Here is a 57,671-nt window from a genome sequence, read left to right on the forward strand (position 1 = left end):
GAAACCTGGATCCTAATAACTCATGGGAAATTATGAAACTCATGGAGCAGATCAACGAAAATGGTACAACCGTCATAGTGGTTACTCATAACAGAGAGATAGTTAATGCTATGAAAAAGAGAGTTATTACCATGAAAAAGGGCGTCATCATAGAGGACGAGGAAGAGGGTATGTACATCGATGAGGATTAATAGTTTCTTTTATACCATTGGACAAGGATTTAAGAATCTGGGCAGAAACAAGTGGTACACCCTTGCTTCTATTGCAACCATCACAGCGTGCCTGTTTCTGTTTGGTTTATTCTACGCAATTATCACTAACTTCCAGAATGTGGTGAAGACTGCAGAGGAAGGAGTATCTGTTACAGTTTTCTTCAATGAGGGCACCAGCGAGGATGAGATCCTGGCAGTAAAGAGTGACCTGGAAAAGAGAACTGAAGTCAGAGAGATCATCTATGTTTCAGCTGATGAAGCATGGGAGGGATTCAAGGAGGAGTATCTTGGGGAGTACGCTGACGGATTCACAGAAAATCCTCTGGCAGATTCTGCAAACCTCCAGATATATCTTAACGACGTATCAATGCAGCAGGCGCTGGTTACTTATATTGAGTCCATTTCCGTGGTCCGTGAAGTAAACAGGTCAGAGGTTACAGCTACTACCTTAAGTGGTCTTAACCTTCTCATTGCTTATGTGTCTGCAGGAATTATCATAGTTCTTTTGCTGGTTTCTATATTCCTTATCAGCAACACAGTAACTATGGGTATTTCTGTGCGAAAAGATGAGATCAATATCATGAAATATATTGGTGCCACAGACTTCTTTGTAAGAGCACCATTCGTAGTAGAGGGTATTCTTATTGGTCTTATTGGTTCAATCATCCCACTTATTATCATTTATTTTGTGTACACCCATGTTATTACATACGTTGTTTCAAGGTTCACCATGCTTAGTTCTCTTCTGAACTTCCTGCCGGTTGAGACCATTTACAACAGACTGATACCAATTTCACTTCTTCTTGGAATCGGAATTGGTTTCTTTGGAAGTTTCATAACAGTAAGGAAGCATCTGCACGTATAAATGATGAGTAATTTTGCTAGGGGAATGAGAAAAAGAATAATTGGGGGCTTTTTGTGTCTTCTCATGATAGCAGTTACTCTGGCCGGTAGTTCTTTTACCAGCAGCGCAGCTGTTACTGAAGAGTCCATCAAGGCTAAGGAAAACCAGATCAGTGCAGCGAAAAAAGAGCGCGATAACTTAAACAGCGCCAAGACTAATCTGGAAAAAGTCAAAAAGGAGCTTGAAGCCAGCAAGTCAGACCTGAATAAATACATCACCCAGCTGGACGGCGAGCTTACTGATATACAGAGTAAGATCGATGCTCTTAATGACGAGATAACCAAGAAGGAACACGAGATTGAAGTCACAACTGCTGAACTTGAGGAGGCGGAAGCTATCCAGCAGGCTCAGTACGAAGCCATGAAAAAGCGTATCAAATTCATGTATGAAAGAGGTGATACGCTTTATTTTGAACTCCTTATGGAGTCCGGAAGTTTTTCCGATATGCTGAACAAGGCGGAATATATTGAGATGCTGTCCTCCTATGACAGGCAGAAGCTCAATGAATACATCTCCACCACCGAGCTTACAAGGCTCACCAAGGAGGCTCTGGAGGAGGAAAAAGAAACTTTAGACGCCACCAAGGAGGCAAGAGAAACTGAGGAAGCAAATCTTCAGTCACTTATTGATACAAAGAACAACGAGCTTTCAGCTGTTAAATCTGATATTTCCAACAAAGAGGCTGCTATTGCGGAGTATGAGGCTGAGATAAAGGCCGAGAATGCTGCCATTGCAGCTCTTGAGAAAGAGGTCGCAGCTGATAAGGCTGAGCTTTACAGCAGATACAAGTATGATGGTGGAATGTTCACCTGGCCCTGTCCTAATTACACCAGGATTTCAGACAACTATGGAATGAGAATGCATCCCACCCTCGGTATTGAGAAAATGCACAACGGAATTGACCTGGCTGCACCTTCCGGATCTGCCATTCTTGCAGCTTATAACGGAACTGTTGCTGCAGCGGATTACAATTCTACTATGGGTAATTACATCATGATCAGCCATGGTAACGGACTGTACACGATCTATATGCATTGCTCGGCACTATATGTGTCAAAAGGACAGGACGTTACTTCCGGAACGAAGATAGCAGCAGTTGGATCTACCGGAAGATCCACAGGTCCACATCTGCATTTCGGAGTAAGATTAAATGGTAATTATGTAAGTCCTTGGAACTATCTCAAGTGATTTTAGGAGCATAAAGTGGATATTAATAACGGTAGTTTTAATAGTGGTCCAATGGGCATGGTGCCTACACAGGATCCTAATGAGCAGGAAATCAGGGAACAGAAGAAAAAACTTACCAGAAGATTCGTAAGCGGAATCCTTATCGGGTGTTTCATAGCTCTTTTCATATGTGCCGGTCTTTATCTGGTATATGGATTAAGGACAGGAAGGCCAATGGCACCGGCATCTGCCAGTCTTTCAGGTGGCGAGGAGCTTATCAATGATGAGACCATAAGTAAGATACAGATTCTGGAAGATACTATAGATACCTATTACTACAAGCCTGATGTGGATAAAGAGGCTGAAGCGATCGGCATGTATAAGGGGCTTATGGACTCTCTTGGAGATCCTTACTCGGTTTATTACACTGAGGAAGAGCTGGAAGAGCTCATGAGCGATACAGCAGGTGTCTACTACGGAATCGGCGCTTATGTAAGCATCGATGAGGACATGAATCTGCCACGTATCTCCGGCGTTATTCCCGGTACTCCTGCGGAGAGAGCTGAGCTTCAGACTGATGATATCATCTATGAAGTGGACAAGGAGTCTACGCAGGGCCTGGAGCTTGACGATGTGGTTTCAATGATCAAGGGACCTGAGGGTACTACGGTTCATCTGACTATCCTTAGGGGATCCCAAAACGACCAGATTGAAGTGGATGTTGAGAGATCCGCAGTTGAAGTTCCTACTGTAAGCACTGAGATTGTTGGTGAGAGAGAAGATATTGGATATCTGAAGATCACTGAGTTTGATGACATTACTCCTGATCAGTTTAAGGAAGGAATGGCAGAGCTTAGGGAAAACAATATCAGGGGACTTATCATTGATCTTAGAAGTAACCCCGGAGGAAGCCTTCAGGCAGTGTGCGATATCGCAAGGGAGATACTTCCTAAGGGACTTATAGTATATACCGTAGACAGAAATGGAGAGAGGGAAGACTACAGCTGCGATGGTACAAAACAGATCGATATTCCTGTAGTCGTTCTGGTAAACCAGTATTCTGCCAGCGCATCAGAGATTCTTTCAGGAGCCATTAAGGACTATGGAATTGGCAAGCTGGTGGGAACAACCACTTATGGAAAGGGTATTGTCCAGCGGATATTTGATCTTAAGGACGGAACAGCCATAAAGCTTACTGTCAGCGATTACTATACACCTAACGGCAATAACATCCATGGCATAGGAATTGATCCTGATGTGGAGATTGAGTTTGACTCTGATGCCTATTCTGAGGACAAGACAGACAATCAGATGGAAAAGGCTTTGGAGGTCATGGAAGATCTTCTTGACAACTAAATAAAATGATAGTAATATACGAGACTGTGTCGCGAAGTTGCGACACAGTCTTTTTTTTGGTGTAGAGCACCTGGCGAGGTTTTTTCGAGTCTGGTGCGAACCCGGCAAATTCACTTAACGAGGTTCTTTCGAGTTTAGTGAAGTTTGTCTTCCTTTTTTACTTTTGCCCAATTCGGGCAGCGATTCCATTTTTTTGTTTTAGGAGTGTTTATGGAAGTTAAAGCATGTATTTTTACTGACGCAGGAAAAGTGCGGAAAATTAATCAGGACGCAGCTATGGTAAAGGTGGCCAATACTAAAAGGTACGGCAGGATTTCTTTTGCCTGTGTGTGTGACGGAATGGGAGGACTTAAGAAGGGCGAAGTGGCCAGCTGTAAAGCTATAAGGGCCATGGAGAACTGGTTCATGGAGGAGCTGACCCTGATGCAGAACATGGAGGAAGAGCAGCTGTGGGATACAGTGGAGAAGTCTGTATTAAGGCTCCTTGTCAGAGTCAACGCCGATATTAGGCGCTATGGCAAACATCGGGGCATAAAACTGGGAACTACTCTGACAGCTCTTTTGCAGATAGGAAATAAGTATATGACCTTTAATATCGGGGATTCCAGGATTTATCTTGTTGACCGGGAAAAGGCCGTGGCCATAACAAAGGATCAGAGTGTACTACAGGATAAGCTGGATAAAGGGCTCATAAGTAGTGAAGAAGCTGACAGCGATCCTGAGAGAAATGTGCTGCTTCAGTGCCTAGGCACTACTTCGTCGGTGGAGCCTGATATCAGAAGTGGCGAACTTAAGGGCAACACCACGGTTGTAGTTTGTAGCGATGGCTTTTGGAGAAAGCTGGAGCCTTTTGAGATTCATGAAAAGCTTTGTCCCCAGATGTGTGTGACGCCAGACGATATGCTTGAGGAATGCAGGAAGCTGGCGAATCTGGCGGTTGAAAGACGAGAACAGGACAATATTTCGGTGGCAGCCATGAGCCTGGGGCTTGGTGCCTGAGGAGATTTAGCAGAGTATTGCGTGCTGTATGAAGAATAAGACGGATGTTGGGTGAGGCTGTTGGGTTTGGTTGTGGAAAGGAATTGTGATATGGAATATTTGAAGAATGAGAGCATTTACAGGGATAGATACAGAATATTAAGAAAGATCGGAGAAGGCGGAAGCAGCGTGGTCTATTTGGCTGTGGATCTGCAGCGTAATGAGCCGGTGGCCGTGAAAGTGTTAAAAGAAAACAGTTATGGAAAGAAAAAGGCTGGGACAGATGATAAGGGTGAACAGGCAGTCAAAAGTTTGGGACGTGATGCCAGGCTTATGCTCAGTGCTGAGGCTGAAAATGAAACTTTGCTTCTGGGAAGCCTTCATCATCCGGCAATTCCAGGGCTGGTAGCAGCCTATGAGGATGCTTTTGTTCTGGAATATGTTCCCGGGAACAGCCTTGAGAAGGTGCTGAAGAAAAAGGGAAGGCTTTCGGAGAAGGAAGCTGTGGCTATCGGATTAGAGCTACTGGAGGTACTGGGATATCTTCATAAGAGCGAAGGATGCGGATCACATGGGGATATGAGTGAGCAAAGAGTGCCTGTAATATATAGGGATTTAAAGCCTGCTAATATCATGATCCGTCCGGATGGACATGTTTCGTTGATAGATTTTGGCGCAGCCAGGCTTTATAGCAGGGAAGGGGCGGTGGATACCCTGAATCTGGGAACCTATGGATTTGCTGCTCCTGAGCAGTTTGGAAGCCTTGGACAGACGGATCCGAGGACAGATATCTACTGCTTTGGCAGGACTATGCTCCAGATGGTAGGAGGAAAGTGCTCTCCTGAGCTTATGCAGATCATTGATAAGTGTACCAGGCCTGACAGGGAGGATCGCTTTGAAAACTGCGAAGGAATAGCCAAAGAGTTAAGGAAATATCCGGGGAAACGGCTTATGAATATGCTTGTGAGAAATCTTCAAATAGCTGTAGCGGCTTTTGCTGTAGCCCTGGTGGTAAGCTTTGGGTTTGCACATTATGAGTCAGTAGTAAGCTATGCAGCTACTGATGCAGAAACCCGTATACCTGCTGTCAAGGAAAGACTGGGATACGCTGGGATTCGAATCAAAGGTCTTTTAGAGGAGCGAGGGCTCTGGCCTGTTGAAGGTAAGACTGATTCTTGGGGACAGGATATGGATTATCTGGAGGTGGATCACCTGACTCCAACGATAGGTATGCCTTTTGAAAATGAAGATAACCCTGATAGTTTTGATAATACTTTTGAAAGGACGTGAAATAATGCTGATATTTGTTTATACCTTTGCTCTGGTTTTCGTGGCTCTTGTGGTTATCCTGGGGCTTGGAAGCATCCTGACAGGGATTGGTGCAGACCCACCGGCAGAGCCTGAAGGCGCAGCTACAGCTGCAATGTGCACCACACAGCTATTGGGCGACAAGGGTGGAAGCTTCGCAGTCTGTGACGAAGATTTTGTTATTGAACAGGATCTGGTTTACACCTATGACTCTTTTAATCTGATGTAGGGCTGGATTAAAAGAGTCATACTATTGTTGGGGATTGTTTTACTGCAGCTAGTTAGAGCATCTTTTTAATATATGCTCCGGTGTAGGACTTCTTGCACTTGGCAACCTCCTCCGGAGTTCCGGCTACCACTACGGTGCCGCCCTTGGAACCTCCCTCAGGTCCCATATCGATAATGTAGTCTCCGGTCTTTATGACATCCAGATTGTGCTCAATTACTACAACTGTATTGCCCTGCTCCACCAATTCATGCATGATCTTAACAAGCTTTTGAACATCCGCAAAGTGGAGACCTGTTGTGGGCTCATCCAGGATGTAAACAGTCTTACCTGTTCCCACCTTACTAAGCTCTGTAGCAAGCTTTATTCGCTGAGCTTCTCCGCCGGAAAGCTCCGTGCTGGGTTGTCCAAGCTTTACATAACCAAGCCCTACATCGTAGAGGGTCTGGATCTTACGCTTGATGGTCTTTACGTTTTCGAAGAACTTAAGAGCCTCCTCAACGGTCATGTCAAGGACATCATAAATATTCTTTCCCTTATATTTTACTTCAAGAGTCTCGTGGTTGTATCTCTTTCCGCCGCAAACTTCACAGGGAACATAAACATCAGGCAAAAAGTGCATCTCTATCTTGATGATACCATCTCCGCCGCAGGCTTCACACCTTCCGCCCTTAACATTGAAAGAAAATCTTCCCTTCTTATAACCTCTTGCCTTGGCATCGGGGGTTCCTGCGAACAGGTCCCTGATCATGTCAAAGACTCCGGTGTAGGTGGCAGGGTTAGAACGAGGTGTTCTTCCAATAGGAGACTGGTCTATGGCGATGACCTTATCCACCTGTTCCAGGCCTTCGATAGCCTTGTGTTTGCCAGGGATGCATCTGGCCCTGTTAAGATCTCTTGCCAAATGCTTATACAGTATCTCGTTGACAAAAGAGCTTTTTCCGGATCCGGACACTCCCGTAACAATGGTCATTACTCCAACCGGAACATCAATGTCTATATTCTTAAGGTTATTCTCCTGAGCACCCACGATTTTAAGCCATCCGGTAGGTTTTCTTCTAACCTCCGGTACCGGTATCTTAAGTTTACCTGAAAGATACTGTCCAGTGATAGACTCCTTTACCTTCATGATATCTTCTGCTGTACCGCAGGCTACGATTTTTCCTCCGTGGGATCCGGCTCCCGGGCCCACGTCAACAATGTAGTCAGCAGCCCTCATGGTATCCTCATCATGTTCAACTACGATAAGAGTATTACCAAGGTCTCTGAGGTTCTTAAGTGTATTGAGGAGCTTATCATTATCTCTCTGGTGAAGTCCGATACTTGGCTCGTCCAAAATGTAGCATACTCCACAAAGGCCTGAACCAATCTGAGTTGCCAGCCTTATCCTTTGCGCTTCTCCTCCGGAAAGGGTTCCTGTCGCCCTTGAAAGTGACAGGTAGTCCAGTCCTACATCCACAAGGAAACCTACCCTGGCACGGATCTCTTTTAATACCTGAGAACCGATCATCTCCTGATGCTCAGTAAGTTTCATGTTCTCCAGATAGGTCTGGAGTTCATCTATGGACATGGAAGTGATCTCATAGATATTCTTGTTATCTATAGTTACAGCTAGAGCTTCCTTCTTAAGCCTTTGTCCACCGCAGAGCTGACAGGGCGTGATACGCATATACTCCTCGTACTCCGCCTTCATGGCCTCAGAAAAAGTCTCTCTGTAGCGCTGTTCTACGTTCTTAATAAGCCCCTCAAATCTGATAGGATAATCGCCTTCTCCGCGCTGACCCTTGTAGTGGACCATAACTTCCCTGTCAGCTCCGTGGATCAGAACCTCTTTCACCTTATCGGAAAGATCCTCAAAGGGAGTATCAAGACTGAACTTGTACTCCTTAGCCAGAGCTCTTAAGGTTGCGTTACTGAAACTGGAGTCCTTATTTGCAGATTGCCAGCCCATTACCACTATACAACCGTCATTTATGGAAAGACTCTTATCCGGGATCATAAGGTCTTCATCAAACTTCATCTTATATCCAAGTCCAACACATTCAGGGCAGGCACCAAAGGGATTGTTGAAGGAAAAGCTTCTTGGCTCCAGCTCAGGGATACTGATTCCGCAATCGGGGCAGGCAAAGTTCTGACTGAAATTGAGCTCCTGTCCATCCACAACATCCACCACAAGAAGCCCATCTGCAAGCTGAAGGGCACTCTCTATGGAGTCTGTAAGTCGTCTTCTTAAATTCTCATTGTCATCACGAACAACAATCCTGTCCACGATGATCTCAATGCTGTGCTTGATGTTCTTGTCCAGCTTGATCTCTTCTTCAGAAATCTCGTACTGGCTTCCATCAATCCTGGCTCTCACATAGCCGGCTCTCTTAGCTCTGTCCAGGGTCTTTTGATGTTCACCCTTTTTACCCCTTACGACAGGGGCCAGAATCTGGAGCTTGGTCCCATCTCCAAGAGCCATGATCTGATCGCACATCTCATCCACAGTCTGTCTGCGGATCTCTCTGCCACAGTTTGGACAATGGGGAATACCTATTCTCGCATACAAAAGTCTAAAGTGGTCATATATTTCAGTGACAGTTCCAACTGTTGATCTGGGATTTTTGTTGGTAGACTTCTGATCTATGGAAATCGTAGGAGAAAGACCCTCTATGGACTCTACATTTGGTTTATCCATCTGGCCAAGGAACATTCTTGCATAGGAAGAAAGGGACTCCATGTACCTTCTCTGACCCTCTGCAAAAATAGTCTCAAAGGCCAGGGAGGACTTTCCGGATCCTGATACACCGGTCAAAACTGTCAGGGTCTCCCTTGGGATCTTTACACTGACGTGCTTAAGGTTATGTTCACTGGCACCACGAACCCTGATATAGTCATGGATATCAGAGGGAAGAATCCTCTTGGTGGTGTTCTTTTTTGTCATCTTGCTTTCTGACATATTATTTCCCTTCTATATTGAAACAAAGAGGTTAGGTGTTCACAGTCCTGAAGTGAGCTCTTGGTGTACTTTCTTAAGCTCAATGAGTTCATCACGCAGCATAGCAGCAGTCTCGAAATCCAGCTCTGTAGCAGCCCTTTTCATCTTCTTCTGAACCTGTTCCATGAGTTTCTCCAGTTCCTGTCTGTCCATGGATTCAGGTGATTTCTCAAACTTAACCTCTTCCTTGGCAACAGCCTTGGTTACTGCTATAAGATCTCTGACTGCCTTCTTGATAGTCTGAGGCGTGATACCATTCTCTTCGTTATACTTCTGCTGAATAGCACGACGTCTCTTCGTCTCCTCAATGGCTTTACTCATGGAGTCCGTCATGTTGTCTGCATACATGATAACATGGCCCTCTGAGTTACGGGCAGCTCTACCAATTGTCTGGATCAGGGATGTTTCAGAACGAAGGAATCCCTCTTTATCTGCATCGATTATGGCTACCAGAGCAATCTCCGGGATATCCAGACCCTCTCTTAAAAGGTTGATTCCCACAAGGACATCGAACACATCAAGTCGCATATCCCTGATGATCTCAGCTCTCTCAAGAGTGTCTATATCTGAATGAAGGTATTTGACTCTTATGCCTGACTCTGCCAGGTACTGGGTCAGATCCTCAGCCATGCGCTTGGTAAGCGTGGTGACAAGCACCTTATTCCCTGCTGATACCGTCTTCCTGATCTCACCAATCAGGTCATCTATCTGTCCCTCTACAGGCCTTACATCCACCTCCGGATCCAAAAGACCTGTTGGTCTTATTACCTGTTCTGCCCTAAGGAGCTCATGTTCCTCCTCATACTTTCCTGGAGTAGCTGAACAGAACAGCATTTGATCTATATGCCCCTCAAACTCTTCAAAGTTAAGTGGCCTGTTGTCCAATGCAGACGGAAGTCTGAAGCCATACTCCACAAGAGTAGTCTTCCTGCTCCTGTCGCCATGATACATGGCTCCTACCTGAGGTATTGTCATATGGGACTCGTCCACGATTATAAGGAAATCCCTGTCAAAGAAGTCAAGGAGTGTAAGCGGAGGCTCACCGGGCTTTGCAAAGTTCAGGTGTCTGGTGTAGTTCTCAATTCCTGAACAAAAACCAGTTTCCCTCATCATCTCCACATCAAAGTTGGTCCTCTCAGAGATCCTCTGGGCCTCAATAAGCCTGTCCTCTCCCTTAAAGAACTTAACCTGTTCCTCAAGCTCTTTTTCTATGTTGTCACAGGCCATATTGATCTTCTCCTGAGGAACAACATAGTGGGACGCAGGATAAATCATGACGTGGGTAAGCTCAGCGTGAACCTTGGATGTAACCGGTTCAACCTCAGTTATCCTGTCAATCTCGTCTCCAAAAAACTCTACCCTAATAAGATACTCATCCGCATTGGCAGGGAATATCTCAACTGTATCTCCTCGAACCCTGAAATTACATCTGGAAAGTTCCAGGTCGTTTCGATTATACTGAATGGCCACAAGGTCTTTTATCAGCTCATCTCTGTCCTTGGTCATTCCTGGCCTTAAGGAAATAGACATACCCTTAAATTCCTCGGGACTTCCAAGACCGTAGATACAGGACACACTGGCCACAACGATAACATCGTTTCTCTCAGCAAGTGAAGCTGTCGCAGAGAGTCTGAGCTTATCTATTTCATCATTGATAGAAGAATCCTTGGCAATATAAGTATCAGTCTGGGGCACATAGGCCTCAGGCTGATAGTAATCGTAGTAGGATACAAAATATTCAACCGCGTTCTCTGGAAAGAACTCCTTCATCTCACCGTACAGCTGCCCGGCAAGGGTCTTGTTGTGGGAGATGATAAGGGTTGGCTTATTCAATGCCGCAATAACATTTGCCATGGTAAAGGTCTTACCGGAACCTGTAACACCAAGGAGGGTCTCAAACTGATTTCCTTCCTTAAACCCTTCCACAAGCTGTCTTATTGCCTCCGGCTGATCACCGGTTGGTTTAAAATCCGAGTGTAATTTAAAGTCCATATATTCTCCGCAAGAGTATTTTATACATGTCTTTATTGAGTCAGTATACCATTTCTATGATAAAGTGTCTATGAATTTCAGAACGTTTGTTTGCTTTCTTTAGTTTGAGCGGGGACTATGATATTATTAGGTTATTATAAAGATCAGGCATCAAATGGCATAGCGCCTGACAGGGAGGAATAAGATGTCATCAAATGACTTCTATGCAAGACCCATAGATTTAAAGCGGTTCTGGAGGCAATTCAGGAAACGTATATGGATGGTGGTGGCAGCAACAGTGGTTGGGGCTATACTGGGGCTTCTTATCTATGTGATTTACAGTAATGTAATGAGTGGAAACACTGTCTATCAGATTCGAAATGATTATTATATTACCTTCAATCACGAGGAGTTTCCTAACGGAGTAGACTATTACAATGCCTACACCTGGGATGGAATCCTTAGGGATGATCCTATTGTTAACAAGGCATTGGAAGTTGATAGTGGTATCACAAAGGCCCAGATCCTTGAGAGTGTAAAGGGAGAGATCCTTGGGGACTACAGGATCCTCACCGTTGTTGTAACTGGCACAGATAAAGAGCTGGTTCAGAAAATCTCAGATGCCTACAAGACTGCACTTCCTGCTTTTGCTGACATCATTGACATGATCAAGACCATAGAGGTCTGGACAGATGCAGATATAGAAGTATATGACGCCTATACCAGGGAGCCCAATGCAGCCTTTCTTGGAGGGCTTATAGGTCTTTTGGTGAGCCTTTTCGCAGTCCTTTTGTACGGTATATTTGATGATGCTATCTATACCGAGAGAGATTGGGCGCTGAGATACCCTAAGATCCCATATCTAGGGAAAAGAGATACTGACGAATATAATGTCAACAGATCACACCTTCTGCAGTATGATGGAAACTATATTGAACTTGCATCGGATCAGTTCAGGTATGACCTGGATGAGTTTGACAGAATGAGAAAGGCTGACGGTGTCATCCTAAAGCTTAAGCCCGGAAAAGATAATACAGATGAAATGGACAAGGTAGTCTATACCCTGTTAAAGCAGGATGTCAAAATTGTTGGAGTGATGGAATAAATGGTACTTTATACCTTTATAGCTGCCATCACAATAGTTTTGGCATGCCACGTAAAGACAACTGAAGACTCTGCCTATGACTTTGTTGCTACCGGCGGAAGGATCGTGACAGGATATACCTCGAGACGCAAGGCGCTTAACACCCTGTATCTTGTAGCTGTGTTTGCCATCTTGGCACTTTTGGCAGCCCTGAGGCTTGAAGTTGGAAATGACTACGGAACCTATGTTGTAACCTGTCATGAAATTTTTCAGAAGGGCTATGTTGTCACAGAGCCGGGATTTAATCTGGTGGTAAGGATACTTTACACTCTTTCAGGTAAAGAAGATTACCTGCTTATGTTTGGGGTATTCGGAGCGGCGATCGTAGCTGTTTTCCTGAAGGTGCTCTACGACCAGAGCGACAGCTTTGCCTGGGGATTCTTTGTGTTCATGACCATGGGCTTTTACTACAGGAGCTTTAACACGGTAAGATATTATTTCGCCCTTGCCATTGCAACCTTTGCTCTGAGGTATCTCATGGATATCGATGTTCAGGGGATGATAAAGTTCTTTGCGCTTATTCTTTTTGCTGCCACTTTCCACAAGAGTGTGCTGGTGGTCATTCCAATGTATTTTATAGCAAGGATCAATTGGAAGAGATGGGCCCTTATTCCACTGGCAGCTGTCAGCGCAGTTGCAGCTCTTTTGCATAACCAGATACTTGATCTGGCGCTTAAGCTGTATCCGTCCTACAGGAACACGGTGTACATTGAGGAAGTACACACCATAATAGAGAATGCTGCACCATTATTCGGATGTCTCTTTGTTCTTGGATTGTGCCTTGTGTGTTATAATGATGCAGTTAGGGACCAGGTGGACAACCGGATGTATTTTAACATGAACATCATGGCATTGGCGCTTTATGTGAGCTGCTTCTGGCTTCCGCTGATCACAAGGTTTGCGTACTATCTGACCACCGCACAGATACTTCTTTTACCTAATCTGATCTGCAGGATCCGGGATAAGACAAAAAAGAAGCGGGTAATTTCGGCGGTTGTGGTTTTCTGTATTTTGTATTTTTTGTACTTCCTGACGGAAGCAGACAAGATGGGAGTCAGGGTGCTTCCATATAAGAGCTGGTTATTCTACGATCACAGGTGGCTTAACCAGACTGATACATTTTAAATTCGGATATTATTTCGGGGAGGAAAAAACTATGAAAATGAGATACTGTAAACGTTGCCTTCAGCCTGATACCAGACCCGGTATCATTTTTGATGATGAGCAGATTTGCTTTGCCTGCCGCTATGAGGAATCAAAGGCTACCATCGATTGGACTGCAAGAGAAGCTGAGCTTAAGGGCTTTGCAGAGGAAGCAAAGGAGGAAGCTAAAAAGCGTGGAAATACCTACGACTGTATCATTGGTGTTTCCGGCGGTAAGGATTCAACCTTCCAGGCAGTATATGCCAAGGAGAAGCTGGGACTTAATCCCCTTCTTATCAACTGCATGCCTGATGAGATCACTGAGATCGGACAGAAGAACATCCAGAATCTCAACAATCTGGGCTTTGACATTATCTCAATCAGACTTAATCCTACAGTTGCAAAGAAGCTGGCAAGGAAGTCATTCTTTGAGCGCGGCAATATAATTGCTGCTTCAGAATACTGCCTGTGGGCATCTTCATATATTATGGCTGTAAAGTTCAACATCCCACTTATTATCCAGGGTGAGAACGCTGCTCTTACACTTGGAGCTGCCAAGAATCAGGAAGCTACCGGAAATGCATTTTCAGTAATGCAGCTGGAGACAATCCGTGGAGCAAGCGTAGACAGCTTCGTAGATCTGTCAAACAACATCACAGAGAAAGATCTTTTCTTCTACAAGATCCCTACTGTTGAGGAGATGCAGGCCAAGGGAATCCGGGCTATATTTCTTCAGTACTATGCTAAGGAGTGGTCACAGGTTCACAATGCAGATTTTGCCATTGCAAGAGGCCTGACTGGAAGAGCTGATGATCTTCATGAGCTTGGAAGATATAGAAGATACACAGCACTTGATAGTGATCTTCAGATTCCTAACCAGATGATCAAGTATCTGAAGTTTGGTTTTGGCTATGCTACAGATGAGATCTGCTACGACATCAGAGAGGGCAGATTTGACCGTGAGAGCGGAAAGTGGTATGTGAACGAGTTTGATGGTCTTTGTGGTGAGAAGTATATTGAGAAGGCCTGCAAATATCTGAGCATTACCAAGGAGGAGTTCTGGGAGGTTGTAGACAAATACGTCAACACAGATCTCTTCGAGAAGGTAGACGGAAAGTGGAAACCAAAGTTCACTGTAGGTGAGGATTATGAGTCATAAAACCTGTAAAAACTGGTATCTGTACTTAACAGGAACACTGCTTCTTATACAAGCGGCAGTGTTCCTTGTATTTCGTGGGGAGAGCTATTTTCAGATCCATGATAATTTAGATCTTTTCATGGGCCACTATGAGATGCTGAAAAAAGCAGGCATCTGGTTCGCTCATGGAGTTGACGCTCCGATCATGCACGGGATTTCCAGGGATCTGTTTGGGTCAGAGTTTAATCTGTATAATCTCTTTTACATCTGCCTCCCAGGAGTGTGGGCATATCTGGCAGGTTATGCAGCGAAGATTGCCATCGGAATGATCTCTTTTATCCTGCTTGCAAAAGACTTTTATAAAGAGAAGTACGAAAACTACAAGCCCCTGGTTGTGGTGATCGCAACAGCCTTTGCGCTGATCCCGGTTTTCCCGACCTACGGCATTGCCTTTACATCTGTGCCTCTTATCATTTTCTTTCTGAGAAAACTATACTTTGCCCAGAGTCTCAAAGAGAGGCTTCCCTGGTATGTGGCAGTTTTCTGTTATCCAATCGTGTCCTACTTCTCCTACCACGGATTCTTTATCCTGAGCTACATGGTAGTGGCAGTGATCATTTTGTGGGTGAAGGATAAGAAATTTCCCAAGAGCACTTTTGCTTCCATCGTGATCCTTTCCCTTGGCTATGTGCTTTTCGAGTACAGGCTCTTTGGACAGATGCTTGGAACAGACACTGTTACAATAAGGACCACTATGGATCATGGAGATCTTTCTTTTGGACAGGCCATGGTCACAGCTTTTAATGAGTTTGTAAACGCATCCTTCCACTCGGAGGATTCCCATACATACATCGTTCTTGGAGTAGTGCTTATCGCGCTGGTAGTTATCAATGCATCTCACATTAAGGCCGGAAAGGCAAAAGAGATACTGACAGACCCTGTAAATCTGGTGATGTTCTGGATCATCTTCAACGTGCTGATCTTTGGTCTGTACCAGTTTGCGCCCTTCAGACATCTTTTTGAGATGCTTGTTCCACCTCTTACAGGTTTTGAGTTTGCAAGAACTGCTTACTTCAACACTTTCCTCTGGTATGCAGAGTTGCTTCTTGTATGCATCAGAATGTATGACCTTGGGAAAAAGAACTTTAAGCTCCTTGCAAATGTTATCGTGACACTGGCTGTGCTGGTAGTAATGTTCGTACCTCAGGTATACAACGATTTCTACTACACCTGTTACAATCAGGCCTATAAGGTAATTAAGCAAAAGGAAACCAGTACGGTTAATTATAATGAGTTCTATTCAGTTGAGCTCTTTGAGAAGATTAAGGAAGACATCGATTATAAGGGTGAATGGTCCGCGACTTTCGGAATGCATCCTGCTATCCTGAACTACAACGGTATAGCATCAGTTGATGGCTATCTTGGAATGTATGCCCAGGAATATAAGGATAAGTGGACAAAGGTTATTGAGCCTGCCTTTCCGGGATCTCCTTCACTGGCCTCATATTTTGTTGGCTGGGGCGCCAGAGTTAATCTTATTTCTGCCGATGATGAAAATACCTATGCACCACTTCGTGTAATGGATCCGGTGGACAAAAGGCTTTTGGCAAATATGGATGAACTAAAGAGTCTTGAGTGCAAGTACATCTTCGCAAGATTTGAGATAAGCAATGCGTCAGAGATTGGCCTGAAGCTTGTTGGCACCTACATGGATGCCTCCAGTCCCTACACCATATACCTTTACCAATTATAAAAAGACTATTAATTCTGCAGTGTGATAATTCTGTGACACTATAAAGCGTAGTATCATCTTGATTAGTGGATTGGCCCGGAAGGGCGATTGCTTAGAGAGGAGAAAGATTATGAAGAGAAGAGTTGCACTGTTAATGGTCGGGGCTATGATTGGCCTTACAGCCTGCGGAAGTCAGGCCACAACACAGGAGTCTGCTGAGCAGCCAAAAGAGGAGACTCAGGCTGCAGAAGAAGTGTCAGAGGTTGTAGCAGAGCCTGCGCAGGGGCAGGAAGATTATATTGAGGACACAGTTCTTTCAACTGATCTTCTTACAGTTACAATACCGGATGAGTTTAAGGGTAAGTTCCAGGCTAAAATAATTGACAATGAGATCTTTGTATATGATAAGGCCAGTAGCGAAGCAGGATTTGGAGGATTTGTATTCTCTGTAATTTCTAACGTTAACAAGGACGTTGTAGCCGGCGGAATGTATACAAAGATTGGTGAGGTGGAAACTCCTACAGGGGAGTTTTATGACGTGCTCACCAGCGGGCCTTCAGATGTTCAGTGGGACTACACAACAAATGAAGAGATGCCTGAGGATTATGGCAAGCTATACAATTCTGTAAGTGATATTCTTGCTAATATCCAGGGTAATAACGGAGCTACATACATGCACGGCGCAGGTATGAAGGGTGAGGATCTCTATGCATACACACTTTCCCAGTATCTGACAGCCTTTGACGAGGGATGGGATGCGAACCAGTTTGAGGAAGCCGGGATGAGCCCTGAATTCTATGCTCTTATCCAGTATGATGGCGAGAAGGCCTATGATGAGATGGGATTTGCCTACAAGGACATATCCAACGACGGTGTGGATGAGCTTCTTGTGGGAATGATAGATGACAGTGACGAGCCTAGTGTAGTTTATGATATCTACACTATGGTAGACAGACAGCCTACACTGGTCGTAAGCGGAACAGCAAGAGACAGCTATTGCGGTATGGAGTATGGTGGAGTTGCAAACTTCTACTCAAGCGGAGCTATGGACAGCGGAGTTAAGGTTTACAACATTACTCCCGGAACCAATGAACTTTTCCTTCAGTATGGCGTAAAGTATGATGGCTATGAAAATGAAGAGAATCCATGGTTCAAAGACGAAGCTTCAGGTGATGATGAAGATAAGTGGGTAGAGTGCACAGAGGAAGACTACAACATGTGGTTCGACCGCGCTAATGAGCAGTGTCTGAAGCTTGATTTCACACCATTTTCAGAGATAATGCCCATCGATTACTCAAAGGTAGATCTTTCAAAATACGACACCTTCACCAAAATGCTTGATGATTTCAAGAACGGTATGGGCTATGCCAATGAGCCTGTTGGTGACACAGATGTATTCTTTGCTGCAACCGGAACCTACAACGGTGAAAACGAAACAAAGAATGCTATAGATTCATCACTGTTTATCTATGATAGTAAGGGCAAGATTGTTTATCTTGGACAGGTTTATTCCGCAGGAACAGCTTATCCGCTTTCGCTTAAGGATGGATATCTCTATACCGGCGGACACCACAATGTGTCTAAGTACACAGTTAAGGATGGCAAGCTTGTAGTTGCAGAAGAAGCCATTGAGGAGTTTGATACTAACGGTAACTCGACCTTCTACTACGCTAAAGATGGCGAGGAACCAAAGAAGGTTGAGGATGATTCAAACCTCATGACGCTTTTTGATGAATATGCTAATGCAAAGCCCGTTGAATATTCAGTAGTAGAAAAGCCCTGAAGTTATCCAATAATGAAATTACTCCCACCATCCCTGGATGGTGGGATTTTTTTCTTTTACTTATAGGCACTGTGGCATATAATTGTTGATATGATGAGCAAAAGAAAAATTGGAAGAATCTACATATGTCACACCTATTACCATGCTTATATTGCTGTGGTAAAAGAGCTTGTGGCAAGACATGAAAGTAATGAAAAAGCTGACATAATACTTAGCACCATGTCAAATGACTTTGGGAATCTTAAGGAGCGCCTTGAGAAGTCCGGAGTCTTTGATAATGTCTATATGTACGACGAGAAGGAAGATGTTACCTCCGAAGAGGTTATGAGCTATCACCGGGATAAGGGAAACATCGTAGCAAATCTTCTTCAGAGGATCACTTATACAAAGCTCCTTGGTAAATTACAGGAGGAGTATATTCCCACAGATCTGTCCAGGTACCAGGATGTTTATGCTTTCTGTGATTCGGACCCAATAGGATATTACCTGAACTACAAGAAGATTAGATACCATGCGGTAGAGGATGGCCTTAACTCAGGTAAGCTGGATGATCAGGCAAGAAATGCCAACAGAGGCGCGTGGCCTCTTAAGAAAGCCATGGCAGCTATGGGGCTTATCTTTATCGAAAGTGGTTACAGCAGATACTGTATAGATTACGAAGTAAACGACATCAGTGCCAACCACAGACCCCCTAAGAATGTGGTAGAAATACCAAGGGCTGAGCTTAACGATAAGCTTTCAAAGGATGACCACAGAATACTTGTGGAGATATTCCTGGAAAATGCTGACAGGGTCGTGGGGCAATTGGTGGATCCTTCAGATCCAAGGCCACAGGTCATGATCCTTACAGAGCCTTTGTGCGAGATGGATGTGCGTGAAAAACTCTTTGGAGATATTGTAGATGAGTACAAGGATGCACATCGCGTCATTATAAAGCCGCATCCAAGGGATGTTCTGGACTATGAGAAGGCCTTTCCCGGAGTCGTGGTAATAAGGGACAAGTTCCCCATGGAGGTTCTTGGGGACATAGATGGCTTTAAGGTGGACAAGGTAATTTCAGTCATCACGCAGATGGATAATGTATACTTTGCAAAAGAGATTGTCTATCTGGGACTGGATTTCCTTGATAAGTACGAGGATCCGGAGATTCATCGCAAAACGGAGAATCTTGATAAATAGGTCGCGACGTGCAAGTGGAGAATTCTGGATGAGTCTATACTTGAAGAAAGCAACAATTGAAGACGCGGAAGATGTCTTGAGCTGGAGGAATGATCCTACTACCAGGGAGAATTCTTTTACTAAAGGGGAAATAAGTCTTCTGTCGCATATGAATTGGTTTCAGAGGAAACTGGCGGATTCAAACTGTCATCTTTTCATACTGATGGATGGCGACATGAAGGTTGGTAATATCCGCGTAGATGTAACCGAGGATGTGGGTGAGATCAGTTATATGATTGCGCCTGAAGCCAGAGGTAAGGGATATGGAAAGAAGATCATAGCATTGGCTGAGAATGAGATGCGAAATGATGAGACGGGAGTTAAAGCACTCACAGGGATGGTACTTAAGTCCAATGGTGCCTCATGTCATTGCTTTGAAGCAAATGGCTACACAGCTGAGAATGCAGGGGATTCATTCTGCTATTCAAAATCGATATAAAGATGAGTTCCAGATAAGCAAATGATTGCATGCTTGCTTATCTGGCCTGGGGAAATTGGGTGATAGGAGTGGATATGTTTAACAAGGAAATCAAAATTGGAAATAAAACCGTTGGTGGGAATAACCCATGCATGATCGTGGCAGAGCTTTCCGGAAATCACAACGGTGATTATAACAGAGCAGTAGAGATAATCCATGCTGCCAAGGAAGCCGGGGCTGATGCAGTAAAGCTCCAGACTTACACTGCAGATACAATTACCATCGACTGTGATAAGCCCTGGTTTATGACTCCGGGTGATGGCCTTTGGGCCGGAAGGACACTCCATGACCTATATGAGGAGGCGTACACTCCATGGGAGTGGCATAAGGGCCTGATGGAGGAAGCAAATAAACTGGGAATGGAGTGCTTCTCATCTCCTTTTGATCCTACAGCGGTTGATTATCTTGAGAACCTTAACGTTCCAGCCTACAAGATTGCCAGCTTTGAGATCAACGACATTCCTCTTATCAGGAAGATCGCAAAGCTTGGAAAACCCTTAATTTTTGCCACGGGCATAGCCTATGAAGAGGATATTCAAAGAGCCCTTGATACCTGCAAGGAAGAGGGGAACGACAACGTTATCCTTCTTAAGTGCGTCAGCGCTTATCCAACCCCTTACAACCTGGTGAACCTTAGGATGATGCAGGGGCTGCAGGATAAGTATCAGTGCGTAGTTGGGCTTTCAGACCATACCCCAGGAGGTACAATTCCTGTTGGAAGCGTTGCGCTGGGAGCAAAGATGATCGAGAAGCACCTGACCCTTGACCGTTCAGCGGGCGGCGTTGACGATGCTTTCTCCATGGAACCTTCTGAATTTGCTCAGATGGTAAAAGAGGTCCGCATCATGGAAGAGGCTCTCGGATCTTATGAGTATTGTTTAACAGACAAGCAGATTAAGGAGCGGAGCCTTTCAAGATCTCTTTTCGTGGTAAAAGACATAAAGGCTGGAGAAACAATAACAGAAGAAAATGTGCGATCCATCCGTCCCGGAAACGGAATGCACACCATGTACTATGAGGAAGTACTGGGCAAAAAGGCTGCCTGTGACCTTGAAAAAGGCACACCACTTGCCTGGGAACATATAGAGAAATGACCGGAATCAGATGTGATGCCAATTCCATAATAGCTTCAGGCCACATGATGCGATGCCTTACCATCGCAAAAGAGCTTGTAAGGCTTGGTGAGTCTGTGACCTTTTTTGTGGCAGACGATGAGTCCAAGGCTTTGTTTGATGCGTATGTAGGGGACCTTGGATCTTCAATTGACGTGGTGGTTCTTGGCACAAACTGGCAGGACATGGAGAGCGAGCTAAAAGCCCTCATACCTGAACTTGGTAAAAGAAACATCGACAGACTCCTTGTTGATTCCTATAAAGTGACAGTTCCTTACTTTGAGAAGATAAAAGAGATATGTCCTGTGGCATACCTTGACGACCTCAATGAAGCTACATATCCTGTGGATATGCTTATAAACTATAGCGGCTACTACAAGAGCCTTGGCTACGAAGAAACCTACAAAAACGTCTGCGGATATAATGGGGTGCCAACCAAACTGCTTCTTGGCCTTCAATACGCGCCACTTCGTGAGCAGTTTTATCATTATTCCGATGCGCCGGCAGAGAGCCTGGAAAAGCACGGGGCTGAGAATCGGAGTGCCGCAGAGAGTGTCGTTTCCTCAGAGGATCAGAATTCTGAGACGGCAATTTCCGTCCTTCTTACCTCGGGCGGAGCTGACACACAAGGAATGCTTTTGGCAACTCTTTCGGCGGCAGAGAAAGCAGGTCTTATAAAGTCGGACGACAGTTCTTTAGAAAAGTCCGGTACAGGTAAGGTGAATGTTTTACCGCGCGCTGATTGGCACGTGGTTGTTGGAAGCCTCGTGAAGGATGCCACAGCCATTGAGAAATTTGCTGAGATCCACGCAGGAATCATAATCCACCGCGCTGTTACAGATATGGCAGGGCTGATGCGTCAATGTGACATCGCTGTCTGCGCAGCAGGAACCATGTTGACAGAGTGTGCAGCAATTGGTCTTCCAGCCATCTTCTATCAGGTGGCAGATAACCAGAAGTACAACGTCGATTACTGGAGCAGCACCGGTGGCATGAAGTTTGCTGGAAATGTAGAAACAGACAAGTCTGCAGTTGTCAGATCCATATGCGCAGAATTGTCTGTACTTTTAGCTGACATGGCCAAACTTGAATATATGAGGAGCAAACTTGCAGGAATCACGGATGGACGTGGTGCTATTCTAATCGCAAAGGCTTTAATGGAGATGAAAAAATGAAAACACTGGCTATGATAACTGCGAGGGGAGGCAGTAAGAGGATCCCCAGGAAGAATATTAAGGACTTTAATGGGAAGCCCATAATGGTCTATTCCATTGAGGCGGCGCTGAACTCCGGCGTTTATGACGAGGTCATGGTATCCACTGATGACCAGGAGATTGCGGAGATTGCCAAAAAGTACGGCGCCAAGGTGCCTTTCTTTAGAAGTGAGAAAACTGCAAATGATTTTGCAACAACAGTGGACGTGATCGAGGAAGTTATTGAGGAGTACCATAAGCTGGGACAGGACTTTGATATTTTTACCTGTATCTATCCCACAGCTCCTTTTATAACCAGCGAAAGGCTGAAAGCTGCTGTTGAACAGCTGAAGGCGTCAGATGCTGACTGCCTTATTCCTGTGGTGAGATTTTCTTATCCTCCACAGCGTGCCATGGAGATAAGGGAAGGAAAGCTGGTGTTCAGACAGCCTGAAAATCTTGCCAAGAGATCCCAGGACCTGGAGCCACATTTCCACGACGCTGGTCAGTTTTATGTATGCAAGGTGGAGAGCTTTAAGAAGAACCGTGGGATCATGGTGGGAGACATTCTTCCCATGGAACTTTCAGAACTGGAGGTCCAGGATATAGATAACGAGGTGGACTGGAAGCTGGCAGAGCTGAAGTATAATCTTTTACATGAAGGAAAATAAAACTTAATCTTCAGAAATGAGTGGGGATATCCGATAAATATAAAAGATGGATATCCCCTTTTATATTTTTATTCTTTGGGTTATAATGTGGAATGAGATTGTAGACTTATTAACATCCGCATTTATGCGCTTTCATAAACCACTTGAAAGGGGAATATAGAGAATATGCAGTACGCAGATATAGGAATTGACCTTGGAACCGCTTCGGTTCTTGTATATATCAAGGGCAAGGGCGTTGTTTTAAAAGAGCCATCAGTAGTGGCTTATGACAGAGATACAGAAGAGATCAAGGCTATCGGAGAGGACGCAAGACTTATGCTTGGTAGAACCCCGGGCAATATCGTTGCAGTAAGACCTCTTCGTCAGGGCGTTATCTCAAACTATAAGATCACAGAGCAGATGATGAGATACTTCATCAAGAAGGCTATCGGCCGTAGGATCCACAGAAAGCCTTTCATCGCAGTTTGTGTTCCTTCAGGAGCAACTGAGGTTGAGAAAAAGGCTGTTGAGGATGCAACAAGACTCTGTGGAGCAAGAGATGTTAAGACCATCGAGGAGCCTATAGCAGCAGCTATCGGAGCAGGAATTGATATAACAAAGCCCTGCGGAAATATGATCGTTGATATAGGTGGTGGTACATCTGATATTGCAGTAATCTCTCTTGGAGGTACTGTAGTTAGCACATCAGTTAAGGTTGCAGGAGATGACTTTGATGAGGCAATCGTGCGTTACATGCGTAAGAAGCACAACCTCCTTATCGGTGATCGTACTGCTGAAGATATCAAGATAAAGATTGGATCAGCTTATCCAAGGGCTGAGAGCGACTTTATGGATGTTCGTGGAAGAAACCTGGTAACAGGTCTTCCTAAGACAGTTAAGGTTTCATCAGAGGAGACAGAGGAGGCTCTAAGAGAGCCTACAAGCCAGATCATTGAGGCTATCCACAGTGTACTTGAGAACACTCCTCCTGAGCTGGCAGCAGATATTGCTGACAGAGGAATTGTCCTTACCGGTGGCGGAGCGCTTCTTCGTGGCCTTGAGGACCTTATCTATTCTAAGACTGGTATCAACACAATGACTGCTGAGGACCCTATGACAGCCGTTGCTATCGGAACAGGCCGTTATGTTGAGTTCATTGCAGGTTATCGTGAGGATTGATACAGGTACAACAATTCGTGCACTGCTCATGGATTGAGCAGTAGAAAATGATACTGGAGCGCGCTGCAAGCGAGTGAACAGTAATCATACTACGCCAGGATGGTATGAGGGATTTTGTATGGTAAAAGGTCTTTACACTGCTTATACAGGGATGATCAATGAGCAGCACAGGATGGACGTGCTCACCAACAATCTTGCAAATGCCAATACTAACGGTTACAAAAAGGAAGGCGCAACTTCACAGTCTTTCAGTGATCAGCTTGCGCTCAAAATTAGAGACATTACTGATGCCCCGTTCGCAGCTCGTGGACTGGGCATTATTAATCCCGGCGTAAAGATTGGTGAGGGCTACGTGGACTGGACAGAAGGGCCCATGAAGGAGACCCAGAACACCTTCGATCTTGCCATTGGCGGAAGCGGATTCTTTGCTATCGAGTATGGCGTAAAGCAGGCCGATACTGAAGAGGAAGAAGAGGGTACAAACAGCAGAGCCGGGTACAACGACTGGAGACTTAACAAATACCGCAGTGAAAGAGCTATGGCAGCATATAAGGCCGGGCAGCTCACTGTGGATGAGCTTAAGGACAACGGTCTGACACAGCAGATTCTGTATACCAGAGACGGTAACTTCACTCTGAACAGTGAGGGAGTACTTGTTACTCAGGACGGAGATTTCGTTCTTTCTCAGGACGGCGGACATATTGAGCTGGATCCCAATCTCTCTGTTCAGATCAGTACCAATGGTGAGATTAGTCAGAATGGCGCTGTAGTAGCAACCATAGGTCGGTTTGACTTTGAAAAGACTGTGCAGCCAAGTGGAAGAACCACTTACAATAACCTGCAGCATTATGGAGAGAATGGCTATATTCCGGTAGATGATGCAACTGCGACAGAGGCAACAGGACTGGTTTATTCCGGATTCCTTGAGCAGTCCAATGTTTCCGTGGTTGATGAGATGGTACAGATGATCGCTGTTCAGAGAAATTATGATACCAACCAGAAGATGATCTCCACCATTGATGACTCATTGCAGATAGCTGCAAACCAGCTTGGAAAGCTGTAAATTTTATAATTTTTTAATAATTTAGCTTGCACTGTATGACGATAAATAAACAGAGAAGTATATATAAGTCACGGATGACGAAATGATAGGGGACAAGGACGTAGCCCGATAGATTTCCCGGAGGTGGCTTATGGTCAGAAGTTTATGGTCAGCAGCAACAGGTATGAATGCGCAGCAGACTAACGTTGACACTATTTCCAACAACCTTGCCAACGTTAATACTACAGGTTTCAAGGCACAGGGAGCGCAGTTCAAATCTCTTTTATATCAGGAATTACAGACAGTAACAACAACTGCAAATGGTACTCCAAAGCCCACCAATTCTCAGGTTGGACTTGGTGTTCGCACGTCTACAATAAATCAGTTCTTTTCCCAGGGATCATTCCAGGATAGTGACAATCCGGCAGCTCTTGCAATAAGCGGAGATGGCTTCTTTAAGTATGCAGGAGCCACAGACGGAGAAGTATTCTATACAAGAAACGGAAACTTCACCTGGGCACTAGCTCAGACCGGTGGAACAGATCTGGTTCTTACCACAGCAGAAGGTAATAAGGTTCTTGATATAAACGGTGCAGAGATCCGTGTGGCAGGAAATGCAGTAGCCAGCAGGATTACCATCGGCAGTGATGGAAAGATCTATTATCCCGATGCTCAGGGTGTTCCTCAGCCGGTTAACAATCTTCAGATCGGTCTTTATCAGTTCCCTAACAGAGAGGGACTCCAGAGGGTAGGAAGTGCTGCATGGCAGGCTACACCTGCAAGTGGCGCAGAGATAAATGAGAACAATGCAGGAAACGGAATCAAGAGGTCTGAGATCGTTCAGGGATATCTTGAGGGATCCAATGTAAATGTTGCTACAGAGATGGTTAACCTTATTGTTGCACAGCGTGCTTATGAAATGAACTCTACAGCAATCCAAACAACAGACCAGATGATGCAGACAGCTAACTCACTTAAGAGGTGATGATTGGTTTTAAGGGGAGATAACAATGGCAGGATATGATATTGGTGGTATAAACGCTTCTGCTTATAGCGAATATGCCATGCAGGAGAGCAAAAATGCCAGTGCAGAGGCCATAAAGAGTAAGATCCAGAAGACTTCAGCGAAGTCCTCAGACGATGAGCTTTGGGAGGCTTGTAAGAGCTTTGAGGCTTACTTCCTTGAGCAGGTTTTCAAGGAAATGCAAAAGTCAGTAGATGCGCTAAAACCTGAGACAACGGATCAATCCACAGCTACTCTGGTGGATTATTTCAAGGACCAGACTCTCCAGGAGATATGCGCCACATCAGCAGACACCCAAAGTAACGGCTTTGCGCAGATGCTTTTTGAGAATCTGAAGCGCACCTATAACATCCCGGAAGCGCCGCTGGAATCCTCTGACGCTGCTCCAAAAGAAGTTTAATATTTGTCGGACCATTATCGCCAAAGTCGCAAGATTTTGGCGATTTTTTTGTGCTGCAATTATGCTATAGTAGTAGCTATGGAACAGATAAAAGGATACATTGAACATTTTATATATAAGAACGCTGAGAACGGATATGGCGTCATCAACCTGGTGACCTCCGACGATGAGATAACCTGTACCGGATCCTTCAAAGACGTGGATGTTGGCGATACAATCCTTGCTTCTGGAGAGTTTGTCAGTCATCCGGTTTACGGAGATCAGTTTAAGATCACAAGCTATGAAGTTTCCGCGCCGGATGATGAGGCATCAATGCTAAGATACCTTGGCTCCGGGGCTATAAGAGGTATCGGGGAGAAGTTGGCTGCCAGGATCGTTAAGCACTTCGGCGAAGACACCTTCCGGGTCATCGAAGAGGAGCCTGAGCGCCTGGAGGAAGTGAAAGGAATCAGCGCCGCCAAGGCCAGGGATATCGGAACCCAGATGGCAGAAAAGCGAGAGATGCGAGATGCCATGATCTTTCTTCAGCAGTACGGTATCAGCGACAATCTTTCAGTGAAGATCTATAACACCTATGGAACCAGGATTTACCGCGTCATAAAAGAGAATCCCTACCAGCTCTCTGACGACATAAGCGGAGTTGGATTCAAGACTGCAGACGAAATTGCTGCCAGAGTTGGCATTCAGATAGACTCTGACTACAGGATAAAGAGTGGTATCCTGTATGCGCTTTTACAGGCCACAATGGACGGTAATACCTTTCTTCCCATGGATGACCTGGTGAAAAGAACTATTGACGTCCTTTCCACTCGTCCCGACTATACCATAACAAGAGAAAGTGTAGAAACCCACATCGCCAACCTGGCAATGGATCAAAAGATTGTGTGCAAGAATGGCACAGATATCTATGCTTCCGGGTACTACTATGAGGAACAGGGCTGTGCAGCCATGTTAAAAGAGCTAAACCTGTCGGAGAGAGTATCTGAGGATGAAAGAGAAAACTACAGGCAGCGGATAATTGACCTTGAGAATTACAGAAATATCCAGCTGGATGACCTTCAAAGGGATGCGGTACTTCAGAGTATCACCAATGGGATTGTGATAATAACCGGTGGTCCTGGAACCGGAAAGACCACTACCATCAACACCATAATAGCTTACTATGCATCTATGGGCCTTGATATTATGTTGGCAGCACCAACAGGCAGAGCTGCCAAGCGAATGACTGAAGCTACCGGATATGAGGCAAAGACCATCCACAGGCTCCTTGAAGTTTCAGGGCAGGTTGAAGATGAGGATGGCAGCAGGGACTCGGGTGTGCGTTTTGAGAAGAACAGAGATAACCCTCTGGAAGCAGATGCCATAATCATTGATGAGATGTCCATGGTTGATATACATCTCTTTTACGCGTTGCTTAAAGCTGTGATTCCCGGAACTCACCTTATTCTTGTAGGAGACAGTTCTCAGCTTCCAAGCGTAGGCCCGGGACAGGTGCTCCGAGATCTGATAGAAAGTGGAAAGTTCCCCACCATCTACCTGAAAAAGATATTCAGGCAGGCGGAAGAGAGCGATATTGTCATGAACGCTCACAGGATCCACGACGGCGAAAAGCCGGTGCTTGATAACAAGAGCAAAGATTTCTTTTTCCTTGAGAGAAGTGATGCGGGGGTTATCTACAAGCATATGATCCAGCTAATAAGGGATAAGCTCCCGTCATATGTGGATGCGCAGCCCTTTGACATTCAGGTGCTTACTCCCATGAAGAAGGGGGCGCTTGGGGCGATACAGCTGAATCTTATTCTTCAGGAGTACCTTAACCCACCGGATAAGAACAAGAAAGAGCATGCATACGGAGACCATATTTTCCGCGAAGGAGATAAGGTCATGCAGATAAGAAACAACTACCAGGCCACCTGGGAGGTTGTTGGAAAATACAACATTCCTGTAGACAGCGGAACAGGAGTGTTCAACGGCGATATGGGAGTCATAAAAGAGATCAATGAGTACTCCCAGGACATGGTGGTGGAGTTTGATGAAAACAGACGGGTGAGATATCCTTTTGGGGATTTGGATGAGCTGGAATTATCCTATGCCATTACCATACATAAGTCCCAGGGCAGTGAGTATCCTGCAGTCATCATGCCTATTCTGGGAGGACCAAGAATGCTACTTAACAGGAATCTTTTGTATACTGCAGTAACAAGAGCCAAGAACACTGTCTGCATACTGGGCAGCAGCCAGACTCTCATGACCATGGTGGAAAACGAGGAACAATTAAAAAGATATACCGGCTTAAAGGACAGAATAGTAGAATTTTTCAATGTTGATGAAAAGTAACCCTGTGCTGGACCTGATATATCCAAGGCATTGCCCTGTCTGCGACGGAATTGTTGGAATGTTTGAGTTTCAAGACGGGCGCATACAAAGGTCAGGTCCGATCCACAGAAAATGCCTTAAGAAAATTGAATATGTAAAAGGCCCCACCTGTCAGAAGTGTGGAAAGCCCTTGGGAAGCGATAAAACCGCAGAGTATTGCAGTGACTGTCAGCGCACCAGACATTTTTTTACCAAAGGATATTCGGTGTTCCTGTATCGAAGCATCTCCGGATCCATTTACAGATTTAAGTACATGGGGCGCAAGGAATATGCGGATTTCTATGGCTTGGCTACGAAAAAGAGTCTTGGTAAGAGATTGAAGCGACTTGGAATTGAAGTTATAGTTCCGGTACCAATGTACAAAGACAAGGAGAGGAAAAGAGGATATAACCAGGCGGAGGTTTATGCTAAGGCTGTTTCAAAAGCTTTGGATATCCCTATGGATAACGGCCTCATAAAGAGGGTGAGAAACACCGCTCCAATGAAGGAACTGGACGCTGTAAGGCGGCGCAATAATTTGAAAAAAGCTTTTATTATGCCCCAAAATGATGTAAAATTTAAGTGCGTACTAATTATCGATGACATCTATACAACTGGAAGTACTATTGATGAGATCGCCCATGAGTTTCAGATGGCAGGAGTTGAAAAGATTTATTTTCTGACCCTGGCTATCGGGCAAACTACTTAAATAAATGGAGGTCAGCTTATGAACTTACGGAATTGTGCAAGATGCGGAAAGATGTTTAATTACATCGGAGGTCAGCCTATTTGCGAGCTATGCAAGAAGGCATTGGAGGATGATTTCCAGAAGGTAAAACAGTACATACAAGATAATCCGGCTGCTACTCTTAAGCAGATTTCAGAGGATAATGAAGTCACAACCAAGCAGATCCAGCAGTGGATCCGTGAGGAGAGACTTATGTTTTCTAAGGATTCTCCACTTCAGCTTCTTTGTGAGAATTGTGGAGAGCCTATTCAAACAGGAAGATTTTGCGCTAAGTGTAAAACATCAATGGCAAATACACTTAATGACTCATTTGCTAAACCTAAGCCGGCACTTCAGAAGCCTGTCAAGAAGGAGCCCAAGGCTGGAATGCGCTTCCTGGATACCTAAGGAGCAGGAATGTTAAACGAAGAAAAAGTCATTTTGATGACCAAAATGGCTGCGTTCATAGATCGCGAAGGCAAAAAGAATGACGCTATCAACACATATTTCAAAAGTGATTATGTGGGATTTAATGTTATCAAATCCGTGATAAGCGCTACCATTGTGTTTGCTATTTTTGTTGCGACCTATGTGTTGTGTAATTTTGAAGAGGTTTTATCAAATCTTTACAACACGGATAATCTATTAGCTATTGGCAGGAGGTTCTTGACATATTACCTCCTGCTTGTTGGCGTGTATTCTCTTGCATCATATGTCATTTATTCCTATCGTTACACTAAAATGCGTAAGAGTATGAAGGCATATTATGGGGACTTAAAGAAACTTGCCAGAATCTACGAAAAGGAACAGTGACATGACTTCTTTATTGGAATTCAAGCAATATGTAAAGAGATTTTATATCAAATATGAGACGTACATTACCTACGTTTGGAAATTCTTACTGGCGCTGATCACCATAGTGGTGATCAATGGAAAGCTGGGGTACATGGACGCGCTTACAAATGGAGCTATTGTGATGATGGCTTCTCTTTTGTGCGCAATACTACCTCCTAACTTTATTGTGTTAGTGGCAGCTGTGTTTATTCTGGGACATCTTTATTCCATGGCTGTTGAGTGTGCGCTTATTGCAGCAATCATCTTCCTTTTGATGTTCCTTTTGTACTTCAGGTTTTCGCCAAAGGACACATTGGCAGTGCTTCTTACACCGCTGTTTTTCTTCATGCATATCCCATACGTGATGCCACTTGCAATGGGGCTTCTTGGGACACCAGCATCAATCGTATCGGTTTCCTTTGGCCTTGTTATTTCATACATGCTGCAGTTCTTTTCATCTAACGCAGCGAGTTTCGGAAGTGACGGAGTACAAGAGGCTGCCAATCAGTTCCAGGGGCTTATTGATGGGATTTTAGGCGACAAGGCAATGGTTGTTATGATCGCAGCTTTTGCTGTTTCACTGGTCCTTGTTTACATCATCAGAAGATCCTCTGCCAACTATTCATGGAAGATCGCAGTGGCAGCAGGAGCAGTCAGCCTGATCATTGTTACTCTGATCGGAGATATCGTAAGTGATACACAGATTTCTATTCCGGGAGTTATTCTTGGAACAATAGTTTCAGCTCTTTTGATGCTGGTTCTTGAGTTCTTTGCGTTTAACCTGGATTACAGCAGAACTGAGAAGGTTCAGTTCGAAGATGACGATTATTACTACTACGTTAAGGCAGTACCTAAGGTTACGGTTTCAACTCCTGAGAGGAAGGTTAAAAAGATCAACCGTGCAAGGGAGCAGCATTAAGATATAAGGGAAAGTCATGGATCAGATTGATTTTATTTTTGACTTTAACAGAACAAGCCTGCATATGCCGACCATTAGGTTTTCAGATATACTGGAGGTCTTCATCATAGCCTTTCTGGTATATCACATTTTGGTATGGGCCAGAAACACCAGGCTGTGGTCCCTATTAAAGGGTGTCATAGTTATTCTGGTGTTTATTTTGGTGTGCGCCCTTTTGAACATGTCGACTATCTTGTGGATAGTTGAAAGAGTGTTCAGTATTGCCATTATAGCTATAGTGGTCATTCTTCAGCCAGAGCTGAGAAAGGCCTTGGAAGAACTAGGAAGGAAAAATTTCTTTTCCAATGTATTGTCTTTGGGGGATCCCAAGTCAGAAGGAAGATTTTCAGACAGAACCCTCAATGAGATAACAAGAGCCTGCATTGAGATGGCAAAGGTAAGAACCGGTGCACTTATAGTAATCGAGAAGAACCATCCGCTTACAGAATACGAGAGAACAGGAATCGAAGTTGATGCCATTGTAACAAGTCAGCTTCTTATCAATATTTTTGAGCACAACACACCTCTCCATGACGGAGCAGTAATTGTAAGGGGAGACAGGATTACATCGGCAACCTGTTATCTTCCTCTTTCAGACAATATGGGAATCGGTAAGGAACTGGGTACGAGACATCGTGCAGGTATCGGTGTGTCTGAGGCCACAGACTGTTTTGTTATCATTGTTTCTGAGGAGACAGGTAAGATAAGTGTGGCTTCTGAGGGAGAGCTTGAGAGAGCTCTTGACTCCGACAGACTCAGGGAGAGACTTAGAGTGATCCAGGACAAGCATGAGGAGGAAGCACCTATAAAGTACTTCGCCAGAAAGGCCAGGGCAAGAAAATGAAGAGATTGACGGCCAACTGGGGACTTAAGCTTGCATCACTGATATTTGCCATCATTGTGTGGTTTCTTGTAACCAATATCAATGATCCTATTACTTCGGTGAGATATACGAATATTCCCGTTACACTAATGAATACATCCCTTATCACTGATCAGGGACAGGTTTACACGATTTTGGACGGAAGTGATACCATAAACACGGTAACACTCTATGCGCCAAGATCCATCATTGATTCTTTGAGCCAGAATAATATAGTTGCAACAGCTGATCTACAGGAACTTTCGAGCCTGAATACAGTAGGAATTACTGTTACAACTAACAAGTACAGGGACAAGATTGAAACTATTGTTTCCAGCTCGGATGTTGTAAAGCTCAGTGTCGAGAGAAAGGCTTCAAAGTCACTGGCTTTAAAGGCAACAACTTCCGGATCTTTAACTGACGGGTATGTGATCGGAGATGTAGCTACTGATCAGAATATGGTCAGAATAAGCGGACCTGAGTCAGTGGTCAACAGGATCGCATCCGCTGCGGTAGATGTTGATGTTACAGGCTTTACTTCCAACATCGGAACTGATGCAGATATAAAGCTTTTGGATGCAGATGGAAACGAAGTGGATGGTTCACTGGTTTCCATGAATATAAAGACTGTTAGAGTTAACGTTGTTATTTACGAGACAAAATATGTTCCGATCACCTATGTTGTAAATGGTGAGGCGGCAAATGGTTACATGTATACCGGCCAGATTGAGAGTACTCCTGATAGTATCCTTGTTGCCGGAAGAAGCAACACTATAGCATCCATAAATGAGATCAAGGTTGAGGATGAGGCTATAGATGTTACAGGACTTACATCTAATCTTACCTACACCTATGATATAAGTGATTTCCTTCCTTCAGGAGTCAGCCTGGGAGATAAGGAATTCAGTGGATCAGTATCTATTGTTGCTCATGTTGAGCCTATTGCAACACAGACCTTTGATGTAAGTGTCTCCAACGTGCAGGTTGAAGGATCAATAGAGGGCTTCACTGTAACTATTGACGATACTGAATATGAAACAGTTTCTTTGACACTTCAGGGACTGAAAGCTGCGATAAACAGTGTTGATCCTGATAATATAACAGGAAAGGTCAATGTAAATGATCTGATCACCGGAAATGACCTTGACAGTCTTAAGGCGGGAAATTATAGCGCTGATGTGGAGTGGGATCTTCCTGATGGTGTAAAGACCAAGGGAACGGTCAGTGTATACGTCAAGGTTGAAGAGAATTGAGACTAAGGGGAGCAATAAATGGTTACACAGAAGATAGTCATTTCTAATCCTACGGGGTTGCACCTTCGTCCTGCAGGAAATCTTTGTAAGGTGGCTATGAATTATAAATCTCATATCACCTTCAATTATGGGGATAACTCCGCCAATGCCAAGAGCGTACTTAGTGTTCTTGGTGCCTGCATTAAATGCGGGGATGAACTGGAGTTTATATGCGATGGTCCTGATGAGGAAGAGGCTCTGAAAGCCATTGTTTCAGCCATAGAAACTGGGCTTGGCGAGTGAAATAACTTGTGATAAAATCACATGAGTTAAAAAGATAGAGAGGAAGTTTTTTTATAATGAAAAAGTTTAAAGCTGCGCTTGTTGCAGGTCTTGCTGTGACAATGCTGATGGGTTGTGGAAAGAGCAGTGACGAAGCTGTTGTGGGGATCAGTGTTGAGAAACTTGAAGATGTTCAGGACATAACACCTGTAGCTACAGAAGAGGTTTCTGTTGAGGAAGAGGTTGTTGATGAGGACGCTCCTCCGGCAGAGGGAATGGTAAGAAGCTACTTCACAAATAAGTGGGTAGATGAAGAAGTAAACAATATAAGACCAATAGCAGTAATGTATCCTATAAATAAAGAGGCTCAGCCTCAGTACGGACTTAGCAATGTTGCAGTCTTCTATGAGATCATGGAAGAGGGTAGCATGAGCCGTCAGATGGGTATTGTTGAGAACTGGCAGAATCTGGACCAGATAGGTAATATTCGTAGTATCCGTGATTACTTTATCTATGCAGCTCTTGAGTATGATCCAATCATTGTCCATTACGGCGGACCTGAGCTTTATGTTAGCGGCGTTCTGACTGGAAAGAACAGACCTAATGGTGTGGATGATGTAGATAACCTTAACGGTGTTGGCGGTAAGGCAATGGGCCCTGACTACGGTGCATTCTTCAGAGTTCCTGAAGGAAGTACCTCTGAGCATACAGCTTTTACAGATGGAGCACATGTTAAGTCTGCTATTGAAAAGGCTGGTTTCTCACTGGAACACAGAGACAAGTTCGAGGGACAGTCACACTTTAAGTTTACCGGATATACAAATCCTAACACTCTTGAGGATTACCCAGATGCAGTTGAAGCAACAGAGATTGATATGGCTGGATGCTTCCCTGTTACAAAGTCAGCTCTTAAGTATGATCCTGAGCAGGGCGTATATCTTAAGACTCTTTATGGCAATGCTCAGAAGGATGCTCTTACAGGTGAGCAGCTTTCCTTTGATAATGTGGTTATTCAGAGAGCTTACCACGAAGTTCGTGATGACAACGGATATCTTGCATATCAGATGCATGACACAACCCGTGATGGCTACTTCATCACCAGAGGTAAGATGATCCATATAACCTGGGAGAAAACAGACGATTACTCTCCTACAACATATTATGATGACAATGGAGAGGAAGTAACCTTCAATACCGGAAGAACAATGATCTTTGTTATTCAGGAGAAGGGTGGATCATTCTCTAAGTTTGATGTAAACGGAGTTACTTACGCAGACTGACCTTTAGATAACTGTATTTCAGCGGACGGCTTGAAGCCGTCCGTTAAATATTTAGTCATTTAGATTTGAGAGGAAAAACATGGAAAAGATTATCGTAACTGGTTGCAATGGACAGCTGGGAAGAGCCATCAATAAGGAACTTCCAAAGGATAAATACGAGCTTATCAACACAGATGTGTTTGAAGGAGAAGGCATTATACCTCTGGATATAACTAATGTTGACGCGGTAATAGAGCTTGCAAGAAAGACTAAGGCAACAGCTATTATTAATTGCGCGGCGTATACTGCAGTTGACAAGCAGGAAAGTGATGTAGATCTTTCCTATAAGATAAATGCCATTGGACCAAGAAACCTTGCTATAGCAGCAACAGAAACAGGAGCAAAGCTTGTTCATATTTCTACAGACTATGTATTTGAGGGAAATGGTACAAGACCTTACATCGAGTTTGATAAGACCGGACCTGTCAGCGTTTACGGAAAGACAAAGCTTGCCGGCGAAGAGATGGTAAAACAGTTTGCCAGGGACTTTTTCATCATAAGAACAGCATGGCTCTACGGAGATGGAAAAAACTTTGTTAAGACTATGCTGGGACTTTCTGAAAAGTATGATGAGGTAAGTGTTGTTAAGGATCAGCTTGGAACTCCTACCAGCACAAAGGAGCTTGCAAAGGCTATCCACTATCTTCTTGGAACTGAGAACTATGGGGTATTCCATGGAACCTGTGAGGGAGACACAAACTGGGCTGACTTTACAGAGGAAATTTTCAGACTTGCAGGAAAGAATACACGAGTAAATCATGTAACTACTAAGGAGTACTCTGAGAAGAATCCACAGGCTGCTCCTCGTCCTGCTTACAGTATTTTGGATAATTATATGTTCAGACTCACTTCAGATTTTAGGTTTGCTGACTGGCACTATGCTATTGAAGAGTATCTGAAGGAACTTTGAGGGAATTTATGAGTTTTATTAATGGTGTATTACACAATCACATTTTGCTGGCTTCATTTTGGGCCTGGCTGGTCGCTCAGGTTTTAAAGACCATTATATATGTGATAGTTAACAAAGATTTTAATCCGGAAAGACTTGTGGGAGATGGCGGAATGCCAAGTTCCCATTCTGCTACAGTAATGGCACTTGTTACTTCTACAGCCTTTTACCACGGCGCAGATACCTTTGAATTTGCTGTAACAGCTATTCTTGCTCTTATTGTCATGCATGATGCTATGGGAGTAAGGCGAGAGACGGGGAAGCAGGCTAAGGTTATCAACAATATGATGGATTGGTTTGCGGAATTTAACAGTGATCTTCCGCCTGAGGAAAAGCTTAAAGAGTTTGTGGGACATTCTCCTACACAGGTATTCTTCGGAGCTCTTTTAGGTGTTGTTGTGGCATTTGTAGTCTGCAATCTGTAAAACTGACTGATCGGGGGCTTATAGACTTTATGCTGGCAGTTACACTGATCTGGCTATATGTAATTATTACAACTTATCTTGTTGGTTATGGATTTCTGATGTCATTGGTAAACTGGCCGGGAATGCATCGGAAAAAGAGCAGCAAGGGCATTAAGAGGTACGATTTCAGGTTTAAGGAAAGCTATATCATAACCGGAATCGTACTGGTCACAGTGTACGCTCAGATAGTAAGTCTTTTTTCTAAAGTGGCTCTTGGAGCTAATATTGTTCTTATTTCTGTATGTCTGCTTATTGCAGTTTATTACAGGTATGAGCTTATGGATGATCTGATGGAAATGACTCAGATGATCACTGCCAAGGGCAACATCTATATTTATCTGGCTGTATTTCTTTTAATGGCATATGGCACCAGTCATGGACTGATGCACTATGATTCTGACCTGTATCATGCACAGGCAATTCACTGGATAGAAGAATATGGAATAGTTAAAGGGCTTGGGAATCTCCATGTGAGACTTGCCTATAACAGCTCTGCTTTTGCGCTTTCTGCTCTTTATAGTATGAGTTTTTTAGGTGGACAGTCCTTCCATGTGATGTCAGGATTCTTTTCACTTCTTTTGGCGTGGCAGTGCGTTGATATTAGGAATGTTTTCAGAAGAGGGCATTTTGTTATTTCCGACTTTGCCAGACTGGCGGCTATCTATTATCTCTTCACTGTTTTTGATGAAATGGTAGCTCCGGCTTCTGATTATTTTTTGTCGGCTATTGTCTTTTATGTGATAATCCACTGGCTTGATATGTATGTGAAGCACGAGAGGTCTTATGTGCCTTATATTCTTCTTGCGTTACTTGGAGTATTTGCCATCACAATAAAGCTTTCAGCTGCACCTATGGTGCTGTTATCGATTATCCCCATCTACAAGCTTTTCCATGAAAGGACTCCGGAAAAGGTCAAGGCGCTACTCATCTCTATTGTTTTGGCGCTGGTTATTGTTCTTCCGTTCCTTATCAGAAACGTAGTTATATCCGGATGGATCCTTTATCCGGTCACATTGCTTGATTTCTTTGGCTTTAAGTGGGAGATTCCCAAAGGCGTTGCAGCATTTGATGCTATCCAGATCAAGACCTTTGGAAGAGGATATAACGATGTGGCAGTCTACATGGATGTTTCTATGGGAGAGTGGGTTCCCCACTGGTTTGAGAGTATTACAGGAATCAGCAAGATCATGGTGATCCTTGATATGGTTTCCATAGTAGTATTTCTTGTTTATTTAATTTATTTCCTGGTTGCTGTGGCAGGACAGAAGTCCTCAAAGATAAAGCTTGGGAACAGCAAAGTATTTGAACTCAGCCATAGAAGTATGCTCAACACGGCGGATTTCATAACTATAAGCGCTACCCTTGTTGGCTGCCTTGGCTTCTGGTTCTTCAGTGCACCCTTGATCCGCTATGGAGTTGTTTATGTATGGCTCGTTCCTGCAGTCATTCTTGGAAGACTTGTAATTCTCGGCTTCAACAAGTTGGAAGAAGCTCCAAAGTCGATTATCATGAAGGCCGTTACAGCCATTCTCCTTTTATGGCTGGCCTATAAAGCTATATTCCTTGTGGTGGATGATTCCGGACGCTACAATCCTGTCTACCTTGTAAAGCAGCAGGACTATGGAGAATATGAGACGAAAGAATTTGAACTAAACGGAGTGAAGATCTATTACCCGGCTACCGGCGATCAGGTCGGTTACTATCCATTCCCAGCAGCCACCCATGATTTAACAGGAGAAGTGGAATTAATGGGAAACGACGTGAAGGATGGATTTAAATCTGTACAATAAGAAAGACGTGCCATAGGCACGTCTTTTTATTTATCGCTCTGCACGCATAGGGTTGTTGAGGAAATCTTCGTAGGCAAGGCGGATTCCGTCATCAAGCTCTGTGGTGTAGGTCCAGCCAAGTTCTTTGGCCTTGGATACATCGAGGAGCTTTCTTGGTGTTCCGTTTGGCTTTGAAGGATCCCAACGAATCTCTCCGGTGTAGCCTACAATCTTTGCTACCTTCTCGGTAAGCTGCTTGATAGTAAGCTCTTTTCCTGTACCGGCATTAACTGTTTCATCGCCACTGTAATTATTCATAAGGAATACACACAGATTGGCAAGATCATCAACGTAAAGGAACTCACGAAGTGGGCTTCCGTCTCCCCAACAGGTTACGTAAGGAAGATTCTGCTCCTTTGCCTCGTGGAAACGGCGGATAAGGGCAGGAAGTACATGTGAGTGAGTTGGGTGATAGTTGTCGTTAGGTCCGTAAAGGTTTGTGGGCATTACGGAGATATAATCTGTTCCGTACTGCTTGTTGAGATATTCGCAGTACTTAAGTCCTGATATCTTAGCAAGAGCATAAGCTTCATTGGTCTTTTCCAGCTCTGAAGTAAGAAGGCAGTTCTCTTTCATGGGCTGAGGAGCCATTCTCGGATAGATACAGGAGGAACCAAGGAATTCAAGCTTCTTGCAGCCATTCTTCCAGGCAGAATTGATAACGTTCATCTCCAGGATCATGTTCTCATACATGAAGTCTGCGAGAGCCTGGGAGTTACCCATGATTCCACCAACCTTAGCTGCTGCAAGGAAAACATATTCAGGCTTTTCATCTGCAAAGAAGTTCTCTACCTGATCCTGTCTGGTAAGGTCCAGTTCCCTGTGGGTTCTGGTCACGATGTTTTCGTATCCCTGCCTGTTTAATTCTCTTACGATAGCTGAACCAACCATTCCTCTGTGGCCAGCTACATATATCTTAGCGTTCTTTTCCATCATAACGGTATATCTCCTGGTTATTACTTTTCGATTCCCTTCTCAAGGAACTCTGCAAGGTTGAACTTAACGTGCTCGTTAGCTCTTTCTACAGCAACCTTTCTCATGTCGTGCTCAACCATGATCCTTACAAGCTCTTCAAAGGATGTGGTCTGAGGATTCCAGTGAAGCTTCTCTTTTGCCTTTGTAGGATCACCCCAGAGGTTTACAACGTCTGTAGGTCTGTAGAAGTCTTCTGACACCTCAACAAGTACCTTTCCGGTAGCTTTGTCATAACCCTTCTCGTCGATGCCTTCACCCTTGAACTCAAGCTCGATTCCTGCATAGTGGAATGCCAGCTGCGCAAACTCACGAACAGAGTGCTGTACGCCTGTAGCGATAACGAAGTCTTCAGGCTTGTCGTTCTGAAGGATGAGCCACATACACTCTACGTAGTCCTTAGCATATCCCCAGTCACGGAGACTTGAAAGGTTTCCAAGATAGAGCTTATCCTGCTTACCCTGAGCAATTCTTGAAGCTGCGAGAGTGATCTTACGTGTAACGAAGGTCTCGCCTCTTCTTTCTGACTCGTGGTTGAAAAGGATACCTGAGCAGCAGAACATGTTGTAAGCTTCTCTGTACTCCTTAACGATCCAGTAGCCATAGAGCTTAGCTACAGCGTAAGGGCTGTAAGGATGGAAAGGAGTCTTTTCATTCTGAGGAACCTCCTCAACCTTTCCGTAAAGCTCTGAAGTTGAAGCCTGATAAATACGACAGGTATCTGCAAGTCCGCACTGACGAACAGCCTCAAGGACTCTGAGAACACCGGTTGCATCTACATCAGCAGTGAATTCAGGTGAATCAAAGGAAACCTGAACATGAGACTGAGCTGCCAGGTTGTAGATCTCGTCAGGTCTTACCTTCCCTACAACTCCAAGGATGCTCATGGAATCTCCAAGATCACCATAGTGAAGGTGGAAATGCTCGTGTCCTTCCAGGTGCGCGATCCTTTCTCTGTAGTCTACAGATGATCTGCGGATTATGCCGTGTACGTCATAGCCCTTCTCTAAAAGAAACTCTGCAAGATAAGAGCCGTCCTGACCTGTGATACCAGTAATAAGTGCTTTTTTTGCCATATAAATTCTCCTTAATAATTAAATAGAAGTTTTAAACTTATTCGCGAAATATCATTCTATCATACTTTACTATATATTCATATATTAATGCAATTTTTTGTTCGTGTTACCATTCACGGTTTGGGGAAGCGATGTCCACAGGGAAGGGGAGAGTCTGGGAAAGCTTCCCGCAACAAAAAAACCAAAATCTTCCCGGACCGGCTCGCTGGAATTCATGGTCGTAAGTCTTAGCACCTTCCATCCTACGGACCGACGGCTCATTGGCTTTTGAAGCTGCTTGTTTTCATTTCCGAGTCCTCCAAATAGCAAACGCCAGTTTCTTAGCATTCCAATGCAGTTTTTAACTCGCATGCGAGAGATGTCCGAAGCAGGGCTGTTCATATAAGTATATTAAAATGGTCATGGCTCGCAAGGCGAGCCATGACCATTTGAGGCATGCAACATTATAAAGCCCTGCAAGCGAGCATGCGTAATATTATAAAAACTGCAGGAATGCTAAAGAAACGTTTCGTTTGCGTACGGTGAGGAAATGGAAATAACAGCTGAGAAAACTCAGGAGCCGTCCTGGGATCCGTGGGCAGGCTGGAAGGTGCTAATGCTTATGGCACATGAATTCTTCAGCTTGCTGCTACGCTCAGATTTTGTGTTTTTAGTTGTTGCTCGCGGCTTTCCCAGACTCTCCCCTTCCCTGTGGGCATCGCTTCCCCAAACCGTGAATGGTAACTTGTTCGTTGAAAGAAAGAGGCATTAAGTGTAGAATAAATGATAGGATTGCGTAAATATGCGCAGATATAGTTGGGAGAGTTAAATGAAACTTTTAAGCGTGGTTATACCATGTTATAACGAGGAAGAGAATATATTTGATTTTTATAATGAACTCATGAAGACAGAGGAGTTCTTTAAGGGTCGTGACGTAGATTTTGAACTGGTCTTTGTGGATGATGGATCAAAGGATAATACAGCAGCTAAGGTAAAAGAGCTAAACCAGAAGGATGGCAGAGCTCATCTGATCAGCTTTTCCAGAAACTTTGGGAAAGAAGCTGCCATGTATGCAGGACTTTCCCATGCAAAGGGTGATTACGTTGTGGTTATGGACTGCGATCTTCAGGATCCTCCGGCAATCCTTCCTGATATGTTTAAAGCTATTGAGGATGAGGGCTATGATTCTGTTGCTACCAGAAGGGTCAACAGAAAGGGAGAGCCTCCCATCAGATCATTTTTTGCAAGGAAGTTTTATAAGATCATCAACAAGATGTCCAATACTGAGATTGTAGACGGAGCCAGAGATTACAGGCTTATGACAAGGCAGTTTGTGGATGCAATTCTTTCCATGGAGGAGTATAACAGGTTCTCCAAGGGCATCTTTGGCTGGGTTGGATTTAAAAATAAATGGCTTGAATTTGAGAATGTGGAGCGGAAGAAGGGCGAGACCAAGTGGTCCTTCTGGAAGCTGTTTGTGTATGCCATTGATGGCATTTTGGCATTTTCTACAGCACCCCTTGCCATGGCTTCACTGATCGGTGTGCTGTTTTGTATGGTGGCCTTTATTTTCATTATTGTGATCATCGTAAGGCAGTGGACTGTAGGAGATCCCAACAACATGGTTGGTTGGGCATCTACCGCCTGCATCATTCTTTTTGCCAGTGGTGTCCAGCTCTTTTGTGTAGGAATTGTTGGACAGTATCTGTCCAAGGCATATCTGGAGGTAAAGAAGCGCCCTCTGTTTATTGTAAAAGAGGAATTGTAATGGTTAGCATAGTTGTGCCGGTTTATAATGCGGCGAAGTATATAGAGAATACCATCAGGATGGTTTCGGAGCAGACCTATAAGGACTGGGAGCTGATTCTGGTGGATGACGGTTCCAAGGATGGAAGCCCCGAAGTAATCGAAGAAATTATAAAAAAGCAGGGAAAGAGAATACGCCTTATCAGGAAGGAAAGTAATGTGGGAGCAGCTGAGGCAAGGAACGCCGGAATAGACGCTTCCTCAGGAAGGTATATCGCTTTTCTTGATGCTGATGATGTCTGGATGCCGGATAAGCTTGAGAAGCAGATAGCTTTTATGGAGAAGACCGGGGCAGCCTTTTCCTTTCACTCCTATGAATTTGGGGATGAAAATGCAAAGCCCACAGGAAAGATAGTTCATGTGCCAGCCACATTAAAGTATAAGCAGGCACTTTCAAGAACAGTGATATTTACCACCACCGTAATGTTTGACACTGAAAAGATCGATATGGAAATAATCCATATGCCCAAGGTTCCCAGTGAGGATACAGCCACCTGGTGGAGGATATTAAAAAGTGGCTACGTGGCATATGGTCTTGACGAAAATCTGGCTGTTTACAGGAGACCCGGAAAGTCTCTGTCTTCAAACAAGCTGGAGGCACTGTACAGGATATGGTTCCTTTACAGGAACATTGCAAATCTGTCAGTTCCTGAGTCATTATTTTATTTTGGAGGATGGGCAGTAAGAGCAACTATTCGAAGGCTCTGATTGCTCAAGGGGAAGTATGAAACAAAAAGAATCAAAGAAGAGAATCCTTGTTTTGATCCTGGCTTTTGTTGGGCTGTGTATGCAGACGGCAGTATATGCCTGGTTTTGGTTTAGTGTTTACTATCCGCAGGTTTCAAAGCCTCGTGTGAGTCAGGATGGTTATGCACTTGGTAACGGACTTAAGTTGTATTTTCGTGGTCATTTGCTTATCCTTGCCATCTATTTTATTCTGCTTCTTTTCTTCTCAAATACCTACGGCGGACTAAAAATCGGATATTTAAGACCAATGGACGTGTTCTTTTCTCAGATATTTGCACTGTTCATGGTCAACTTCATTTCATATTTCCAGATAGCTCTTTTGAACAACTGGCTTGTTCCTGTGCTGCCAATGCTGGAGATATTTGTGATCCAGCTTGCTATTGCCTTTTTGTGGGCCTATACCACCAATGCAATTTACATGAAGATATTCCCGCCCAGGGAGCTTCTCCTTATCAGCGGAGTTTATCCTGTGGATGATATTGAGCGTAAGTTCAACTCCAGAAAAGACAAGTACCACATTGCCAAGAAGATGAATATATCTGAAGGAATCGATGCAGTATATAAGGAGTGCCTGGGAAATTATGACGGAGTAGTTATTTGGGACGTTCCCAGCCAGTTCAGAAATGGTCTTGTTAAATACTGCTATGGCAGAAACATCAGAATATATGTGATGCCTAAGATAACAGATGTTTTGTTAAAGGGTTCATCACAGCTTCATCTTTTTGATACCCCGGTGCTTCTTCTTAGGGAGTACTCCATTAAGATTGAGCAAAGGGCCATAAAGAGGCTTTTTGATATAGTTCTTTCATTGCTGCTTATTGTTCTTTCTTCACCGGTCATGCTTGTGACTGCTATCATCATCAAGGCCTATGACAAGGGGCCTGTTCTGTACAAGCAGATCCGCTGCACCAAGGACAGAAGAGAGTTTAAGATCATGAAGTTCAGGAGTATGAGGGTTGATGCCGAGAAGGACGGAGTGGCAAGACTTGCATCCAAGAATGATTCCAGGATCACTCCTATCGGAAAGTTTATCAGATCCTGCAGGATCGATGAGCTTCCACAGCTCTTTAATATTCTTGTTGGTGACATGTCTTTCATTGGTCCAAGACCTGAGAGACCTGAGATCATAAAGCAGTATCTGGAGGAGATGCCTGAGTTCGCCTTCAGGACAAAGGTAAAGGCCGGACTTGCAGGCTATGCCCAGGTTTACGGAAAGTACAACACAACTCCTTACGACAAGCTAAAGCTGGACCTTACATATATTGAGAATTATTCTATTTGGCTTGATATCAAGCTCATGCTCCTTACAGTGAAGATCCTTTTCACTCCGGACAGTACGGAGGGTGTAGAGGAAGATCAGGTTACAGCTCAGAAAAATTCATGATGGTGGGATAGATGACTGATAACAGATTGCAGATACTTATTTCATCGGTGAATAAGAACCCTGAGGAGCTTTTGCAGGCCATGAACCTTGAATCAGGCGGAGTACTGGTCAACCAGCTCATTGGGGACAATGCTCCTTTAGGGATCACCCCGGGGGAAAAGAGCTGCGAGATAAATGGACAGCAGTTCCTTATCCTGAACAGGAATGAAAAGGGAGTAGGTCTTTCAAGAAATACTGCCCTTGAACATGCAAGTTCTGAGTTTATCCAGTTTGGCGATGATGACATTGTTTACGAAGAGGGCTACGCAGGAAGGATCATTAAGGAGTTTGATGAACATCCTGAGGCGGATGTGCTTCTTTTTAATGTTAAAGCTCAGGAGGGAAGGGAGACCTATTGGAACGAGGATTTTTCCAAGGTTTCCTGGTATAACTACGGAAGATACCCTGCCTATGCTATTTGTGCAAGGCGGGAAAAACTTATAAATAGTGGCGTTAAGTACTCGCTTTTATTTGGCGGAGGGGCTCCATATATGAACGGTGAGGATTCCCTGTTTTTGCACGATGCGCTGAAGGCGGGTCTTTCCATCTACCGGACCACAGTATTTTTGGGAAAAGAGAAAAAAGGCGAGTCTACCTGGTTTAACGGGTATACTGACAAATTCTTTTTTGACAGAGGAGTGCTCTACCATTTCCTTTATGGGGGTATGGCACCTGTCTTTGGCTTCAGATACCTTTATAAAAACCGAAAGGTCTTTTGCCGGGAAAAGGGACTCTGGAAGAGCTACAAACTGCTGTGTGATGGGGTTCGCCACGGGAGAAAGTGTTTATGAAGAAACCCTTTTTTACAATAATTGTAGTTTCATATAATGCCGGGGATAAGCTCATAAAGACAGTTCAGAGCATTGCAGATCAGTCTTTTACTGATTACAGAGTTCTTGTAAAGGATGGCATGAGCACCGACGGATCAATCGATAAGTTAAAAGAGACTTTTGATGTGGGAATAGCTCAGGAGGACATTGAAAAGAAGATCACTCTCTTGGAGAGCTGTGACAATGGAATCTATCATGCCATGAATATAGCAACTGCCTTCCTTAGTGAAAAGATAAAACAGGGCAGGGCCACAAAAGAGGATGTTGAGGAAAGCGGCGACGTAAAGATCCTTAAGGCAGGAGAAGAGCCGTCCTATGTGTTCTTCCTGAACTGTGGAGATTATTTCAGGGATAAAAATGTACTGAAAGAGGTCCACAGGATCATAATTGGAAGAAATCTTAAGGAGGGAACCACACTTCCGGCCATATACTACGGAGATACCTTCGACAGTTCCACCGGTACAAAAGTTTCATCAAACCCAAAGATAGACGATCACGCCTGCTATAGGAATGTTCCATCCCATCAGGCCTGTTTTTATGATGAGAGGCTGATCTACAGAAATCCCTTTGACCTTAAGTACAAGGTAAGAGCTGACTATGAGCAGTTCCTTCGCTGTTTCTACAAGGAAAAGGCAGAGACAGTGTATATGCCTCTTGTAATAGCAGACTACGAGGGAGGCGGATATTCTGATCAGAACAAAAAGATCTCTGAGGAGGAGAGGAGACAGATTATAAAAATGTATCTCCCGGCCTCTAAGGTGAGAAAATATGATTTTTTAAGGCTCATCACTTTGTCCCATTTTCGTACTGCGCTGGCTTCCAACAGAGTTACTGCCGGAGCCTACAATGGTGTTAAGAACGCTATCTATGCCCTTAAGGGAAGAAAAGACAATAAGGAGTAACGAATATTGAGAGTACTCTGGCTTTGTAATATCATGCTGCCGGCTTATGCCATAGCTCATGACCTGCCCTATACCGTCAGGGAGGGATGGCTTTCCGGCTGCCTTAACAGAATAATTTCTGCAAAGAAGGATGATGAGAAGATCGAACTTGGAATATGTTTTCCTGCTGAGGGAGAAATAGCTTCGTCAAAAGAGGAGATTGATGGTATCACCTACTATGGCTTCAGGGAGGATCTAAATCATCCTGAGGTCTATGACGGAACAGTTGAGAACAGATTCCATGTTGTTTTAGATGATTTTAAACCTGATGTGGTCCATATCTTTGGTACGGAATTTCCGCATTCACTGGCTATGCTCAGGGCCTTTGGGAATCCGGACAAGGTTCTTTTAGGAATCCAGGGCATCTGCTCAGTCATTGCAGCTGAGTACATGGCAGGAATTCCTGAGGAGGTTCAAAGATCTGCGACCCTGAGGGATAAGCTTAAAGAAGATTCTCTTATGCAGCAGCAGGAGAAGTTTAAAATCCGTGGTGAGCATGAGAGAGAAGCTATCATGTTGGCAGGAAATATAACCGGAAGAACGGCTTTTGATAAGAAGGAGACTTCTGAGATAAATCCTCAGGCCAGATATTTTGCAATGAACGAGACCATGAGACCCTGCTTTTATATGGGAAAGTGGTCCGAGAAAAAGGCACAGCCCCACAGCATTTTCCTGTCTCAGGGAGATTATCCATTAAAGGGCTTCCATTTTGTTTTAAAAGCAATGCCAACCATTTTGGAGAAGTACCCCGATGCGCATTTATATGTTGCAGGGAATAACATAATCGGTCGTGGAGGCAGCAAATACCCGTTCTTCATGAGAGCAGGTGCCTACGGCAAGTATATAAAGAACCTTATTTCTCACAACAAACTGAAGAAAAAGGTTACCATGCTTGGAAGCCTTTCCGACCAGGAGATGAAGGAGCAGTTTTTGAGCTGCAGCGTATTTGTGTGCCCTTCTGTAATCGAGAATTCGCCCAATTCTCTGGGTGAAGCTATGCTGCTTGGAGTACCTGTGGTGGCATCCAGAGTAGGCGGAATACCTGATCTTGTGCAGGAGAATAAGGATGGGATACTGTTTGAAAAGGGTAATCCCGAGGATCTTGCAAAAGCCATATTGCAGATATGGGATGAGCCTGTGATAGCAGCTGTTTATGGGGATAACGCCAGTGCTCATGCAAGGATCACCCACAATGCAGATGCCAATTACAAGAGACTATTGGAGATATACCATACAATAAATTCGTGACAAGGGGAGCTGTGTTTTGGTCATCACGTTTGTTTCCAATTACATAAATCATCATCAGCTACCCTTTTGCGAGGCGATGCAGCGCCTTGAGGATGTAGATTTTTATTTCGTTCAGACCATGCCTATGGAGGAAAAGAGACTTAGCATGGGCTGGGCGGTAGATGAAAGCGCTCTTCCTTACCTGGTTTTATATTACAGGGATGAGGAGAAGGCAAAAGAGCTTATCCTTGATAGTGACGTGGTTTTATTTGGGTGGACGGAAGGAATGCTTTCGGACCTTAGAAGCCAGAGGCTCTCATCGGGGAAGCTCTCTTTTTGTGTCAGCGAGAGAATATATCGTGAGGGACAGTGGAAGATGATAAGTCCACGGGGCCTTATGAGTAAGAGAAAAGAGCACTACGAATTCAGGAATAAGCCTGTTTACCTCCTGTGCACCGGAGCATATGTGGCCTCCGACTTTTCTCTGATAAAGAGCTATCCCGGAAAAATGCTAAAGTGGGGCTACTTCCCCGGAGCTAAAGGGCAGCAGGAAGAACCATCTGACGATTCAGAAAAAAGAACTCTTGGCGCAGATGCACCTGATGCCAGGATCAAGCTGTGCTGGGCAGGAAGGCTTATTGAGCTTAAACATCCTGAGTTTCCCGTGAAGGTGGCATCAGCCCTTAAAAAGAAAGGCTACAGCTTTAGCCTCGACCTTGTTGGTGATGGGCCACTGCTTGAGAGCTTACGGGAAATGGTAAGCCGTGAGGGACTTTCAGAGATAGTGAATATCACCGGAGGGAAAAAGCCTTCAGAGGTTCTTCAGTACATGAAGGAGGCGGATGTATTTCTTTTCACCAGCAATTACCTGGAGGGCTGGGGCGCTGTAGTGAACGAGGCCATGGAAAATGGATGTGCTGTGGTTGCTTCAAGTGAGGCTGGATCAGTTCCGTTTTTGATCAATCCCGGCGAGAATGGCCTGACATATAATAACGGAAGTTATGATGACTTTGAAGAAAAGGTAACTTACCTTTTTGAACACAAGGATGAAATAAAGGTACTGGGAGAGAAGGCAAGGGAAACTATTTTGGACGGGTGGAATGCAGATAATGCGGCAAAAGAACTTGTCCGGTTCTGCAAGGAGTTCCTTGATGGAAAAGAGCCAGCGCCTGCTGAGGATGGCCCTATGAGCAAGGCGAAGGTGATTAAGGCTCCGGGATTTATCCGGACAATGCAGGAAAAAAATCACTTGGAGTAAGGTGTTGAAAACTTTTAATGAGCTGTTGGACATGAGAATAAATCTGTTTGGCATCACTGTCCGGGTGGTAGAGGTGCTTTTCTTTGCAGTGATGCTGGGACTTGGCTTATCCATGAGGATAGCGCTTTTTGACTATGAATCAGGAGATTATCACTACTTTCTGTCAGTGTGGATGCAGGAGTGCCATGATGCCGGAGGAATAGGTTATCTCGGAATAGAACCGTTTTCTTCAGCGGGAAGTACGATCAACTATGGCTGTATGTATCAGTACATCATTGTAATGCTCCATTATCTTAAGGGGTTTATGACTGATATGGCCCTTCTTAAGAGCGTGTCGGTAATATTTGATGTTGTCTGCGCTATTACAATCATGCGAATTACGTATCTGGTTACAGAAGGAAGTACTTCCAAGGCACTAATTGCCTTTGGGGTGGTAATGTTCTTGCCATCCGTTGTACTGAACAGCTCAGCCTGGGCACAGTGCGATTCCATCTATGCGGCTTTTTTGCTTCTTAGTCTTTTGCATCTTATGAAGGACAATGGGAACAGGACATTTATCTATCTGGCACTGGCCTACAGTTTTAAACAACAGGCGATATTTTTGATTCCACTGCTGATCATTCTGTGGCTTATGGGGAAAGTTAAACTTAGATATATTTTGTGGTTTCCTGCTGTTATCTTTGTTACCATTATTCCGGCCCTCCTGGCGGGAAGAAGGCTGTCAGAGTTGCTTTCTATCTACCTGGAACAGGTTAACACCTATACCTACCTGACAATGAATTATCCAAGTATCTACACCATTGTGGCAGAAGGTCTAAAGGAAGACTACAGGAAGATGATAATCTCTGCCGGTACTATGGCCACGGTGGCAGTGCTGGGAGTTGTTGCCTTCTATATGAGAGACAAGAAGGTGCAGATAGACTACGAATTTATAATAACACTTGCAATATTTACTATAGAAATATGCCTGTTTACACTGCCTGTAATGCATGAGCGATACGGGTATTTTCCTGAGCTTCTGGCAGTAGTTTACGGAATTACAAGATATAAAAGAATGGTGGTCTGTGCTTTCATGCAGGTGATCACAATAATGACCTATTCCAGATTTCTTTTCGGATCTACTGTAACAGTGCTTTGGCCACTGACGATAGGTCTTTTCATGGTCATAATGGTCCTGGGCTATGACCTGTGGCTTCAGATTAATTCCAAGGAGGTAAGAAATGCCTGAGCAACTTCATAAGATATCAGTCATAATACCTGCCTATAACATCGAAGGCCTCCTGGAGAAGTGTGTCGAATCCGTGGCTTCTCAGGATTACCCAAAGGAGCTTTTGGAGATAATCGTTGTGGATGACGGCTCTACAGACGGTACAGGGAAACTCCTGGATGAACTTGCATCTAAATATTCCAACGTGACAGCTGTGCATCAGAAAAATGGAGGCTCCAGTAGCGCCAGGAACCATGGACTCAGGATCGCAACAGGTGAGTATGTGGGATTTGTGGATAGTGACGACTATGTATCGCCACTGATGTACAATGCACTGATGAAGGCTGCCCTAAGGTATGATGCTGACATGGTTCAGGCCTCCAGAGACGAGATAGCTGAGGATGGCACAAGGCTTCCTGATGTGGTGATCCCTCCTGAAAAAGAGACGGTAATAACTCCGGAAGAGCACCTTGAAACTTTGCTACTTCATAAGGGAGATGCCTCCTTTTGCACTAAGCTTACAAAAAGGAGCCTGTTTACAGAAAATATGAAATTCCCTGAGGGCGAGCTTAATGAGGACTTCTACCTGATGATCCATATGCTGGAGAAGGTGAATAAGCTGGTGATCCTTCCGGGACAGTACTATCACGTATTCTATAGAACAGGAAGCAATTCCAGGAAAAAGGAACAGGACAGGGACTATTTCCCTTCTGTATTCACAGATATAGTAAGAAATGCCGATGTGGCCCTGGAACTTGTTAAGAAAAACCATGTGTCATTGGTAAAAGTGGCAGAGAGATTTGGTTATGTACAAAGGCTAGATTACCTTTTGCATATTCCGGTTTCAAAGATGACTAAGGACAATGTCTTTTACAGACAGGTGGTTAGCAGGGTTCGGTCAGATTTATTTAAGATTATGGGAAGCAGCTATCTGACCGGGAAGCAGAAAACATATCTGGTGTTATTGGGAATTGCTCCAAAGACAGTAAGAAAGGTCCATGCCAGGATACGAGGACTGTAGATTTGAAGAAATTAATCTTTTCATTAATATTTGTAATATCCGTGGCTGTTAGTCTGTTTTATGGGTACAATAAGTCCGGATTTCATGAGGATGAGTATTATACCTATTTCTCCTCCAACAGGAGTATAGGACTTTATCAGCCGGACAGACAGTGGCAGGACAGGCAGACTATTCTTGATGAGTTTGCGGTAAAAAAAGGGGAAGGCTTTAATTACGGACTGGTTAAGCTGGTACAGTCCTGGGATGTTCACCCTCCGTTTTATTACTTCGTTTTTCACACTCTTTGCAGTTTTGTGCCAGGGGTATTTACCAAGTGGACAGGTATCATAACGAACCTGATTGCCTTTGCAATTGCCTGGTTGTTTATGTGTCTTTTAATGGAGAGGCTGAAACTACCACTTGTTGTGGAGGTGCTGACTCTGGTTTTCTGGGGACTTAATCCTCAGACTGTTTCCTGCAACATTCTTATAAGAATGTACGCCTGGCTTGGGGCAGCTATACTGGCCTGTGCTTACTTCCATGTGAGGCTTTTGCAAGAATATGATAACAATGGGTTGGAAATAAAGGATTATATTCTGAAGAGTCTTGTTCCCATTATGGTGACTTCCTATATTGGATTCCTTATCCAGTACTTTTACATCTTTTTCTTTGTAAGTATTGGAATAGCTGTTACAGCCTGGATAGTGCTTGTCAGGAAGGATATTCGAAACGGGATAATATATGTTCTATCATGTGGCCTTTCTTTGGGACTTGCAGTGATTACCTATCCATCTAGTCTTAGGCACATGTTTGGCGGATACAGAGGAACTGGGGCTTCCGGAAGCTTTTTTGATCTTGCCAATACGGGGATGAGGTTGTCCTTCTTTGTTGGCCTCTTCAATGACTTTGTATTTGCCGGTGCACTTATACTGCCGATCTTTATGATATTCTTCGGAGTACTCCTTGGAATCACCAGCAGAGATTCTAAAAAGAGGAAGGGGGAGCTTCCTAGACCTGAGGTGGTGGCTGTTATCGTGGGAGCAATCGGTTATTTTCTTTTGACCTCCAAGACTGCACTTTTGGTGGGAAGTGCCTCCAACAGGTACGAAATGCCGATCTATGGCCTGCTGATCCTGCTTATCTTTATGGATGGTTACTATGTTCTTCGCAGGATGGGAAATCCTGTCCTTGTATATATGTTTGTGGCTGTAGCGATGGCTATTTTGCTAAAGGGACACGTATATGACAGAAATGTACTGTTCCTGTACCCTGAGGACAAGGAAAAAATAGCATATGCTACCGAAAATCAGGATGAAGTGGCAGTGGTGATGTTTAATCCTGCAACGCCCCACAACGTATGGCGTCTTACAGATGAACTGTTGGTATATCCAAAGGTCTTTTACATGGACGAGGAGAACCTGGACAGCATAGTTGAGCCTGAGCTCACATCAGCTGACAAGATCATTCTCTACGTGGCAGATGATGACCTGAAGCAGGAAGCCATGGCAAACCTGTTCGAGTCCTGCCCAGGTCTTGGCGTGGTGAAGACCGTTGCAACTGAGGATATGTGGACCACCTACGAGGTGAACTAGGTGAAGAACCGTTTTTGACCTTTGGGGGCGAGAATCATATAATATGACGTGAGGGTCAGAAGTCTGCCCTGGTGGGCCTGGAAGCAAAAATTATGTGCAAGGAGCGATTGTCAAGCTCTATGGAGAGAAGACAGGCTCCCAGCTTGGCTTCTCGGAATGCCCAGAGGTTGGAGCGACGGTACATACTTTTTGCTTCCAGGCCCACCAGGGCGGACTTCTGACCCGGACATATATAAACTCACGAGAGGTTCTGAATGACTTTAAGTGTGATCGTGCCGGTTTTTAACATGGCATCCGAGGGAAAATTGGAATATTGCCTGGATAGTCTGGTGAATCAGACCCTTAAGCCGGGGACTTTTGAGATAATTGCCGTAGATGACTGCTCAACGGATGAATCCTTTGAGATCTTAAAGAGATATCAGGAAAAGTATCCGGACAGGTTTATAGCTATTCATTCTGAGGTGAATCTCCACCAGGGAGGTGCCAAGAATATCGGACTTGCCAGGGCAAAGGGTGAGTGGATAGGATTTATAGACGCTGATGACTGGATTGTTCCGGATTACTATGAAAGGCTTATTGGTAAGGCTTTGGAGACCGGTGCTGATATGGTGGGGTGCGATTATAATCTTACCGGAGAGCACAGCTTCAAGGTTGGAAAGATAGTACATAACAACAATTTTTCCCAGACCGGAGTAATGGATACGGAGAAGTATAAAAGGCTTCTTATTGAGACCGGAAGCCTTGTGGTGAAGGTCTACAGAAGGGAACTGATCCTTGGGGATTATGTGCCTGGCACCTGTGAGAAACTAAAGGTTTTTCCTGAGAACATTTTTTACGAAGACAATGCAGTAAGCAATACCTGGATGACCAGGTCAAAGCACTTTGAATATATTGAAGAGCCGCTTTATTTTTATTATCAGCACGATGCCTCCACCGTTCACAGCATTTCCAGAAAGAATCTGGAAGACCGCATGGTGGCTGGCAGGATGATAGTGAAAGAAGCTAAGGATAATGGCTATTTTGACAGATTCAGGGATGAGATTGAATTTCAGTACACAGTTCTTTTCTATATAAATACCCTGTTTTCAGCCATGCCCCAAAGGTATAAGATAAAAGACTGTTACAGCTTTACAAAGAAGCTGGGCAGAGAGATGAAGGAGACATTTCCTGATTTTCAAAATAATCCATATTATATAGAGAAGATCCATCCCGAGGAGAAAAAGCTCGTTGGCTTCCAGATGAAGTCACATCTTTTCTTCTATATCTACTATAGGCTCCTGTGGTTCTATAGGGATGTGATCAGAGGTAAAAAGAATGCGTAAGATTTACAGTAAACTCAGGGTGCTTCTCGATGGGAAGCAAAAGAGACAGATGGCAGGCATTGTGGTGCTGATGCTGATAGGTGGTGTGCTTGAATCTCTGGGAATTGCAATGATAGCTCCTGTAATGCAGGTGGTCATTGATCCCCAGAAGGTGGAGGAGAGTAAGCTTCTTTCAGGTATTTATAACTTTTTCCACTTAAGCAGTACGACCCAGCTGGCAGCCCTAATAATGGTGTCTTTGATACTGGTATTTGTGATAAAGAACATCTTCCTGTATTTCATGAATGTTGTTCAGCTCAGGTTTGTTTACACCAATCAGTTTGCTACATCAAGACGCATGATGATCAACTTCATGCAAAGACCCTACGAATACTACCTGAATGCTGATACAACAGTTATTCAAAGGAATATCACCTCTGATGTAAATAACCTTTATGCCTTGATTTTAAGCTGCCTTCAGCTGATCAGTGAGATGATAGTTTTTGTTTGCCTTGTTGCAATCCTTCTTAGTCAGGATGCAAAAATGACCATTACTATCGCTGTTCTTCTTGTTATCGTTCTTCTGGTCATCAAGTACTTCATCAAGCCTGTCATGGTAAAGGCCGGACAGGACAACCAGGATTACTACAGCGGACTTTACAAGTGGATCTACGAGTCAGTGACAGGTATCAAGGAGATAAAGGTTGCCAATAAGGAGAACTACTTTATAAACGGATACGCTGACTGTGGAGCAGGTTATGTGAATGCAGTTCAGAAGTACAACCTTTACAATTCCACTCCAAGACTTCTTATTGAGACAATTGCCATAGCCGGAATGATCGGATATATGCTGGCTGTAATGGCATCAGGAACAAGCCTTACATCACTGCTTCCACAGCTCACGGTACTGGCAGCTGCAGCAGCAAGACTTCTTCCAAGTGCAAACAGGATTAACAATTATCTGACTTCAATCGCTTATTTTGAGCCATTTTTGGACAATGTCAGTGACAATCTCCAGTCCGAGATCCACGACCAGTCCATTAACTATAACAGCGCTGATTACCGCACAAAGGTAAAGGTAGATAAGCTCCCAGTTCAAAGCACCATAAGAATGGAGAACATTACCTACAAGTACCCAAATACTGACAAGCTGATCCTTGATAAGGCTACAATGGAGATCCCTGTTGGAAAGAGTGTTGGTATCGTTGGGACTTCCGGAGCAGGAAAGACCACAATCGTGGACGTTCTTCTGGGACTTCTTGCACCTGAAGAGGGAAGGATCCTTGCCGACGGAGTTGATGTAAACACCAACTACACCGGATGGCTTAAGAACATTGGATACATTCCGCAGACTATTTTCATGACAGACTCAACCATCAGGAAGAACGTGGCATTTGGTGTGCCTGATGATGAGATAGATGATGCCAAGGTATGGCAGGCTTTGAAGGAAGCAGCACTTGATGAGTTTGTAAAAGAGCTTCCGGAAGGTCTGGACACTCAGATTGGAGAGAGGGGAATTCGTCTCTCTGGTGGACAGCGTCAGAGGATTGGTATTGCCAGAGCGCTGTTTGAGGATCCTGAGGTTCTGGTTCTTGATGAGGCCACATCAGCACTGGACAATGACACTGAAGCGGCTATCATGGATTCCATCAACAGACTCCATGGCAGAAAGACCCTTGTTATCATTGCTCACAGACTTCAGACCATTGAGAAGTGTGACATGATCTACAGTATTGGTGATGGAAAGGCTACATTAAAGTAATTGTTTTGGAGGATTTATGGAAGGTACGGGGGAAGTACAAACACAAAAGAGAAATCCAAGCTTTGAGCTTTTGCGGATCATAGCAATGCTTATGATCATTACGCTTCATTTTAATACTCACTCCGATGCTCTTTTGCAGCTGGGACTTCCTGCCAGAGGCTCCCAGATATTTGCTGCTGTAATTCAGGCTTTCTGCATTCCCGGAGTCAACACCTATATTCTTATAAGCGGATACTTTCTCTCGAAGGGAAAGGTAAAGCCAAGTCGAATCCTTCAGCTTATTTGTCAGGTGTATTTCTATACCATCCTTGTTTCTGTTGCAATGATGATCGTTGGAACCTATGTGCTTCAGAGCAATAACTCAGTATATAAGCTTGCCCAGTATGTATTCCCGATTTCCTCTGAGCATTATTGGTTTGTTACTGCCTACGTTATCATGTACATTCTGGCACCTGTCATGAATGCTGCTGCGGAAAAGCTATCAAGAAAGCAGCTAAAGGCAGTGATAATAGGACTTCTCATCTGGTTTAGCGTTATAAAGAGCTTTGTACCGGTTGTTCTTGCTACTGACAGGTATGGATATGACTTTGGTTGGTTTATCTGCCTGTATCTTATTGCTGCATACATCAGGAAGTATGATGTTTCGCTTTTTTATGACGCCACAAGAAGTGCTCTCGTATACCTGATCTCCTGTGGTATCATCGCAACCATGAGCATTTCGCTCTATTACATAAACCTTAATTGGGGCGGGCTTGTTCACTACTCAACAGTGCCCTACCATTTTAATTTCATATTTACACTTACAGCGTCTCTGGGACTTTTCTCATTTTTTAGGTTTTACAAGATGAGGGAAGACAGGGCTGCTGATGTGGTAAGGGCTATCGGGCCTCTGACCTTTGGCGTTTATCTTCTTCACATGCATGAGGAGATCAAGGACAGATGGGTGGAGTGGCTTGAGCACTTTATTGGGGAGATACCATATCACAGCGTGCCACTGTTTGCATGGCATGCGCTGTTGTCTGTCCTTATAGTTTTTGTGGCAGGAATATTTGTGGACTGGATCAGGAAAATGATCTTTGAATATGTTGGAAGAGTCTTACATGATACATGGCTTTTCAAGAAGATAAGAGAACTGGACGAGGCATTATGCTGAGCAATATCAGGAGTTATTTTTATAATCTAAAGAGATTTCAGGCTCCACTGGAGAAATGTCTTTTCCCTGTGGTGCTGTTCCTGTATCCGCTTATTGGCATTAACCAGGGTCTGAACATAGCTGACACGACCTATGGGCTTTCTAATTATGAGTACTTTGGCTCAATAGATCCCATGTGGGCTATTTCCACATTTTTAAGCAATGTGGTTGGAAGTGCCATTATGAAGCTTCCCGGAGCCGGGACTATGGTTGGAATGTCTTTTTATTGCAGTCTCATCATCGGTATAACTGCCATCATTCCTTACTATATGCTTCAGAGATGGATGCCGGGCTGGATGATCTTCATCGGTGAGTTTATTGCAGAGAGCCTTTGCTGGTGCCCGAGAGTGATCCTGTACAATTACCTGACTTATCTGTTCTTTACTTTGGGAACTCTTTTCCTTCTGGTTGGTATGTTTGAGTGGGAAAAGCAGAACAGATACCTTCTTCTGGCGGGAATTTTTCTGGGGCTAAACGTAATGGTAAGGTTCCCAAATGTGGTAGAGGCAGGGATGATCCTGGTTTTGTGGTTCTTTGAGATCATCACCGGAGGCAAGTTTATAGAGGCACTGAAAAAGACCCTTGTGTGTGTTGGGGGATATCTGATCGGATTAGTACTGCCATTTGTCTTCATTTCCGTAAAGTACGGTCCCTTGGCATACGTTGATATGATAGGAAGCCTTTTTGGAATGACCAGTGGGGCTTCAGATTATACTGCCGGTGGCATGTTAAGTTCTATAATCAGCGCCTATCTGACCACAGGAAAAGACATGATCATTATGGTACCCTGCATAGTGGCAGGTATGGTTATGTTTGACATACTTCCGGAAAAGTATCTTTTGATAAAAAAGCTTTTGTACGTGGCAGGGCTTTTTGTGCTTGTGAGATTCTACTTTGCAGATGGAGTATTTACCAGGAATTATCATTATTATGATTCGGTTTTCCAGGCAGCTATGATGTTTGTGATCATAGGAATTATCCTTTCTGTTGTGGGAAGTAGTGGAGTACTGAACGGAAGTAAAGAGGAGCAGACTCTGGCCCTTGCTGTGCTGCTTATAATGCTGATCACGCCCCTGGGAAGCAACAACTATACCTATCCTGTGATAAACAATCTGTTTGTTGTTGCACCTGTAACATTATGGTTTTTCAGAAGAATGATGCAAAGACTTGGAGAGAAGCAGACCAATTTCCCCTGGCAGGGCATGGTGA

General features: G+C 44.2%; 51 protein-coding genes and 1 pseudogene (2 of these 52 cut by a window edge). 48 read left to right on the top strand and 4 right to left on the bottom strand.

The genetic code is table 11. From position 1 onward, the window contains the following. The 7 genes from ftsE to BO18_RS08705 form a co-directional block, all read left to right on the top strand. Positions 1-191 carry the 3' portion of a cell division ATP-binding protein FtsE gene (gene ftsE / locus BO18_RS08675; protein ID WP_034447185.1) on the top strand. The gene continues 496 nt to the left of window position 1, outside the view, so 191 of the gene's 687 nt are visible here — the last part of the coding sequence; its start codon lies beyond the left edge, outside the window; it ends in the stop codon at positions 189-191. Beyond that, on the top strand, positions 181-1,077 hold the full coding sequence (gene ftsX, locus BO18_RS08680) for a permease-like cell division protein FtsX (RefSeq protein WP_034445423.1): 897 nt from the start codon (positions 181-183) through the stop codon (positions 1,075-1,077). The genes ftsE and ftsX overlap by 11 nt, the downstream gene beginning before the upstream one ends. Before the next feature lie 24 nt (positions 1,078-1,101). After that, positions 1,102-2,304, top strand: a complete 1,203-nt coding sequence (locus BO18_RS08685) for a murein hydrolase activator EnvC family protein (protein WP_034447186.1) — start codon at positions 1,102-1,104, stop codon at positions 2,302-2,304. A 15-nt stretch (positions 2,305-2,319) separates the two neighbouring features. Then, positions 2,320-3,639, top strand: a complete 1,320-nt coding sequence (locus BO18_RS08690) for a S41 family peptidase (RefSeq protein ID WP_081860966.1) — start codon at positions 2,320-2,322, stop codon at positions 3,637-3,639. A 210-nt stretch (positions 3,640-3,849) separates the two neighbouring features. After that, positions 3,850-4,638 carry a PP2C family protein-serine/threonine phosphatase gene (locus BO18_RS08695; protein WP_034445425.1) on the top strand — a complete coding sequence of 263 codons (789 nt, stop codon included), beginning with the start codon at positions 3,850-3,852 and terminating at the stop codon, positions 4,636-4,638. A 90-nt stretch (positions 4,639-4,728) separates the two neighbouring features. Further along, positions 4,729-5,907, top strand: a complete 1,179-nt coding sequence (locus BO18_RS32565; protein WP_051688591.1) for a serine/threonine protein kinase — start codon at positions 4,729-4,731, stop codon at positions 5,905-5,907. 4 nt (positions 5,908-5,911) lie between these two features. Further along, on the top strand, positions 5,912-6,154 hold the full coding sequence (locus BO18_RS08705) for a hypothetical protein (RefSeq protein WP_034445427.1): 243 nt from the start codon (positions 5,912-5,914) through the stop codon (positions 6,152-6,154). A gap of 52 nt (positions 6,155-6,206) precedes the next feature. Here BO18_RS08705 and uvrA read toward each other — a convergent pair whose 3' ends face one another. Both uvrA and uvrB read right to left on the bottom strand, forming a co-directional pair. Further along, positions 6,207-9,077 (bottom strand): excinuclease ABC subunit UvrA, encoded by a 2,871-nt coding sequence (gene uvrA, locus BO18_RS08710; protein WP_051688758.1) that lies wholly within the window; start codon positions 9,075-9,077, stop codon positions 6,207-6,209. A 54-nt stretch (positions 9,078-9,131) separates the two neighbouring features. After that, positions 9,132-11,123: an excinuclease ABC subunit UvrB gene (uvrB, locus tag BO18_RS08715; protein ID WP_034445429.1), complete on the bottom strand. Its 1,992-nt coding sequence runs from the start codon at positions 11,121-11,123 to the stop codon at positions 9,132-9,134. Between the two features lie 184 nt (positions 11,124-11,307). Here uvrB and BO18_RS08720 point away from each other — a divergent pair, with 184 nt between their 5' ends. The 27 genes and pseudogenes from BO18_RS08720 (at position 11,308) to BO18_RS08845 (ending at position 38,110) form a co-directional block, all read left to right on the top strand. Then, entirely contained in the window at positions 11,308-12,207 is a 900-nt protein-coding gene (locus tag BO18_RS08720) for a YveK family protein (protein WP_034445431.1), read from the top strand. Beyond that, complete coding sequence (locus BO18_RS08725) at positions 12,208-13,371, top strand: EpsG family protein (protein ID WP_034445433.1); 1,164 nt, start codon at positions 12,208-12,210, stop codon at positions 13,369-13,371. Between the two features lie 31 nt (positions 13,372-13,402). Beyond that, positions 13,403-14,548 carry an N-acetyl sugar amidotransferase gene (locus BO18_RS08730; protein ID WP_081860967.1) on the top strand — a complete coding sequence of 382 codons (1,146 nt, stop codon included), beginning with the start codon at positions 13,403-13,405 and terminating at the stop codon, positions 14,546-14,548. Then, positions 14,538-16,280, top strand: a complete 1,743-nt coding sequence (locus tag BO18_RS08735) for a DUF6044 family protein (RefSeq protein ID WP_034445435.1) — start codon at positions 14,538-14,540, stop codon at positions 16,278-16,280. Before BO18_RS08730 ends, BO18_RS08735 begins: the two co-directional genes overlap by 11 nt. Positions 16,281-16,389: 109 nt before the next feature. Then, positions 16,390-18,042, top strand: a complete 1,653-nt coding sequence (locus BO18_RS08740) for a hypothetical protein (RefSeq protein WP_034445436.1) — start codon at positions 16,390-16,392, stop codon at positions 18,040-18,042. 90 nt (positions 18,043-18,132) lie between these two features. Continuing rightward, positions 18,133-19,221: a glycosyltransferase family 52 gene (locus BO18_RS08745; RefSeq protein WP_081860968.1), complete on the top strand. Its 1,089-nt coding sequence runs from the start codon at positions 18,133-18,135 to the stop codon at positions 19,219-19,221. 28 nt (positions 19,222-19,249) lie between these two features. Next, positions 19,250-19,699, top strand: coding sequence for a GNAT family N-acetyltransferase (locus tag BO18_RS08750; protein ID WP_051688592.1), 450 nt, complete (start codon positions 19,250-19,252; stop codon positions 19,697-19,699). A 74-nt stretch (positions 19,700-19,773) separates the two neighbouring features. After that, positions 19,774-20,832, top strand: coding sequence for a pseudaminic acid synthase (gene pseI / locus BO18_RS08755; RefSeq protein ID WP_034447194.1), 1,059 nt, complete (start codon positions 19,774-19,776; stop codon positions 20,830-20,832). After that, positions 20,829-22,025: a PseG/SpsG family protein gene (locus tag BO18_RS08760; RefSeq protein WP_034445438.1), complete on the top strand. Its 1,197-nt coding sequence runs from the start codon at positions 20,829-20,831 to the stop codon at positions 22,023-22,025. Before pseI ends, BO18_RS08760 begins: the two co-directional genes overlap by 4 nt. Beyond that, positions 22,022-22,714 carry a pseudaminic acid cytidylyltransferase gene (gene pseF, locus BO18_RS08765; RefSeq protein WP_034445440.1) on the top strand — a complete coding sequence of 231 codons (693 nt, stop codon included), beginning with the start codon at positions 22,022-22,024 and terminating at the stop codon, positions 22,712-22,714. Before BO18_RS08760 ends, pseF begins: the two co-directional genes overlap by 4 nt. Before the next feature lie 165 nt (positions 22,715-22,879). After that, positions 22,880-23,872 carry a rod shape-determining protein gene (locus tag BO18_RS08770; RefSeq protein ID WP_034445442.1) on the top strand — a complete coding sequence of 331 codons (993 nt, stop codon included), beginning with the start codon at positions 22,880-22,882 and terminating at the stop codon, positions 23,870-23,872. Between the two features lie 118 nt (positions 23,873-23,990). Further along, a complete protein-coding gene (locus tag BO18_RS08775; protein WP_034445444.1) occupies positions 23,991-24,935 on the top strand; it encodes a flagellar hook-basal body protein in 945 nt (314 codons plus the stop codon). Between the two features lie 130 nt (positions 24,936-25,065). Next, positions 25,066-25,899 carry a flagellar hook-basal body protein gene (locus BO18_RS08780; protein ID WP_034445446.1) on the top strand — a complete coding sequence of 278 codons (834 nt, stop codon included), beginning with the start codon at positions 25,066-25,068 and terminating at the stop codon, positions 25,897-25,899. A 25-nt stretch (positions 25,900-25,924) separates the two neighbouring features. Beyond that, entirely contained in the window at positions 25,925-26,338 is a 414-nt protein-coding gene (locus tag BO18_RS08785; protein ID WP_034445448.1) for a hypothetical protein, read from the top strand. Positions 26,339-26,416: 78 nt separating this feature from the next. Then, entirely contained in the window at positions 26,417-28,675 is a 2,259-nt protein-coding gene (recD2, locus tag BO18_RS08790) for an SF1B family DNA helicase RecD2 (RefSeq protein WP_034447195.1), read from the top strand. Continuing rightward, positions 28,665-28,874 (top strand): annotated as a pseudogene (locus tag BO18_RS36615) (double zinc ribbon domain-containing protein); the annotation flags it as partial. The gene recD2 and the pseudogene BO18_RS36615, both read left to right, overlap by 11 nt. Positions 28,875-29,000: 126 nt before the next feature. Further along, positions 29,001-29,402 (top strand): ComF family protein, encoded by a 402-nt coding sequence (locus tag BO18_RS34820; protein WP_185752380.1) that lies wholly within the window; start codon positions 29,001-29,003, stop codon positions 29,400-29,402. An 18-nt stretch (positions 29,403-29,420) separates the two neighbouring features. Further along, positions 29,421-29,828, top strand: a complete 408-nt coding sequence (locus tag BO18_RS08800) for a flagellar protein (RefSeq protein ID WP_185752381.1) — start codon at positions 29,421-29,423, stop codon at positions 29,826-29,828. A gap of 9 nt (positions 29,829-29,837) precedes the next feature. Next, positions 29,838-30,233, top strand: coding sequence for a hypothetical protein (locus tag BO18_RS08805; protein WP_034445454.1), 396 nt, complete (start codon positions 29,838-29,840; stop codon positions 30,231-30,233). A 1-nt stretch (position 30,234) separates the two neighbouring features. Further along, entirely contained in the window at positions 30,235-31,173 is a 939-nt protein-coding gene (locus tag BO18_RS08810; protein ID WP_034445456.1) for a hypothetical protein, read from the top strand. Between the two features lie 16 nt (positions 31,174-31,189). Further along, a complete protein-coding gene (gene cdaA, locus BO18_RS08815; RefSeq protein WP_051688593.1) occupies positions 31,190-32,056 on the top strand; it encodes a diadenylate cyclase CdaA in 867 nt (288 codons plus the stop codon). Further along, positions 32,053-33,327: a CdaR family protein gene (locus BO18_RS08820; RefSeq protein ID WP_034445458.1), complete on the top strand. Its 1,275-nt coding sequence runs from the start codon at positions 32,053-32,055 to the stop codon at positions 33,325-33,327. Before cdaA ends, BO18_RS08820 begins: the two co-directional genes overlap by 4 nt. A gap of 18 nt (positions 33,328-33,345) precedes the next feature. Beyond that, a complete protein-coding gene (locus BO18_RS08825; protein WP_034445460.1) occupies positions 33,346-33,609 on the top strand; it encodes an HPr family phosphocarrier protein in 264 nt (87 codons plus the stop codon). A 56-nt stretch (positions 33,610-33,665) separates the two neighbouring features. Beyond that, entirely contained in the window at positions 33,666-34,868 is a 1,203-nt protein-coding gene (locus BO18_RS08830) for a DUF3048 domain-containing protein (RefSeq protein ID WP_051688594.1), read from the top strand. Positions 34,869-34,947: 79 nt separating this feature from the next. Further along, a complete protein-coding gene (rfbD, locus tag BO18_RS08835; RefSeq protein ID WP_034445462.1) occupies positions 34,948-35,817 on the top strand; it encodes a dTDP-4-dehydrorhamnose reductase in 870 nt (289 codons plus the stop codon). Positions 35,818-35,825: 8 nt separating this feature from the next. Further along, complete coding sequence (locus BO18_RS08840; RefSeq protein ID WP_034445464.1) at positions 35,826-36,281, top strand: divergent PAP2 family protein; 456 nt, start codon at positions 35,826-35,828, stop codon at positions 36,279-36,281. A gap of 29 nt (positions 36,282-36,310) precedes the next feature. After that, positions 36,311-38,110, top strand: a complete 1,800-nt coding sequence (locus BO18_RS08845) for an LIC_10190 family membrane protein (protein WP_034445466.1) — start codon at positions 36,311-36,313, stop codon at positions 38,108-38,110. Between the two features lie 30 nt (positions 38,111-38,140). On the opposite strand, the gene BO18_RS08850 is transcribed toward BO18_RS08845, so the two are convergent. Together BO18_RS08850 and gmd are read right to left on the bottom strand one after the other, a co-directional pair. Continuing rightward, positions 38,141-39,082, bottom strand: coding sequence for a GDP-L-fucose synthase family protein (locus BO18_RS08850; RefSeq protein ID WP_334291224.1), 942 nt, complete (start codon positions 39,080-39,082; stop codon positions 38,141-38,143). 23 nt (positions 39,083-39,105) lie between these two features. Next, a complete protein-coding gene (gmd, locus tag BO18_RS08855) occupies positions 39,106-40,197 on the bottom strand; it encodes a GDP-mannose 4,6-dehydratase (RefSeq protein ID WP_051688595.1) in 1,092 nt (363 codons plus the stop codon). Between the two features lie 808 nt (positions 40,198-41,005). On the opposite strand from gmd, the gene BO18_RS08865 reads away from it, so the two are divergent. The 14 genes from BO18_RS08865 to BO18_RS08930 all read left to right on the top strand — a co-directional run. Next, positions 41,006-41,944, top strand: a complete 939-nt coding sequence (locus tag BO18_RS08865) for a glycosyltransferase family 2 protein (protein ID WP_034445472.1) — start codon at positions 41,006-41,008, stop codon at positions 41,942-41,944. After that, a complete protein-coding gene (locus BO18_RS08870; RefSeq protein ID WP_034445474.1) occupies positions 41,944-42,690 on the top strand; it encodes a glycosyltransferase family 2 protein in 747 nt (248 codons plus the stop codon). Before BO18_RS08865 ends, BO18_RS08870 begins: the two co-directional genes overlap by 1 nt. Before the next feature lie 16 nt (positions 42,691-42,706). Then, positions 42,707-44,113: an exopolysaccharide biosynthesis polyprenyl glycosylphosphotransferase gene (locus BO18_RS08875; protein ID WP_034445476.1), complete on the top strand. Its 1,407-nt coding sequence runs from the start codon at positions 42,707-42,709 to the stop codon at positions 44,111-44,113. Positions 44,114-44,124: 11 nt separating this feature from the next. Beyond that, positions 44,125-44,943, top strand: a complete 819-nt coding sequence (locus tag BO18_RS08880; RefSeq protein ID WP_034445478.1) for a glycosyltransferase family 2 protein — start codon at positions 44,125-44,127, stop codon at positions 44,941-44,943. Further along, a complete protein-coding gene (locus BO18_RS08885) occupies positions 44,940-45,884 on the top strand; it encodes a glycosyltransferase (protein WP_034445480.1) in 945 nt (314 codons plus the stop codon). The genes BO18_RS08880 and BO18_RS08885 overlap by 4 nt, the downstream gene beginning before the upstream one ends. A gap of 6 nt (positions 45,885-45,890) precedes the next feature. Then, entirely contained in the window at positions 45,891-47,171 is a 1,281-nt protein-coding gene (locus BO18_RS08890; RefSeq protein WP_034445482.1) for a glycosyltransferase family 4 protein, read from the top strand. Between the two features lie 16 nt (positions 47,172-47,187). Next, a complete protein-coding gene (locus BO18_RS08895; protein ID WP_034445484.1) occupies positions 47,188-48,408 on the top strand; it encodes a glycosyltransferase family 4 protein in 1,221 nt (406 codons plus the stop codon). A gap of 31 nt (positions 48,409-48,439) precedes the next feature. Continuing rightward, positions 48,440-49,636 carry a hypothetical protein gene (locus tag BO18_RS08900; RefSeq protein ID WP_034445486.1) on the top strand — a complete coding sequence of 399 codons (1,197 nt, stop codon included), beginning with the start codon at positions 48,440-48,442 and terminating at the stop codon, positions 49,634-49,636. Further along, a complete protein-coding gene (locus BO18_RS08905) occupies positions 49,629-50,636 on the top strand; it encodes a glycosyltransferase family 2 protein (protein WP_034445488.1) in 1,008 nt (335 codons plus the stop codon). The genes BO18_RS08900 and BO18_RS08905 overlap by 8 nt, the downstream gene beginning before the upstream one ends. 2 nt (positions 50,637-50,638) lie before the next feature. Continuing rightward, on the top strand, positions 50,639-52,207 hold the full coding sequence (locus BO18_RS08910; RefSeq protein WP_034445490.1) for a hypothetical protein: 1,569 nt from the start codon (positions 50,639-50,641) through the stop codon (positions 52,205-52,207). Between the two features lie 254 nt (positions 52,208-52,461). Next, on the top strand, positions 52,462-53,529 hold the full coding sequence (locus tag BO18_RS08915; RefSeq protein WP_034445492.1) for a glycosyltransferase family 2 protein: 1,068 nt from the start codon (positions 52,462-52,464) through the stop codon (positions 53,527-53,529). Then, a complete protein-coding gene (locus BO18_RS08920; RefSeq protein WP_034445494.1) occupies positions 53,522-55,270 on the top strand; it encodes an ABC transporter ATP-binding protein in 1,749 nt (582 codons plus the stop codon). The genes BO18_RS08915 and BO18_RS08920 overlap by 8 nt, the downstream gene beginning before the upstream one ends. A 16-nt stretch (positions 55,271-55,286) precedes the next feature. Next, positions 55,287-56,423, top strand: a complete 1,137-nt coding sequence (locus BO18_RS08925) for an acyltransferase (RefSeq protein WP_034445496.1) — start codon at positions 55,287-55,289, stop codon at positions 56,421-56,423. Then, a protein-coding gene (locus BO18_RS08930) for a hypothetical protein (protein WP_034445499.1) crosses the window boundary here: on the top strand, positions 56,417-57,671 show its 5' portion. It continues 506 nt past the right edge of the window; only the first 1,255 of its 1,761 coding nucleotides appear in the window; it begins with the start codon at positions 56,417-56,419; its stop codon lies beyond the right edge, outside the window. The genes BO18_RS08925 and BO18_RS08930 overlap by 7 nt, the downstream gene beginning before the upstream one ends.

Source organism: Butyrivibrio sp. AE2032 (assembly GCF_000702965.1).

What these genes read in the sequence shown, in the direction of transcription:
- ftsX (WP_034445423.1), top strand. Translation starts at nt 181, where the DNA reads ATGAGGATTAATAGTTTCTTTTATACCATTGGACAAGGATTTAAGAAT.
- BO18_RS08685 (WP_034447186.1), top strand. Translation starts at nt 1,102, where the DNA reads ATGAGAAAAAGAATAATTGGGGGCTTTTTGTGTCTTCTCATGATAGCA.
- BO18_RS08695 (WP_034445425.1), top strand. Translation starts at nt 3,850, where the DNA reads ATGGAAGTTAAAGCATGTATTTTTACTGACGCAGGAAAAGTGCGGAAA.
- BO18_RS32565 (WP_051688591.1), top strand. Translation starts at nt 4,729, where the DNA reads ATGGAATATTTGAAGAATGAGAGCATTTACAGGGATAGATACAGAATA.
- BO18_RS08705 (WP_034445427.1), top strand. Translation starts at nt 5,912, where the DNA reads ATGCTGATATTTGTTTATACCTTTGCTCTGGTTTTCGTGGCTCTTGTG.
- uvrA (WP_051688758.1), bottom strand. Translation starts at nt 9,077, where the DNA reads ATGACAAAAAAGAACACCACCAAGAGGATTCTTCCCTCTGATATCCAT.
- uvrB (WP_034445429.1), bottom strand. Translation starts at nt 11,123, where the DNA reads ATGGACTTTAAATTACACTCGGATTTTAAACCAACCGGTGATCAGCCG.
- BO18_RS08720 (WP_034445431.1), top strand. Translation starts at nt 11,308, where the DNA reads ATGTCATCAAATGACTTCTATGCAAGACCCATAGATTTAAAGCGGTTC.
- BO18_RS08725 (WP_034445433.1), top strand. Translation starts at nt 12,208, where the DNA reads ATGGTACTTTATACCTTTATAGCTGCCATCACAATAGTTTTGGCATGC.
- BO18_RS08730 (WP_081860967.1), top strand. Translation starts at nt 13,403, where the DNA reads ATGAAAATGAGATACTGTAAACGTTGCCTTCAGCCTGATACCAGACCC.
- BO18_RS08735 (WP_034445435.1), top strand. Translation starts at nt 14,538, where the DNA reads ATGAGTCATAAAACCTGTAAAAACTGGTATCTGTACTTAACAGGAACA.
- BO18_RS08740 (WP_034445436.1), top strand. Translation starts at nt 16,390, where the DNA reads ATGAAGAGAAGAGTTGCACTGTTAATGGTCGGGGCTATGATTGGCCTT.
- BO18_RS08745 (WP_081860968.1), top strand. Translation starts at nt 18,133, where the DNA reads ATGATGAGCAAAAGAAAAATTGGAAGAATCTACATATGTCACACCTAT.
- BO18_RS08750 (WP_051688592.1), top strand. Translation starts at nt 19,250, where the DNA reads ATGAGTCTATACTTGAAGAAAGCAACAATTGAAGACGCGGAAGATGTC.
- pseI (WP_034447194.1), top strand. Translation starts at nt 19,774, where the DNA reads ATGTTTAACAAGGAAATCAAAATTGGAAATAAAACCGTTGGTGGGAAT.
- BO18_RS08760 (WP_034445438.1), top strand. Translation starts at nt 20,829, where the DNA reads ATGACCGGAATCAGATGTGATGCCAATTCCATAATAGCTTCAGGCCAC.
- pseF (WP_034445440.1), top strand. Translation starts at nt 22,022, where the DNA reads ATGAAAACACTGGCTATGATAACTGCGAGGGGAGGCAGTAAGAGGATC.
- BO18_RS08770 (WP_034445442.1), top strand. Translation starts at nt 22,880, where the DNA reads ATGCAGTACGCAGATATAGGAATTGACCTTGGAACCGCTTCGGTTCTT.
- BO18_RS08775 (WP_034445444.1), top strand. Translation starts at nt 23,991, where the DNA reads ATGGTAAAAGGTCTTTACACTGCTTATACAGGGATGATCAATGAGCAG.
- BO18_RS08780 (WP_034445446.1), top strand. Translation starts at nt 25,066, where the DNA reads ATGGTCAGAAGTTTATGGTCAGCAGCAACAGGTATGAATGCGCAGCAG.
- BO18_RS08785 (WP_034445448.1), top strand. Translation starts at nt 25,925, where the DNA reads ATGGCAGGATATGATATTGGTGGTATAAACGCTTCTGCTTATAGCGAA.
- recD2 (WP_034447195.1), top strand. Translation starts at nt 26,417, where the DNA reads ATGGAACAGATAAAAGGATACATTGAACATTTTATATATAAGAACGCT.
- BO18_RS08800 (WP_185752381.1), top strand. Translation starts at nt 29,421, where the DNA reads ATGAACTTACGGAATTGTGCAAGATGCGGAAAGATGTTTAATTACATC.
- BO18_RS08805 (WP_034445454.1), top strand. Translation starts at nt 29,838, where the DNA reads ATGTTAAACGAAGAAAAAGTCATTTTGATGACCAAAATGGCTGCGTTC.
- BO18_RS08810 (WP_034445456.1), top strand. Translation starts at nt 30,235, where the DNA reads ATGACTTCTTTATTGGAATTCAAGCAATATGTAAAGAGATTTTATATC.
- cdaA (WP_051688593.1), top strand. Translation starts at nt 31,190, where the DNA reads ATGGATCAGATTGATTTTATTTTTGACTTTAACAGAACAAGCCTGCAT.
- BO18_RS08820 (WP_034445458.1), top strand. Translation starts at nt 32,053, where the DNA reads ATGAAGAGATTGACGGCCAACTGGGGACTTAAGCTTGCATCACTGATA.
- BO18_RS08825 (WP_034445460.1), top strand. Translation starts at nt 33,346, where the DNA reads ATGGTTACACAGAAGATAGTCATTTCTAATCCTACGGGGTTGCACCTT.
- BO18_RS08830 (WP_051688594.1), top strand. Translation starts at nt 33,666, where the DNA reads ATGAAAAAGTTTAAAGCTGCGCTTGTTGCAGGTCTTGCTGTGACAATG.
- rfbD (WP_034445462.1), top strand. Translation starts at nt 34,948, where the DNA reads ATGGAAAAGATTATCGTAACTGGTTGCAATGGACAGCTGGGAAGAGCC.
- BO18_RS08840 (WP_034445464.1), top strand. Translation starts at nt 35,826, where the DNA reads ATGAGTTTTATTAATGGTGTATTACACAATCACATTTTGCTGGCTTCA.
- BO18_RS08845 (WP_034445466.1), top strand. Translation starts at nt 36,311, where the DNA reads ATGCTGGCAGTTACACTGATCTGGCTATATGTAATTATTACAACTTAT.
- BO18_RS08850 (WP_334291224.1), bottom strand. Translation starts at nt 39,082, where the DNA reads ATGGAAAAGAACGCTAAGATATATGTAGCTGGCCACAGAGGAATGGTT.
- gmd (WP_051688595.1), bottom strand. Translation starts at nt 40,197, where the DNA reads ATGGCAAAAAAAGCACTTATTACTGGTATCACAGGTCAGGACGGCTCT.
- BO18_RS08865 (WP_034445472.1), top strand. Translation starts at nt 41,006, where the DNA reads ATGAAACTTTTAAGCGTGGTTATACCATGTTATAACGAGGAAGAGAAT.
- BO18_RS08870 (WP_034445474.1), top strand. Translation starts at nt 41,944, where the DNA reads ATGGTTAGCATAGTTGTGCCGGTTTATAATGCGGCGAAGTATATAGAG.
- BO18_RS08875 (WP_034445476.1), top strand. Translation starts at nt 42,707, where the DNA reads ATGAAACAAAAAGAATCAAAGAAGAGAATCCTTGTTTTGATCCTGGCT.
- BO18_RS08880 (WP_034445478.1), top strand. Translation starts at nt 44,125, where the DNA reads ATGACTGATAACAGATTGCAGATACTTATTTCATCGGTGAATAAGAAC.
- BO18_RS08885 (WP_034445480.1), top strand. Translation starts at nt 44,940, where the DNA reads ATGAAGAAACCCTTTTTTACAATAATTGTAGTTTCATATAATGCCGGG.
- BO18_RS08900 (WP_034445486.1), top strand. Translation starts at nt 48,440, where the DNA reads ATGAGAATAAATCTGTTTGGCATCACTGTCCGGGTGGTAGAGGTGCTT.
- BO18_RS08905 (WP_034445488.1), top strand. Translation starts at nt 49,629, where the DNA reads ATGCCTGAGCAACTTCATAAGATATCAGTCATAATACCTGCCTATAAC.
- BO18_RS08915 (WP_034445492.1), top strand. Translation starts at nt 52,462, where the DNA reads ATGACTTTAAGTGTGATCGTGCCGGTTTTTAACATGGCATCCGAGGGA.
- BO18_RS08920 (WP_034445494.1), top strand. Translation starts at nt 53,522, where the DNA reads ATGCGTAAGATTTACAGTAAACTCAGGGTGCTTCTCGATGGGAAGCAA.
- BO18_RS08925 (WP_034445496.1), top strand. Translation starts at nt 55,287, where the DNA reads ATGGAAGGTACGGGGGAAGTACAAACACAAAAGAGAAATCCAAGCTTT.